The sequence below is a fragment of the Bacteroides sp. 4_1_36 genome (genome assembly GCF_003466325.1).
Taxonomy (GTDB): domain Bacteria; phylum Bacteroidota; class Bacteroidia; order Bacteroidales; family Bacteroidaceae; genus Bacteroides; species Bacteroides uniformis.
The window spans coordinates 1-57,671 of record NZ_QSOX01000017.1 but is presented as its reverse complement, the minus strand read 5'-3'; the positions used below and the strand labels follow the sequence as shown (position 1 = coordinate 57,671).

The following is a 57,671-nucleotide window of genomic DNA, read 5'->3' as shown; positions in this document are numbered from 1 at the left end:
CAAATTGGAAAATTTACTCCATAAACAAGAGAATGTTATGGAAAAAGTGTTTAAGAAATCCCTCCCTTCAAGAATTTTTGCTACCCATCGCCGTAAAATAGACTCTTATCAGGAGCTGTTCAATCTTTGTCCGAATATCATCGGGCCTGAAATGTACCGTTTGGGTTGTGAATGTCCTGCCCCGGAATATTGTTTCACGGTGGAATATAATGAGGAATATGGGGTTGATATTGATATCGAGTTTTTTGAAGCGGTGGCTGAACGCAAGGAAGATTCGGAACTGATTAAATTCAAGGAACTTCCGGAAGTGCCGGTTGCGCTCTGTGTCAACCATTACGGTGCTTATGAGCATATGCCCGAAACTTTCGCCGAGCTTTTTGCGTATGCCGAGACAAATGGATACGAGGTCATTGACCGTGCCCGGTTTTGCCATATTGACGGCATTTGGAACAAAGAAACGGTGGATGAATGGATGACGGAAATTCAGTTGCCCATCAAACTTTCTTAATCAGCCTTTGATTTCTGCGGAAAGCTTTCAACCGTGAGAATACCTAAAAATAGGGATAGGTAGTCAACTTATTTTCTGCGAACTTTGCAGACTGAAAAAAGAATTGAAATGAGAAGCCTGCATATTCTGTTCATATTGGTAGTTGTCACTTGGCTCGGTTTTCCGCTGAGAGCGCAAGAAGCTATTTCTATCGGGACTCGCCACACTTTGTTTTCGCATGTCTTGAATGAGGCTAGAGAATATTGGGTGTATGTACCTGCAACCCGCCCGGGTGAAAAAGAGGAAAGTTATCCGGTTCTTTATTTGCTGGACGGTGATTCTTTTTTTCATTCGGTGGTAGGTTTTACTCGCTTGTTTTCCACCTCCAAAGTTTCTTCCTTACCGCCCTGTATCGTTGTGGCTGTCCTGAATACAAACAGAACCAGAGACTTTACGCCAACCTGTTCCGCTGCCCGGCGTGACGGAACTGTCCGTCCGGGCGATAAACCGGAAGGGGGTGGGGCAGGACAATTTTGCCGTTTTCTGACGGAGGAGCTACGCCTCGCAGTGGAACAAGACTTGCCGGTGAATGGACAACACTTGTTGGCTGGACATTCTTATGCCGGGTTGTTCACGCTGCATGTTTTGCTGAATTATCCCAGTGCATTTGATACATACATCGCCATAGACCCCAGTTTATGGTGGGATAAAGGATATTTTCAGAAACAGGTAGAACGGCAGGTAGATAAGGTTGACTTTTCAGGAAAGCAACTGTATGTTGCGTTTGCCACTCAGCCGCGTCTTGATAGGAAGCTGATCCACTTTCCCCTGACAGATGATTTTATAGGGAGTGCAGTTCCTCGTATGGAGAAGCGGCATTTGCGGGTGGTATCAAAAAAGTTCCCGGAAGAGACGCATGGAACGGTTGCTCTTCCGGGATTTTATGACGGACTGAAAACGTTGTTCTTCCGTTCTGCGGTTGGAATTTCTCTGCCGAACGAACCTCTCTGAAAAAAATCTATTTTTCAGTAAGCTGAATGATATGCGCCATAGTACTAAGGAGACTACCTATACCATGGTGAGGTCTGCCAAAATCCTAAAAGCGTCATAGCCTGAGTCGCCTTCCGGCAGGAAGCGCCGAGAAGCGCCGTTTCCTTATAAATCAGTATTTTCAGCTCCGGAGAAGGTTGAGTGTCCTTCTCCGGACACACTGATTAAAAAACTGCAAAAGTGCAGCCGGGGCTTCGTTGACTCCGGGCAATTGGAATAGTAGTACAACTACTGTTGTACAATGAGCGCAGCACCATATGCCCTGCTACCGTACGGAAGTGCATAAAAAAACAGTTGCCTGGAGAAACCCTCTCCAAGCAACTGTTTTCAGCTTCTTGATACTTAACTTTATAATCTACATATTCTAAATCTTTCTTGTCATCAATCGTCAATGTCAATCACCCTCATTTTAGAGTCAAATGTAATTTCCCAACGATTAGACAACTTTATCTCATACTCATTGTCATCGTACTCAATCTGAAGAATTCTTGCATCCGGATAATTGGTCTTTACATAGTTACGTATCGCTTCCGGTACAATCTGTGCAGGAACTTCACTTTGTCTGCATCGTACCTCCTTCCATTCTCCCGATTTATCAAATTCTACCTTCTCCCCATTCGTGAACACCACATCATAGCTTTTATAAAACATTCCCGACTCCAATTTAGCCATTGCCACCTTATGGTCTTTAAAATAAGTCTTGATAAATGTCTGCGCCTTCGCCGGCAACTGGCTCACCTCTATCGGCTTATCATTATCTGCCATTACCATTGTGTGCACTGCAAACATACAAACCAACATCATAACTAACTTTTTCATACTTTTCTATTTTTAATAATTAATACTTTATTTGTTTTCTGTATTGCAAAGATGGGAAGGAAATCTGGAAAGAATTGGGAAAAAAACTCTATTTTTGGAAATGAAAAAAAATCTATTTTGAAAATGGGTGTTGCGGCTCTTCACCTATGAATTTTTGTTTGCAATGAATATTATTTAAAGACACAATAGACTATTATGGCTATGAAAATATTAAATCAGTTTATCGATGATTTTGTAGGTGTTTTCCAATATCGGTTTATGGATACCTTTCAATATTTTAAAGAAAGGAAGAAAAGTAAATATTTGGGAGATAGATTTGAGGAATGGGTTGTGAAGAACTCTAATATTAGTAAAGAAGGTTATCCGGACCTCTGTGACAAGAAAATATTTTGGCGGCTTTTAGATTGGAGAGGTGATAAATACATTGAGGGTTATAGACCTCTGTCTTCATCATCTCCGGATTTGTTGATGGAGTGTGTTACCACTACGAGTACCATTCATGAAGTTGGAGATATTATAGCTGTAGAATGTAAATGGCGAAGTAAGATAGGTTTTTATCTCGATATAAAAGACATTGAAAAGTACGAAAGGTATATGAACTCTAATCTGTTGAACCGTCCGATAAAAAACTTGTTTTATGTTTTTGGCTTTGGATGGTGTGGTGACGGTCCGGAATCTGTTTATGTAGTTCCTGCCAGAGAATTGTACGATTATGATAAAGATACTCGTAGGATAACGTTCCCTATTAAAGAAACCGAGAAGGAGAAAATGAGTAGATTGGAGCGTTTTAAGAAGAAAGACAATAGATGCCTTCTGTATATCAAGTAATGGTATTACTTGGTTATATAAGCTCCAATCAACTGTTATATTGTTTGGGTCGCCGTCAATCTTTGTGGCGAAGGCTATTACTGGCATCTAATGCGGTTTGCAACCTTTCCCAGTCGTCACAAAGCGCCTGCATGGACGGAAACAATAAATCTGCTCCGGCATCCAGTAATACCTGCCTGTCCAGCGGACCGGTATTGACTGCCACAGTGAATATGCCAGCTGCTGTTCCGGCTTGTACTCCGATAGGTGCATTTTCTACAACTATAGCTTCGTTGGCTTGTACTCCGGCTTTTTCCAGTCCCATTAGATAAGGCTCAGGATGAGGCTTTCCGTATTTCACATCAAAGGCGGTCACCATGTGGTCGCGCTGAAACATACCAGGGAAGTTGTGGGCAAGGCGGTTCAGCAGGGAGTGTTGGCCCGAACCGGTGACAAGTACCGGAATAAGTCCTGCCGCTTTTACCTTTTGCAGCACTTCCCAAGCACCCGGCATACGTTCCGGTTCCGGGTGGGTACTGAATTCGGCGCTTTTCTCTGCATAGATGCTTTCTATCATCTCGGGAGTGGCATCCTTGCCATACTGGCGTTGATAAACGATGTTGATGGTGGAGGCTCCGGTACGTCCCTCGTGCATGTATGCCTCTTCACGGCTCAAGTGCAGGCCATGACGTTCCATTACTTTATGCCAGGCATCGGCATGGTAGGGCATGGAGTTGAATAACACACCGTCCATGTCAAAAAGAACGGCTTTCAGTTGGATGTAGGGGTGCCCGTGCTTTTCCAGATAACGGGCGATAGAGTTTTCGAACACTTGGTAGATTGGGGATTGAGAATTTAAAAATGCGGGGTAGATAAATAGAGAGTTGAGAATCGGGGAACGGTTCTCTTCGCACTTGTTGTGCAGCCATTTCTCAATTCTCAACTCTCAATTCTTAATTTATCAAAGTCTTGCCTGGATAGCTTTGGACTCTTCTTCGTAGCCGGGCTTGTTCAGCAATGCAAACATATTCTTCTTATATGCTTCCACACCCGGTTGGTTGAACGGATTGACTCCCAAAATATAACCGCTGATACCGCAAGCTATTTCGAAGAAGTAGAGCAGACCTCCGATGCTTTCTTCATTCAGTGCAGGGATAACGATGCGCATGTTGGGTACGCCGCCGTCAACGTGGGCAAGCTGTGTGCCCAATTCAGCCATCTTGTTCACTTCGTCCACGTGCTTGCCTGCCAGGAAGTTCAGTCCGTCGAGGTTGGCTTCGTCCGAAGGTACTTGCAGGGAGTGCTGTGTCTTCTCCACGGAGATGACAGTTTCGTAGATGGTACGTTCGCCTTCCTGAATCCATTGTCCCATGGAGTGCAGGTCGGTGGAGAAATCTACGGCAGCAGGGAAGATACCCTTGTTTTCCTTACCTTCGGATTCACCATAAAGCTGCTTCCACCATTCGCTTACGTAGTGCAGTTTGGGATTGTAGTTTACGAGGATTTCAATTTTCTTACCGTTCTTGTAGAGCTCGTTACGCGTAGCTGCATAGATGGCAGCAGGATTTTCTGCAAACGGAACATCTTTTCCACAAGCCTTTTCCATGGCAACTGCACCTGCAACCAGTTTCTCAATGTCGAAACCTGCTATTGCGATGGGCAGCAAGCCTACCGGAGTCAGTACGGAGAAACGTCCGCCCACGTTATCGGGGATGATGAAGGATTTGTAGCCTTCGTTGTCGGCCGTTACGCGGGCAGCGCCCTTTTGGGCATCGGTGATGGCAACGATAACCTTCTTTGCCATATCCTTGCCGCGTTGGTCTTCGCATTGCTTTTTCAACAGACGGAACGCCAAGGCCGTTTCAGTGGTAGTACCGGATTTGGAGATGTTGATAACACCGAATTTCTTGTCTTTCAAGTATTCGGTGAGTTCATATAGATAATCTTCACCGATATTGTGTCCTGCATACAGAATGACCGGAGCCGTTTTCTTGTCTTGCAACCAAGTGAAGCTGTTTGACAAAGCCTCTATCACCGCACGTGCACCGAGGTAACTTCCGCCAATACCGGCAACTACTACTACCTCGCAGTTGTCACGCAACGTCTGTGCGGTAGCCTTTAGGTCAGCCAGGTGCTCTTTAGTGATGGAAGAGGGGAGGTGCAGCCAGCCTAAGAAGTCGTTGCCCTTACCGGTACCATTCTCTAATGCTTCTTGTGCAGCCTTTACTTGGGCTTCATAGGCGAAAACGTTTTCTTTGGAGATGAATCCAAGAGTCTTTTCAATGTTCAAACTAATCATAATATTCTAGGTTTTAAATTCAGTATTTCGTTTTATCTTTTTTCGCGCTTACCGGAATGAATCGGTAAGCAGCTTGATTTCAATCGTCGGCGAGATACGCTCATACAGAATGTTGTATACTGCATCTACAATAGGCATGTTGACATGATAATGCTTGTTGATTTCCTTGATACATTTTGTACCGTAATATCCTTCAGCAATCATTTCCATCTCAATCTGCGCGCTTTTCACGGAGTATCCCTTGCCAATCATCGTACCGAATGTGCGGTTGCGGCTGAAATTGGAATATCCCGTCACCAGCAGGTCACCTAAATAAACGGAATCACTTACGTTTCTGTTCAGCGGATGTACCGTTTGCAGGAATCTGTTCATTTCCTGTATGGCATTGGACATGAGCACAGCCTGAAAGTTGTCGCCATATTTCAGACCGCTGCAGATACCGGCTGCAATGGCATATACATTCTTCAGCACCGAACTGTATTCAATGCCGGCAACGTCATTACTGACAGAGGTCTTGATGAATGAACTGGCCAGTTTGCGGGCAATGGTGCAAGCCTTGTCGGTGTCGGGACAAGCAATGGTCAAATAAGAAAGGCGTTCCAGAGCCACTTCTTCCGCATGGCAGGGACCTGCCAATACAGCAATATTCTCAGCCGGGACGCCATATTCCTTAGTGAAATATTCCGAGACAATCAAGTTGTCATCGGGCACAATACCTTTAATGGCAGTGATGATGAATTTATCCTTAATCTTAGTCTTCAGTTTCTTCAAGTGAACCTTCAGATAAGGGGAAGGTGTAACGAAGATGAGCGTATCAGATTCTTTCACGACATCATTGATGTTGGAGTTGAAGTTGATACGCTTGGTATCAAACTTGACGCCCGTCAGGTAGGCAGGGTTATGACCAAGCCGTTTGAAGTCGGCAATACGGTCATCGCGTCGCATGTACCAATTTATAGACTCCGCTTGTGACAGAACCATTTTTGCAATGGCAGTTGCCCAACTTCCTCCGCCCATGATGGCTATCTTACCGGGTAGTTTCATATCGAAATTAATAATTAAAAATTAAAAATTAAAAGAGGGGAAAGGAGTACCTTCCTCCTCCTCTTATCTTTAATCTTGCCTATTTAATTCTTTAATTTTTAATTCTTAATTCTTCCGACCCAGTCAGCAACTTCGTTTACGGTCGGGTTTGCCAGTTCCAATTTATATTTCTTGTTGATACCGCAGATGTCCATGTGGAGTTTTTGCGGATTCACATCTTTCATGTCACTCACCAGGTTGTAGCCGGCTTTCTGGATTACAGCCACCCAGTCTTCGGGGATGCCCAGCTCTGTGTATCGTGCAGGAGCATCTTTGGGGATAACCTTTTCCGGACGCATCTGCGGGAAGAAAAGTACTTCTTGGATAAAGGATTCGCCCGTCATTAACATGGTCAGACGGTCGATGCCGATACCGATGCCCGATGTGGGAGGCATACCGTATTGCAATGCTTTCAGGAAGTCCTGGTCGATGAACATCGCTTCGTCGTCTCCCTTTTCGCTCAAGCGGAGTTGGTCTTTGAAGCGTTCTTCCTGGTCTATCGGGTCGTTCAGCTCGCTGTAAGCGTTGGCAAGTTCCTTGCCGTTCACCATCAGCTCGAAACGTTCGGTCAGTCCCGGCTTGCTGCGGTGCATCTTGGTCAGCGGGCTCATCTCTACGGGATAGTCGGTGATGAAAGTGGGCTGTATGAAAGTACCTTCGCAGAATTCTCCGAAGATTTCATCAATCAGCTTGCCCTTGCCCATGGTGTCGTCAATTTCCATATTCAGTTCCTTGCACACCTGGCGGATTTCGTCCTCGCTCTTGCCTTCGAGGTCGTATCCGGTCTTTTCCTTGATGGCTTCCAGGATGGGCAGACGGCGGTAGGGAGCTTTGAAGCTAATGCTCTTGCCGTCTATCTCGGTTTCTGTGCAGCCGTTTACGGCGATACAGATGCGTTCCAGCAATTTCTCCGTAAAACTCATCATCCAGTTGTAGTCCTTGTACTGCACGTACAGCTCCATACAAGTGAATTCCGGGTTATGGTTCTTGTCCATACCCTCGTTACGGAAGTTCTTGCCTATTTCATATACACCTTCGAATCCGCCCACAATCAGTCGCTTCAAGTAAAGCTCGGTGGCGATACGCAGGTAGAGGTCTATATCCAGAGAGTTATGGTGGGTGATGAACGGACGGGCGCTTGCTCCACCGGGGATGGATTGAAGAATCGGCGTCTCCACTTCCGTGTAGCCGGCTTCATCCAGCACAGCACGCATGGTCTTGATGACGGTGGCGCGCTTCAGGAATTTTTCTTTCACGCCGTCGTTCACGATAAGGTCTACATAACGCTGGCGGTAGCGGAGTTCGGGGTCTTCGAAAGAGTCGTAAGCCACGCCGTCCTTATATTTCACGATAGGCAGGGGCTTGATACTCTTTGCAAGTACGGTCAGCTTCTTGGCATGGATGCTGATTTCGCCCATCTGGGTACGGAATACGAATCCTTCGATACCGATGAAGTCGCCTAAATCGAGCAAACGTTTGAACACGGTGTTGTACATCTCCTTGTCCTCGTCCGGGCAGATGTCATCGCGGGTGATATATACCTGGATGCGTCCTTTGGAGTCCTGCAATTCGATGAAAGATGCTTTACCCATGATACGGCGGCTCATGATACGTCCGGCAACGGACACTTGGCGAGGCTCTGCATCGTCGTTGAATTCAGCTTTAATATCGGTAGAGAAAGCATTTGTTACATACTCTGCTGCGGGATAAGGCTCAATGCCCATCGCGCGAAGTTCATTCATACTGTTGCGACGAATGATTTCTTGTTCACTTAGTTCTAATACGTTCATTTCGCTATATTTCACTCAATTTGGGTACAAAAGTACGAAACATTTTTCAGATAGCGAACCTTTTGACGGAAAATACGTACCTTTGCACCCGGTAAAAAGAAATAGGTATATAGTATGACAGCACAAAAGACACCCACAGCGTTGGGTACGGAGAGCATCGGAAAACTCTTGATGCAGTATGCCGTGCCGGCAATCATTGCCATGACGGCATCTTCTTTATATAATATGGTAGATAGTATTTTCATCGGTCACGGTGTGGGGACCATGGCTCTGTCGGCATTGGCACTGACTTTCCCGTTGATGAACCTCGGGGCTGCTTTCGGTGCATTGGTAGGCGTAGGTGCTGCTACACTGATTTCGGTAAAGCTGGGACAGAAGGATTATGATACGGCGCAACGGGTGCTGGGCAATGTGTTTGTACTGAATATTTTGTTGGGTTTGGCGTTTACCGTTATAGTCTTTCCTTTTCTTAATCCTATCCTTTATTTCTTTGGTGGCAGTGATGAGACGGTGGAATATGCGCGGCAGTTTATGGAGATAATCTTGTTGGGCAACGTTGTTACCCATCTCTATCTGGGTCTGAATGCGGTGCTGCGTGCTTCGGGACATCCCAAGCAGGCGATGTATGCCACTATTGCTACGGTGGCTATCAATACGATATTGGCTCCTATTTTTATATTTATGTTCGACTGGGGGATTCGCGGGGCTGCCATTGCTACGGTGTCTGCGCAGGTCATTGCCTTGCTGTGGCAACTCAAGCAGTTCAATAACGCCAATGAATTGCTGCACTTCCGCCGGGGTATCTTCCGTCTGAAGCGTAAGATTGTATTTGATTCACTGGCTATCGGTATGTCTCCTTTTCTGATGAACCTGGCGGCTTGCCTTATTGTAATCCTTATCAATCAGGGATTGAAGAAGTACGGAGGCGACTTGGCTATCGGTGCCTTTGGTATTGTGAACCGCTTGGTGTTTATCGTAGTTATGATTGTGATGGGATTAAACCAGGGAATGCAGCCCATTGCCGGATATAACTTCGGAGCAAAGTTGTACGACCGGGTGAACAAGGTACTGAAACTGACAATAATCTATGCCACCTGTGTGACAACCTTTGGCTTCTTGGTAGGGATGCTGGCACCTAATCTGGTGGTGGGTATCTTTACATCAGACGCAGAATTGACGGAACTTTCGGCTACGGGATTGCGTATTACGGTGATGTTCTTCCCCATTATCGGTTTCCAGATGGTAACCTCCAATTTCTTCCAAAGTATAGGGATGGCGGGCAAGGCGATATTCCTTTCACTTACGCGGCAGATGCTGATTCTGCTTCCTTGTCTGCTTATTCTGCCGCACTTCTTTGGCGTGGCCGGGGTGTGGTATAGTATGCCGGTATCCGATTTACTTGCAAGCTTGATAGCACTGGTGATGCTGGTTTATCAATTCCGTAAGTTTAAGACTGCTGCAGCACATTAAAATAAAATTTTTCATATGCTTTCTGTAGATATTCCGTAAGAATATTTATATTTGCTATCTGCAAACTAATAGATTAACAAGCATATGGACAATAATTTTATAGTCAATATAGGCCGTCAGTTGGGTAGTGGTGGACGGGAGATAGGCGAGAAGCTGGCTACCCGTCTGGGAATTGATTTTTATGATAAGGAGCTGATTAGGCTGGCTTCCGAAGAGAGTGGACTATGTTGTGAGTTTTTTGAAAAAGCTGATGAGAAAGCTTCACAAGGCATTATTGGAGGGCTCTTCGGCATGCGTTTCCCTTTTGTCAGTGACGGGGCTATCCCTGCTACGAATTGCCTGAGTAATGATGCTCTGTTCAAAGTGCAAAGTGACGTGATACGCCGATTGGCGGAGGAGAAGTCCTGCGTGTTCGTGGGACGTTGTGCTGATTATATTCTTCGGGATAATCCACGCTGTGTCAATGTTTTCATTTCCTGCTCCAATGAAGAGCGCATCAAACGCCTTTGCCGAATGCATTCCATTTCTGAGCGTGAAGCGGAGGAGATGATGAACAAAGCGGATAAGAAACGCGCCGAATACTATAACTACTACAGCTATAAAAAATGGGGGGCTGCCGAGACATATCATTTGTGTATCGATTCCTCTGTATTGGGAGTTGAGGGAACGACGGATTTCATAGAGGAATTTGTGAAACAGAAACTCAATCTCAGGTAAACTGAGTGCTCGGTATGTCACGATTGAGATTCCTCTTACTGTTGTGGGTGTTCTTTCTGCCGGGTATAAAGGTATACGGAAGTTCCGAGACTTCGGCAAGTGTGGACCGGATGTCTTTCAATGCACACTGGAATACTCCTATCGAATCAATGAATGGTACACTAAACCTGGTGGATGACTATTACCTGACGGACGGTACTCCGGTGACCGACCGTAACTACGGGGAAATGAACAATGGAGCATTGGATGTGACGCGCCCCAATGCCGCCCATTTTGCCAACCGTGACCCACGGCTTTACAGCACTTTGTTTGTACCCGGCATGTCGTGGAACGGCAAGGGCGGGGAAGGCAATTGGTACGGTGGCGCAGCCGCTTCTTTGTCCATGGTCTACGTCATGAAATATTTCGACCCTAAGGACACCGGTAACTCCTGGGACAATGGGCAGGACTTCTACGTGGTACGCTATAATATCAGTATCGGCGATGGTATTCGTCCCAAAGAAACCCGTGCAGGGATGTTTTCGCCGAGCATACATGTTGCCGGTCCTGCGAAACATACGCTGGTAGAACACAATATTATTCATGCCAATGCAAAGCTGGCTGCTAACGTGGACCGTACGATGATTACTTCCGATTCTTGGGATGGTTTGGCCGATGACACGTTTTTCAAACAGAATACTTTCTATGCTGCCGAGGCAAGCAGATTCTCTATGATAAGCTCTACAAACAATCTGTTTGACGGCAATTGGTACATTGGTACTTACCAGCAATTGCCTGCTGACGAAAAGGCGCATACCGTTTCAGAAACCTATCAGAAGGAGGTGCTGGATGTGGACCGGAATGGGTATGAAGGGTTGCTTATGAACAACCGCATGGTATGCGGGGTGAAAGGCTACTTTGTGGATAAGGAGGCGATAGAATCTTTCTTTGATCGTTGCCGTTGATGGATAATCTTCAAAATAAAACCTCCGGTCTTTTCATATTATAGTTTTGAAAAGACCGGAGGTTTTATTTTAAGGAGGTTATTGCATTTCCTATTACATCATTGTCAGCAATATCATCTGCCCCGCCAAGATACGCAGGAACATAGTCAACGGATATACTGTAGAATAACCTACTGCCGGAGCGTCATTGCCCGATGTCTGGTTGGCATATGCCAATGCAGGAGGGTCTGTGTTACTACCGGCAATCAGACCCATTAACGTGAAGTAGTTCACCTTGCAGTAGAAGCGGGAAATCATACCGATTATCAACAAAGGAATAACGGTTATCAGGAAACCATATCCCACATACAGCAATCCGCTGCCTTCTACCACGGTCTGCACAAAATGCTCACCGGCTTCTATGCCGACGCTGGCAAGGAAGAGCACGATACCGATTTCACGCAACATCAAGTTGGCACTCATGGTGGTGTATGTCACAAGATGCATTTTGTGACCGAAACGTCCGATGAGGATGGCCACTACCAGCGGACCACCAGCCAAACCTAACTTAACCGGTGTCGGCATACCCGGGAATGTGATAGGTAGACTACCCAGCAGGATTCCCAAAAAGATTCCCACAAAAATAGTTACGATATTCGGAGTGTCCAAACGTTTCAACTGATTACCCAATACGCCGGCTACACGTTCTACGGCATCCTGCTGGCCGACCACCATTACGCGGTCACCTACCTGAAGTACCAGATTGGGATCGGCAAACAAGTCCATACCCGAACGGTTGATACGGGTTACATTTACACCGTACATGCTGCGGAAGTGGAGGCTTCCCAACTTCTTGCCATTGATTTCGGACTTGGTGACGAGGATACGGCGGGAAACCATCGGAGTGTCCTGCTTTTCCCAGTCTACGTGTATTTCTTTTCCGATAAAGGCAGCCACCGCTTCGGCATCTTCTTCGGAACATACGATGAAGAGCTGGTCTCCTACGTGGAATATTGTTTCATGATTGGGGATACTGACGTGCCCCTCGTGGCGTATGCGCGAACATACAAACGGACGTCCCAGGAAATCCTTTATCTGGAGCAGGGTCTTTCCGGAAATTGATTCATTGCGTACTTCGAGGTGAAGCATGTGCGGCTGATGCTTAACATCGGCTTCCTGCGTGTTGAGTTCCTGTTCCTCTTTCTTGAGGTTCACCCGGCAGATATAGCGGATGGCTATGATGGAACCTATGATACCTACCACACCAAGCGGATAGGCGCAGGCATATCCCAGTGCAATGGGGTCTCCCGTATAGTTTATCTGGTTCAGGGCTTCTTGTGCGGCACCCAGACCCGGAGTATTGGTTACGGCACCATAGAGAATACCTACTATCATTGGCAAGTCTATTCCTCCGTCAATGAAGTAGATGCTCAATGCTACTGCGATATTCAGCAATACGATGCCGACAGCAAGCATGTTCAGCCGCATACCCCCTTTCTTAAAGGAAGAGAAGAAGGAGGGCCCGACTTGCAGACCGATACAGAATACAAATAAAATCAAACCGAATTCGCGGATGAAATGCAAAATGTGTGTTTCGCCCGTGAAGCCAAAATGGCCCATCAGGATACCGGCAAAGAGGACGAATGTAACCCCCAACGATACCCCGAAAATCTTAATCTTACCCAGCAATACGCCCACAGATATTACGAATGCATACAAACAAACGATGTGAGCGACAGATGAAGGGTCCCATAGCAAGCTTTCTAACCAATTCATAGTACCTTATTAATATGTCGTTTTTTTAATTTCGCGCAAAATTACTTAATAAAAAGGAGGTAGCAAAGGCTTTGTGGTACTTTTTGCTATATCAACTTTGCAAAAGTAGAGTATGCTTCCGGTGAATACGCTGAATCCGTATGGACACGGAGTCATCTGTAAGTGCAATTTTCTCTAAAAAAAGATTTTGTTCTAAGTATTTGTTTATATTTGCAAGTCTCTTGATGACAAAAATGAATAGTATTCATCTATTTAAATTTTAAATAAACTATGGCAGACAGTAAAGAAAAACTCTTCTCCGACTTTTCTCCCGTTTCCACTGAGCAGTGGATGGAGAAAGTTACCGCAGACCTGAAAGGGGCGGATTTCGAGAAGAAGCTCGTTTGGAAGACAAACGAAGGATTTAAGGTGAAACCTTTCTACCGTATGGAGGACCTGGAAGGTTTGAAGACGACAGATGCCCTTCCCGGCGAGTTTCCTTATCTCAGAGGTACCAAGAAAGACAACAATGAATGGCTTGTGCGTCAGGAAATCAAAGTGGAATGCCCCAAAGAGGCCAATGCCAAGGCGTTGGATATTTTGAATAAAGGTGTAGATTCACTCTCTTTCCATGTAAAGGCCAAGGAATTGAACGCAGAGTATATTGAAACTTTGTTGAAAGATATCTGCGCGGAATGTGTCGAGTTGAATTTCTCTACCTGCCAGGGGCATGTGGTGGAACTTGCAGAACTTCTTGTCGCTTATTTCCAGAAGAAGGATTATGACTTGACGAAATTGCAGGGCTCCATCAACTATGACTACTTCAACAAAATGCTGGCCAAAGGTAAAGAAAAAGGTGATATGGTGGCAACAGCCAAGGCGCTGCTCGAGGCTACCGCTTCCCTTCCGAAATACCGTGTATTGAATGTGAACGCGTTGACATTAAACAATGCGGGTTCTTATATTTTTCAGGAACTGGGTTATGCTTTGGCTTGGGGTAATGAATATATGAATCAGCTGGTTGATGCCGGTCTGCCGGCTGCAATGGTAGCCAAGAAGATTAAGTTCAATTTCGGTATCAGTTCCAACTACTTCCTTGAAATAGCCAAATTCCGCGCTGCACGTATGCTGTGGGCTAATATTGTGGCTTCTTACAGTCCCGAGTGTCTGCGCGACTGCGACAACAAGGGTAAGGATAACGAATGCCGCTGTGCAGCCAAGATGAAGATTCATGCGGAAACTTCTTCATTCAACTTGACTTTGTTTGATGCACACGTAAACTTGTTGCGTACGCAGACTGAGGCGATGAGTGCCGCCCTTGCCGGCGTTGACTCAATGACGGTTACTCCGTTCGACAAGACTTATGATGCTCCTAACGAATTCTCTGAGCGTATGGCGCGTAACCAACAACTGCTGTTGAAAGAAGAATCGCACTTCGATAAAGTTATTGACCCAGCTGCAGGTTCTTACTATATTGAGAATTTGACCGTCTCTATTGCCAAGCAGGCTTGGGACCTCTTCCTCACTGTAGAAGAAGACGGTGGTTTCTATGCTTCCGTGAAAGCCGGAAAAGTGCAGGCTGCCGTAAACGAAAGCAACAAGGCCCGTCATGCTGCAGTCGCCAAGCGTAAGGAAGTGTTGCTGGGTACCAACCAGTTCCCCAACTTTAATGAAAAGGCGGGAGATAAGAAACCGGTTGAGGCTACTTGCTGTTGCGGCGGCGGACATACCTGCGAAAAAGATGTTCCGACACTGAACTTTGACCGTGCTGCCAGTGAATTTGAAGCGTTGCGTCTCGAAACAGAGGCTTCCGGCAAACGCCCGAAAGCGTTTATGCTGACTATCGGTAATCTGGCCATGCGCCAGGCACGTGCACAGTACTCTTGCAACTTTCTGGCTTGTGCCGGATACGAAGTTGTGGATAACCTCGGTTTCCCCACCGTAGAAGAAGGTATAGAAGCAGCTATGGCTGCCAAGGCCGACATCGTGGTATTGTGTTCAAGTGATGATGAATATGCAGAATATGCTGTTCCTGCCTTCAAGGCTCTGAATGGCCGTGCCATGTTTATCGTAGCCGGTGCTCCTGCTTGCATGGACGACTTGAAGGCTGCCGGTATCGAGAACTTTATCCATGTCCGTGTCAACGTATTAGAGACATTAAAAGAATTCAACGCCAAACTTTTGAAGTAAGCAACTTCAATCGTAAATCGTAAATCGTCAAATCGTAAATAACATGATGCGAAAAGATTTTAAAAACTTAGATATATATGCCGCTTTTCAGCCCGTCAACGGTGCTGAGTGGCAAAAGGCTAACGGCATCCATGCTGATTGGAAAACGCCGGAACACATTGAGGTGAAGCCTGTTTATACAAAAGAAGACCTTGAGGGAATGGAACACTTGGGCTATGCTGCCGGGCTTCCTCCTTATCTGCGTGGTCCGTACTCGGTGATGTATACGTTGCGTCCTTGGACCATCCGCCAGTATGCAGGCTTTTCCACAGCGGAAGAATCAAATGCCTTTTACCGTCGTAATTTGGCTTCCGGACAGAAAGGTTTGTCCGTAGCTTTCGACTTGGCCACTCACCGTGGCTACGACCCCGACCACGAACGTGTAGTGGGTGACGTTGGTAAGGCAGGTGTATCTATCTGTTCCTTGGAGAATATGAAGGTGTTGTTCGATGGAATTCCTTTGAACAAGATGTCCGTCTCTATGACTATGAACGGTGCCGTACTTCCTGTTATGGCATTCTACATCAACGCAGGTCTGGAGCAGGGTGCCAAGTTGGAAGAAATGGCTGGTACTATCCAGAACGATATCTTGAAGGAATTCATGGTGCGTAATACCTATATCTACCCGCCTGCATTCTCTATGAAGATTATCTCTGACATCTTTGAATATACTTCCCAGAAAATGCCTAAGTTCAACTCTATCTCCATCTCCGGCTACCACATGCAGGAAGCGGGTGCTACGGCAGACATCGAGTTGGCTTACACCCTGGCAGACGGTTTGGAATATCTGCGTGCCGGAACGGCTGCGGGTATTGACATCGATGCTTTCGCACCGCGTCTCTCTTTCTTCTGGGCCATCGGAACGAACCACTTTATGGAAATTGCCAAAATGCGTGCCGCACGTATGTTGTGGGCAAAGATTGTGAAGCAGTTCAACCCGAAGAATCCGAAGTCGCTGGCTTTGCGTACGCACTCCCAGACTTCCGGCTGGTCGCTGACAGAGCAAGACCCGTTCAACAATGTGGGCCGCACTTGTATCGAGGCGATGGCTGCTGCATTGGGACATACCCAGTCACTGCATACCAATGCTCTTGACGAGGCTATTGCCTTGCCGACGGATTTCTCTGCACGTATTGCACGTAATACGCAGATTTATATTCAGGAAGAAACTTACATTTGCAAGAATGTAGACCCATGGGGTGGCTCTTATTATGTGGAAAGTTTGACTAATGAGTTGGCTCACAAGGCTTGGGAATTGATTCAGGAAGTAGAGAAGCTGGGCGGTATGGCAAAAGCCATCGAAACCGGTATCCCCAAGATGCGTATCGAAGAGGCTGCTGCGCGTACACAAGCCCGTATCGATAGCGGTTCGCAGACCATTGTCGGTGTGAACAAGTATCGTCTGGAGAAAGAAGCTCCGATTGATATTCTTGAAATCGACAATACGGCTGTCCGTCAGGAACAGATTGAGAACCTGAAGCGTCTGAAGGAAGGACGTAACCAGGCGGAAGTGGACAAGGCATTGGAGGCTATTACTGAATGTGTAAAGACCGGTAAGGGAAACTTGCTGGAACTGGCAGTCGAGGCAGCCCGTGTCCGTGCCACTTTGGGGGAAATCTCTTATGCTTGCGAAAAGATTGTAGGACGTTATAAAGCAGTAATTAGAACTATATCAGGCGTGTATTCATCAGAAAGTAAGAATGACAGCGACTTCCACCGTGCTTGTGAATTGGCGGAGAAGTTTGCGAAGAAAGAGGGACGTCAGCCTCGTATCATGGTAGCCAAGATGGGCCAGGACGGTCACGACCGCGGTGCCAAGGTTGTTGCAACCGGATATGCCGACTGTGGCTTCGATGTGGATATGGGACCCTTGTTCCAGACACCGGTCGAGGCTGCCCGTGAAGCGGTTGAGAACGACGTTCATGTAGTAGGGGTTTCTTCATTGGCTGCCGGACACAAGACATTGGTTCCGCAGATTATCGAAGAGCTCAAGAAGTTGGGACGCGAGGATATCGTAGTGATTGCCGGTGGTGTAATTCCCGCACAAGACTATGACTTCCTTTACAAGGCAGGTGTAGCTGCCATCTTTGGCCCCGGTACTCCGGTTGCCAAGGCTGCTTGCCAGATATTGGAAATCTTGTTGGATGAAGAATAATCCGACACGTTAAATGTTAAAAGAGGGACGGTATGTGTTTACATATCCGTCCCTTTTTCTTAATCTGTGTTATAGAACATACTTTTTTAGTTGGATAATTTGCAGATTTATCAGAAGTCCGTATCTTTGCAATGTGTTTTTCATAGTATTAGATTTAAGGTTAACAAAGGTTGGAGTACAGCGGTACTCCTTTTTTTATGTCCGTACGTCAGCTTTGGGGGAGAAAAATCACCTGGTCTATGTTATCGTTTCTTGCTTATAGTTTCGTTCTTGCCCCCTTTTTATTACCTTTGTCCCGCTAAAAGAATAACGAATGATAGTTTGTATTGCCGAAAAGCCCTCTGTGGCGCGTGACATAGCCGATGTATTGGGAGCGAAAGAAAAGAAGGACGGATACATCGAAGGAAACGGATACCAGGTGACCTGGACATTCGGCCATCTTTGTACGCTGAAGGAGCCGCATGAATATACCCCTAACTGGAAGTCATGGAGTTTGGGAAGCCTCCCCATGATACCTCCCCGTTTCGGCATTAAGCTGATTAGCAATCCCACATACGAGCGCCAGTTCCATACGATAGAGAACCTCATGCAACATGCCGATATGATTATAAACTGCGGTGATGCCGGGCAGGAAGGAGAATTGATACAGCGCTGGGTGATGCAGAAAGCCGGGGCACGTTGCCCGGTGAAACGTCTTTGGATATCTTCATTGACAGAGGAAGCCATCCGTGAGGGCTTTGCCAAGCTGCGCGATGCGTCGGATTTCCAGCCTTTGTACGAAGCAGGCTTGTCGCGTGCCATTGGCGACTGGCTGCTCGGGATGAATGCCACCCGCCTCTACACCATGAAGTATGGGCAGAACCGGCAGGTACTTTCTATCGGCCGTGTGCAAACGCCGACACTGGCGCTGATTGTAAACCGTCAGTTGGAAATACAGAATTTTGTTCCCAAGCAATACTGGGAGCTGAAGACCGTCTATCGAGATACCACTTTCTCCACCATCCTCCGGAAAAGTGAGGAGGAACTGGTATTGGAAGCCGAGAAGCAGAAAGAGGCTATAGCTGCCGGGAAGAAACCTAAAAAAGAAGAAGAGAATCGGGGTATCGACCCCATTACCGACCGCGAACGTGGGCTTGTTTTATTGGACCAGATTAAGAATTCTCTTTTTACCGTGACGGATGTCACCAAGAAAGAGGGGAGGGAGGCGCCACTCCGCTTGTTTGACTTGACTTCTTTGCAAGTGGAATGTAACAAGAAGTTTGCCTATTCCGCTGATGAGACGCTGAAAATCATCCAGTCTTTGTATGAGAAGAAAGTGGCTACCTATCCACGTGTAGACACTACCTATTTGAGTGATGACATCTATCCCAAATGCCCCGGCATCTTGAAAGGTCTGCGTGATTACGAGACATTTACAGCCCCTTTGACAGGAACTGCATTGTTGAAGTCCAAAAAGGTTTTCGATAACTCGAAGGTAACAGACCACCACGCCATTATTCCTACCGGTCAGCATCCGCAGAATCTGACGGATATGGAGCGTCGCGTATTCGATTTGATAGCACGCCGTTTCATTGCTGTATTCTATCCCGATTGTAAGTTTGCCACTACCACCGTATTGGGCGAGGTAGAGAGCATAGAGTTCAAGGCTACCGGCAAGCAGATTCTGGAACCGGGTTGGCGTATTATCTTCGGCATCCCCTCGGCACAATCGCAGGAGGAGAAAGAGGAGAAGGGAGAAGAGGAGAATGTGCTTCCGGCTTTTGTGAAAGGAGAAAGCGGACCGCACGTCCCCGATTTGTATGAGAAGTGGACGCAGCCGCCCCGGCCTTATACGGAAGCCACCCTGCTGCGTGCTATGGAAACGGCGGGCAAGCTGGTGGATAACGACGAACTGCGTGATGCGCTGAAGGAAAACGGTATCGGTCGTCCATCTACCCGTGCAGCCATCATCGAGACGCTGTTCAAGCGAAACTATATCCGCAAGGAAAAGAAGAATCTGATAGCCACCCCTACCGGTGTGGAGCTGATACAGATTATCCATGAGGAGCTGTTGAAGTCGGCGGAACTGACCGGTATTTGGGAGAAAAAGCTACGTGAGATAGAAAGGCGGACATATAATGCCGGACAATTCTTGGAAGAATTGAAGCAGATGGTATCGGAAGTCGTGATGAGTGTACTTTCTGATAACAGCAACCGCCACATCACCATCCAAGCGCCTGCTCCCGAAAAGGGCAGTAAGGCTTCTGCCAAGACAGAGGCTGCCGATAAGCCGAAAAAGGAACCGAAGAAAAGAACACCGAGAAAGTCTGCCGCCGCAGGTAAAAAGACGGAGCAGGCTTCGGGCGCTGTGGCAGCTTCAAGTACGGAGGCTTCCGTACAAGCTGACGATTTCGTCGGTCAGCCTTGTCCGCTTTGCGGAAAAGGTACCGTTATCAAGGGGAAAACGGCTTACGGTTGTTCCGAATGGAAATCCGGATGCACATTCCGTAAGCCGTTTGAATAAGGGTAATCACATTAAATAATTCTCTCCGCCATGTATTTCTAGAGGGGAGCAGCCATCAGCGCCTGGCGGATGCTTCCTTGCTGCAGCAATTCCTTGACCTCCTGCAAGGAAAGCAGGTGTACGGTCAGGTTTTCCGTATCTTCCAACTGTTGCTCGGAGATTTTCTCCACGTCCGTAGCCAGGAAACAGTAGGTAATGTTGGTGTGGGTACTTGGATTGGGAGAGATTTGCATGAACTCTTTCCATACTCCGTTTCCATAGCCGGTTTCTTCCAAAAGTTCCCGTTGTGCGGAAACCATCGGAGAGCCGTCCTCTTCTTCGCATACCCCTGCACAGAGCTCATAGGACGTTTCTTGTATGCCATGCCGGTATTGGCGGATAAAGACAAATTGTCCGTCATGGGTGATGGCAATGGTATTCACCCAGTTGGGATATTCCAATATATAATAGGAGGGAATGTGGTTGCCGTTGGGCAGTACTACATGGTCTTTACGCACAGTGAGCCATGGGGCCCGATGAAGGTATTCGCTGGATAAGACGGTCCAGGTGTCTTTTGATTTTTCCATAATGGTAGAATTGACTATATTTTAAACAGCATCCCTCCGATATTATCTGTCGTGGCTCCCGTCACCGAGGCGAGGCATCCGGGTGTGTCCGCCATATAGAGGGCACCCAGGAAAGCAAAGATTAGGGCTTCCTTGTATTCTATGATTTGCCGGCTGGGAATCACGATCTCACACGGACACAAGGCGTCGATACGTTCTATGAGGAACTTGTTGAATGCACCTCCGCCGGTAATCAGCAGTTTTCCGTTACCATCGGGCAAGGGGTGGGCGGTGATGATGCGTGATATTTGCCAGGCGGCATGCTCGTAAAAGGTACGTAGCATATTCTCCATACTCAAGCCATAACGCTCGAGCATGGGATATACCAGCGTTTCCACCCACTCCCGTCCCAATGACTTCGGTCCGGACTGATGGTAGAAATCCATTCCGTTCAGTTCGTCCAGCAGTTCTTGGCAGATGTTGCCTTGCCGTGCTATCTCGCCGTCACGGTCAAATTCCAATCCTATTTGCCGGCAGTAATGGTTGATGACGTAATTCACCGGACTGATGTCAAAAGCGATGCGCCGCTCGTCCTGCTCGAATGAGATGTTGGAGAAACCGCCGATATTCAAACAGAAGTCGTAGTCGGCAAAAAGCAACCGGTCGCCAATAGGTACGAGTGGAGCGCCCTGCCCACCCAGCATGATGTCCAGCCGCCGGAAATCCGAAACGGTAGGTATACGGGTTTCAGCGGCAATGGCGGCTCCGTCACCTATTTGGTACATGATTCTCTTTTGAGGCTCATGGAAGATGGTATGCCCGTGGGAGGCGATAATATCGGGGTGGACTCCAAATTCTTGCATGAACTCGTTGACACGTTCACCGAGAAACTTTCCATAGGAGCTGTGGAAAGTGATGAACTCCAAAGCACTCATTGTCTGTGCACCGGTACCCAATATCTGCTTCATGGCGTCGGGGTAGCTATAGCCTTTTGCACAGTCTATGTGGAAAGACCATTTTCCGGCTTGCTGCCGGAAAGTGCAACAACATACGTCCAGCCCGTCAAGGGAAGTGCCGGACATCAGGCCGATGGCTTGAATTTGGAAGTCTTTCATCCTGATTTTCTTGTTTTATTTATAATTGAGGTAGAATTCGACAACAGCTTCTATTCCTTTACGGAAGATGTCCAACGGTATATTCTCATTAGGTGAGTGGATGGCGTTGGATTCGAGCCCGAAGCCCATCAGAATGGTTTTGATGCCCAGTACTTGCTCGAAAGTGGAGATGATGGGGATACTTCCACCCCGACGCACTGCCAGCGGTTTCTTTCCAAAAGCTTTTTCAAAACCTTTTTCGGCGGCTTGGTAGGCGGGTAGGGTGATGGGACATACATATCCTTGGCCTCCATGCATCGGAGTGACTTTTACCTGTACTGAATCCGGCGCTATGTCCAGAATGTAGTCGGCAAAGAGCCGGGATATCTTGTGGTGGTCCTGGTGGGGAACCAACCGGCAGGATACCTTGGCGTATGCCTTGGATGGGAGCACGGTCTTGGACCCTTCACCCGTATATCCGCCCCAGATGCCGCATACGTCGAAAGACGGACGGCAACTATTACGTTCCAGCGTACTGTAACCTTTCTCTCCGAAAAGTGCTTTTACATGGATAGCCTTTTTGTATTTCTCTTCGTCGAAAGGAATGCGGGCTATCATGTCGCGCTCGGCTTGGGGAACTTCTTCCACATCGTCATAGAAGCCCGGTACGGTGATACGTCCCTCTGCGTCCGTCACTTGGCTGATTATCTGGCAAAGCACATTGATGGGGTTGGCAACAGCACCGCCGAAGTGACCGCTGTGCAGGTCGCGGTTGGGGCCGGTCACTTCTATTTCCCAATAGGCCAGTCCGCGCAGTCCGGTGGTCAGTGAAGGCAGGTCTGCACCAAGCATGCTGGTGTCCGAAACCAGAATGACGTCTGCTTTCAGCAACTCTTTGTGCTCCTGGCAGAAGCTTTCTAAGCTGGGCGAACCGATTTCTTCTTCTCCTTCGAAGATGAATTTTACGTTGGTTTGCAGCAGTTCGTTGCGTACGAGGTATTCAAACGCTTTCACTTGTATGAAAGATTGCCCTTTGTCATCATCAGCACCGCGTGCCCAGATATGTCCGTCGCGTATTTCCGGTTCAAAGGGGTCGCTTTTCCAAAGTTCGAGAGGTTCGGCTGGCATCACGTCGTAGTGGGCATATACCAATACGGTCTTGGCGTCCGGGTCTACGATTTTTTGTCCAAAAACAATCGGGTTACCTTTGGAGGGCATTACGAGGGCTTCATCCGCTCCGGCTTCGAGCAGCAACTGTGCCCAGCGTTCGGCGCAGGCAAGCATATCGTCGTGATGCTCGGGTTTGGCACTGATGCTTGGAATGCGAATGAGGCTGAACAAGTCTTCCAGCATTTTAGGCTCGTTCTCGGTGATGTATTTCTTTATTTCCATGGGTGAATATTATAGTTGTGTTGTTCTGTCAATCAGGTAATAATCCAACAATGTCATTGCTGTCATTGCTTCCACGATGGGTACTGCGCGTGGCAATACACACGGGTCATGGCGTCCTCGGGCTTTCAGGGTGGTGTCTACACCGTCAATGTTCACGGTGTGTTGCTCCATCAGTACGGTTGCCACGGGTTTGAAGGCTACACGGAAATAGATGTCTTGCCCGTTACTGATTCCACCTTGTATACCGCCCGAATGATTGGTGCGGGTCTCGATACGTCCGTTATTGTTGTAGAACACATCATTCTGCTCCGAGCCTTTCTGCTTTAATCCCTTGAAACCGTCTCCATACTCAAATGCTTTTGCTGCATTGATGCTGAGCATGGCTGCTCCAAGTGCTGCATGGAGCTTACCGAATACGGGTTGTCCCAGTCCGATGGGGCATCCTTTGACGACACAAGTCACCACTCCTCCGATGGTATCTCCTTCTCCCTTTATCTTGAAGATGAGTTCTTCCATTTCTTTTGCCTTCGCCGGGTCGGGGCAGCGGACCGGATTGGTCTCTATCAGGTCGAGGTCGTATGCGGTATAATTTTCTTCAAGGCGGATAGGACCTACTTGTGAAGTGTACGCCGTGATGTGTATACCCAGCTGCTTCAGCGCCAATTTGGCCAGGGCACCCGCTACTACACGCGAGATTGTTTCACGGGCTGATGAACGTCCGCCTCCGCGGTGGTCGCGGATGCCATATTTCACTTTATAAGTATAGTCGGCATGTGACGGTCGGTAGACTTCTTTCAGATTATTGTAATCGTCAGAATGTTGGTTTTGGTTCCATACAATGAATCCTATGGGGCAGCCTGTGGATTTTCCTTCGAAGATGCCGGAGAGGAACTCCACTTTATCACCTTCTTTCCGGGCGGTAGTGATACGTGACTGTCCGGGGCGGCGTCGGTCGAGCTCTGCCTGGACGAAATCCATATCAATGACTATTCCTGCAGGGAATCCGTCTATCACTCCTCCCACGCCCTTACCGTGCGATTCCCCAAAACTGGTAAGACGGAGAATATTTCCAAATGAGTTGAACATATCAAATGCTTTAAAGGTTTATATATGAGGTTAATGTGCCAATACGCTTTATAAGAAATGCTTTTGACTTTATAAAGATAACAACTTTTTTTCATAAAACGTTTAAGGAAATAAGATAAAAAGTCTTTTCCGCATAAAGTTGCCTGCCTTTGCCAGAGTTTGGCCAATGGCTTGTTCTTTATAAAAATGGCTTACTCTTTATGAAATCTGCATCCGAATTTCACTCGTAATGATGAAAAAAGGAACATTTATTTTTTAGAAAAGACCTTGTACTGTAACCTTAAAAAGTGTTACTTTGCACCTTCGATTTAAAATGGGAAATTAATAGCTCCCTTGGGAAGCTTTTTATTAACTAAACAAGTACTCAAAAAAGTATGAAAAAGAATTTATTTTATTTATTTGCATTGATCTGTTCAATGAGTTTATTCACGGCTTGTAGTGATGATGATGATGAAAATTGGAAGAAAGTGCCTAGTCAGATTATTACAGCTGAAAATCTGGAACTGGAAACTAATATTCCGACAAGTTCTGATGCTAGTGTGAAATTAGCGATGACCGATGCGCAGAATGGTATTTTGACGTTGAATAAAGTGGTTAGAGGTGCAGATGAAATAGAAATTAATGTGACTGTTGTTGAACAGACAGACGGTACTTTTAAGTTTCAAGGCGAGAAAAGTGTAACGCCTGCTACTAAGGCGGCTTGGGTGCTGCTTAGCTCTACGAATGTGAAAGTTTCGGGTACTATCACATTAGAAGGGAAAGCTACAGTTACGGTTTCTACGGAGTTTGTAGGAGATATCGTGAAGAAATATCAGTTGTGTGATGCTGTTTATTATGCTGATTCTAAAGATAGAACCAATATTTATGCTCCGGGAAGATTGACTTGGGTATCGCCTTATGGAGAAGGTGGTAATGCAGGGATTGCAGCGGATAATATCTCGACAGTAGGGACGAATGTCCTATCTGCGGCTATGATACAGCTTTTGAAAGATGTAGAGTTCAAAGCTGATGGTTCTATTGTAGCCAGCTATGCAGAAGAAATAAACATTACTATGGATCAGATGATTATGGCCGGTATGGGGCAGCTCCCTTCAACGGACGGCATTGTTTGGAAAACTTCTCCCACAAATCTGGCTTATTGGTATGTGAAGGGTGAGCATATCTATGTTGTGCTGAATATTCCTGCCATTGTAACCGAAGCATTGAAAGATGCTGAGGATTCTCAAATGACTCCGGAAGCTGTTTTGCAGATTATAGAAATGGTGAAGAGCATGAGTGGAGCTGACATCAAGAATTTGTTGGGTCAGTTGTTGGCTGGACTTGAAGATGATAATATGCTGAAAAAGTTAGATATTTCTAAAATTTCTGATAGTGATATTGAAAAGCTGATTAGCTATGTAATCGATGGTTTCCCCTTGAACTATAGAACCACCCAATTGGAGATAAAGAACGAGGAAGAGCTCGTAAGAACGGTAAATGATCTCTCTATCTATTTGGATAAGGATTTATTTGATATTTTTATGCCTGCTCTCTATCCGATGTTACCTGATGTAGATGCGTTGTTAAAGAACACGAACATTGAATTCTGGGGACAGAGTATACCTTTGTGGAATATGATTCAGATGCTGACTGCCTTGAACTCAATGACTGAAATAGAAGGAATTTGGAATGTTACTACCAGATTCAATTTAGGTATAAGTCTTGGTGACAATTCTTATAAAAAATAAGAAAAGATTTTTCTTTATCTATAAAGAGGGTTCTGTGCTTGGAATCCTCTTTTTTATTTTTTTGTTCGTTTTATTATAGAATAAAATACATTATCTTTGCCTGCATCAAATTTGAATAAATATGACTGAAACGGAAAGACTGCAAATCATTGCCCTTGTCAAGAACGAGGTCGTCCCTGCCATTGGTTGTACAGAACCTATAGCAGTAGCATTGTGTGTAGCAAAGGCTGTGGAAGTGTTGAATAAGCGTCCCGAAAAGATAACCGTATTGCTGAGTGCCAATATTCTGAAGAATGCAATGGGAGTGGGTATTCCTGGTACGGGGATGATTGGATTACCGATTGCTGTGGCGCTTGGCGCTTTAATAGGCAAGTCGGTATATCAATTGGAGGTTTTGAAAGACAGTACCCCTGATGCAGTGGAGGCAGGAAAGCGTTTCATAGAAGAAAAGCGTATCCATATATCCTTAAAAGACGATATAGAAGAGAAACTTTATATAGAAGTCTGCTGTGAAGCCGATACGGACAAGGCAACCGCCATTATTGCTGGTGGACATACTTGCTTTACTTATATAACGCACAACGGGGATATCCTGCTGGACAAACAAACCGCTTCTTGCATCGAAGAGGAGGAGGATGTATTGGACTTGACTTTACGCAAAGTGTATGACTTCGCCATGACAACCCCATTAGACGACATTCGTTTTATTCTTGATACGGCACGACTGAACAAGACTGCCGCCGAACGTTCCTTCGAAGGTGAATATGGTCATGGACTGGGTAAAATCCTACGTGGCACTTACGAACACCGGATTATGGGCGACAGTGTCTTCTCTCATATCCTTTCTTACACTTCGGGAGCATGTGATGCCCGTATGGCCGGTGCCATGATTCCGGTGATGAGCAATTCCGGCAGTGGCAATCAAGGGATATCCGCTACCCTTCCCGTACTGGTCTATGCCGAAGAAAATGGAAAATCGGAAGAAGAATTGATTCGTGCCTTGATGTTGAGCCATTTAACAGTAATCTATATCAAGCAGAGTTTGGGACGCTTATCTGCCTTATGCGGTTGTGTGGTTGCTGCTACGGGTTCCAGTTGCGGTATAACTTGGCTAATGGGAGGAACTTATGAACAGGTGGCATATGCTGTGCAGAACATGATTGCCAATCTTACCGGAATGATTTGTGATGGTGCCAAACCCAGTTGTGCATTGAAAGTAACTACCGGAGTTTCAACCGCAGTGCTTTCAGCCATCATGGCCATGGAAAACCGTTGTGTGACTTCCGTAGAAGGTATTATTGATGAGGATGTGGATCAGAGTATCCGTAATCTGACAAAAATCGGTTCTAAAGGAATGAATGAAACGGATAAATTGGTATTGGAGATAATGACAAGTAAATAATATAGAATTTGAAAATTAAAGAATTAAAAATTAAAGAATTACCATGCGGCATGCTTAATACTGTGTAGTCTGATTCTTTAATTTTTAATTCTTTAATTTTTAATTCTTTAGTGGCAGCATCCGCCTCCACATTCATGGTCGCCGCATCCGTCGCCACAGTCACCACAACCGCAGCTGCCGCAACCGCCACCCATCATACGGGCAACTTCAGCAAGCTCTTCGTTCGTAGCCGGACGGCTTTCCACCACTTCTCCGGTAAAGTTCAAATCACAACCTGCGAGTGGATGATTCATGTCCATTACAACTACGTCTTCCTTTACTTCTACTACACTTCCATTGATGCGTTGACCTTCAGAAGTCATCAAGGGGATGACGGCGCCTTCCACTACACGGTCGCTGTCGAATTCTCCTTCTATCATGAAGATTTCTTTGGGGAGGTCAATAACATGGTCGTCGTCATATTCACCATAAGCTTCTGATGCCGGAATGGTAAAGTCGAATTTATCGCCTATCTGCAAGTCTTTTATCTGGGCTTCAAAGGGTTCGAGTGTCATTCCCAGACCTGAGATAAACTGAAAAGGATGCTCTACGGGTGCTTCTTCTTCGAAATCTTTTTCTCCGTTTTCGATTGAGTACAGCTTATATGCTACGGTGATGTACTTGTTTTCTACTGTTTCCATTAATTTTCTATCTTTATTTAATTAGTAAATACTTTTTTTTGAGTATTTGAAGAGACAAAGATACGAATTATTTGTTTCGGGATGTAGAGAGCCTTTGGTAATTTTCAGATTATTAAATGGTTTCAATGATTGGCAATACATTTACATTGGCTGTCTGAATGGTTCTATTTAGAACTGTTAAGTGATAAAATAGGATTTTAGGGCGATATTTTCTTACGATTATTCATATTTATCTTATTTTTTTCTTCAATTTGTTTGGAGATTATAAAAAAGCCCTTACCTTTGCAGCACGTTTGAAACAAAAAAGAAGAATTAAGTTATGAATTTACATACATCTATTAACCTGGCAGTCCTGCATATTATTCGCGTCGTGGTGGTGGCATCAAGAGCGTGAGAAAGGTTATGTATGTATTCGTACGTTAGAAGATAATTTATTAAGCCTTTCTCACTATAGTGGGAGAGGCTTTTTCATTAAAAGGAGATTTGAAAATGAAGCATCAGTTACGCAGCTCGTTCAGCACACAAGGTCGCCGCATGGCGGGAGCCCGTGCATTGTGGACGGCGAATGGTATGAAGAAGGAACAGATGGGTAAGCCCATTATCGCTATAGTCAATTCATTTACACAATTCGTCCCCGGGCATGTACATCTGCACGAAATAGGCCAGTTTGTAAAGGAAGAGATTGAAAAACTGGGGTGTTTTGCTGCGGAGTTCAATACGATTGCCATTGACGACGGTATCGCTATGGGACACGACGGTATGCTTTATTCCCTGCCTTCAAGAGATATCATTGCCGATAGTGTGGAGTATATGGTAAATGCCCATAAGGCGGATGCTATGGTTTGCATCAGTAACTGTGACAAGATTACTCCGGGGATGCTGATGGCGGCTATGAGACTGAATATACCGACTGTGTTTGTTTCAGGCGGTCCGATGGAAGCCGGGGAATGGAACGGACAGCATTTGGATTTGATTGATGCCATGATTAAATCTGCTGATGAAAGTGTGAGCGATAAAGAGGTGGCACAGATTGAGCAACATGCCTGCCCCACTTGCGGATGCTGCTCAGGCATGTTTACCGCTAATTCCATGAATTGCCTGAATGAAGCGATTGGATTGGCACTGCCCGGTAACGGCACGATTGTAGCCACTCACGAAAATCGCAAGAAACTATTTGAGGATGCAGCCAAGTTGATTGTAGAGAATGCCTTTAGATATTATGAAGAAGGGGATGAGAGCGTACTCCCGCGAAGTATTGCTACCCGCGAGGCATTTTTGAATGCCATGACGCTGGATATTGCGATGGGCGGTTCCACTAATACGGTACTTCATTTGTTGGCTGTGGCTCACGAAGCCGGAGCGGATTTTAAGATGGACGACATTGACATGCTCTCCCGCAAGACCCCCTGCTTATGCAAGGTGGCTCCCAATACCCAAAAGTATCATGTACAAGACGTTAACCGTGCCGGTGGCATCATTGCCATCATGGATGAGCTTGCCAAGGGCGGATTGGTCGATACGAATGTCCGCCGTGTGGATGGAATGACGTTGGCAGAGGCAATCGACCGGTATAGTATTACCAGCTCTAATGTATGTAAAGAGGCAATCAAGAAATACTCCAGTGCGGCAGCCGGAAAGTTCAATCTGGTACTTGGTTCACAAAATGCGTCTTATAAGGAACTCGACACGGACCGTGCGACCGGTTGTATCCGTGATTTGGAACATGCATACAGCAAGGATGGCGGTCTGGCAGTTTTGAAGGGAAATATAGCTCAGGACGGTTGCGTTGTCAAGACTGCCGGTGTAGACGAGAGTATCTGGAAATTTACGGGGCCGGCGAAAGTCTTCGACTCACAAGATGCGGCTTGTGACGGTATTCTGGCTGGAAAGGTGGTCAGTGGAGACGTCGTCGTCATCACTCACGAAGGGCCGAAAGGTGGACCGGGTATGCAAGAGATGCTTTATCCTACTTCTTATATCAAATCCCGCCATCTGGGTAAGGAGTGTGCATTGATTACCGACGGGCGTTTCAGTGGTGGTACTTCCGGACTAAGTATCGGACATGTTTCTCCCGAAGCGGCTGCCGGTGGTAATATCGGCAAGATTAAGGATGGGGACATTATCGAAATTGATATACCGAACCGTTCTATCAATGTGAAGTTGACGGATGAAGAGCTTGCAGCACGCCCTATGACTCCGGTAACCCGCAACCGTGAAGTCTCCAAAGCATTGAAAGCATATGCCAGTATGGTGAGTTCCGCTGACAAAGGGGCTGTGAGGCTGATTGATTAAAAGCCCCCCTTTCCGAAAGCGAGGGGAGGAAAGAATGAAACAAATTTTTCAAGCTACTATTGAGCTTTTAAATATAATGAATAGATAAAGTATGGCTGATAATAATAAAAAGAGTAACTTTTCCTCCCTCTCCCAAGGAGAGGGTCGGGGTGAGGCTCTAATAACAGGCGCAGAAGCATTGATGCGCTCTCTGGAGCATCAGGGAGTAAAGACCATTTTCGGTTATCCGGGAGGGAGCATCATGCCGGTATTCGATGCCTTATACGACCACCGGAAGGAATTGAACCACATCTTGGTTCGCCATGAACAAGGAGCAACCCATGCGGCACAAGGCTTTGCACGTGTATCAGGCGAGGTTGGCGTTTGTCTGGTTACCAGTGGACCGGGTGCTACCAATACTATCACGGGCATTGCAGATGCCATGATTGACAGTACGCCTATCGTTGTCATTGCCGGCCAGGTAGGGACGAACTTCTTGGGTACGGATGCATTTCAGGAAGTGGACTTGGTAGGCATTACTCAGCCTATCACGAAATGGAGTTACCAGATTCGTCGTGCAGAAGATGTGGCCTGGGCAGTGGCACGTGCTTTCTATGTGGCAAAGAGCGGACGTCCGGGACCGGTCGTGCTGGATTTTGCTAAAAACGCCCAAGTGGAGAAAACAGAATATGCGCCTACTAAGGTGGACTATGTCCGTAGCTATCTTCCCGTTCCCGAAATGGAGCCGGAGGCCATACGGAAGGCTGCTGAATTAATAAATGGTGCGGAACGGCCTTTGGTGCTGGTAGGACAAGGCGTGGAGCTGGGAGAAGCCCAGCAAGAGCTTCGTGCTTTCATTGAGAAAGCCGGAATGCCTGCCGGATGCACTTTATTGGGACTTTCCGCATTACCTACGAACCATCCGTTGAACAAAGGAATGCTTGGTATGCACGGTAACCTGGGGCCCAATATCAATACCAATAAATGTGATGTCCTTATCGCCGTAGGCATGCGCTTTGATGACCGTGTGACGGGTAAATTGGAAACATATGCCAAGCAGGCGAAGATTATCCACTTTGATATTGACCCTGCCGAAATAGATAAGAATGTAAAGACCGATGTTGCTGTCCTGGGAGATTGCAAAGAGACACTGGCTGCCGTTACCCAATTGCTGGAACCCGCCAACCATCAGGAATGGATTGACAGTTTCCGGCAATACGAGGAAGTGGAAGAGGAAAAGGTAATCCGTCCGGAATTACATCCGGCAGGAAAAGCGCTAAGCATGGGTGAGGTGGTGCGTGCTGTGAGTGAGGCTACCCATAACGAGGCGATATTGGTGACTGATGTCGGCCAGAATCAGATGATGTCCGCCCGTTATTTCAAATACAGCAAGGAACGTAGCATTGTTACTTCCGGTGGCCTGGGTACTATGGGCTTCGGCCTTCCGGCAGCTATCGGTGCCACTTTTGGACGTCCGGACCGCACGGTATGCGTATTCATGGGAGACGGCGGCTTGCAGATGAACCTGCAGGAACTGGGTACCATCATGGAACAAAAGGCTCCGGTGAAGATGATTCTGTTGAACAATAACTTCCTGGGCAATGTTCGTCAATGGCAGGCGATGTTCTTCAATCGTCGTTATTCGTTTACTCCGATGATGAATCCGGATTATATGAAGATTGCTTCGGCATATGATATTCCTGCACGCAGGGTAATGACCCGCGAGGAGTTGGCAAAAGCGATTGACGAGATGATAGCAACCGACGGACCATTCCTGCTCGAAGCTTGTGTGGAGGAAGAAGGAAATGTAATGCCGATGACACCTCCGGGCGGTTCGGTCAATCAGATGTTGTTGGAATGCTGAAGTCATGCGAAATTAAAGAATTTACTCTATCTATGGATAAAAAACTATATACAATCATTGTTCATTCGGAAAACTTTGCCGGTTTGCTGAATCAGGTGACGGCTGTGTTTACCCGCCGGCAGATAAACATCGAGAGTTTGAATGTATCGGCCTCCTCCATCAAGGGGGTACATAAATATACCATTACCGCTTGGACGGACAAGGATACCATTGAAAAGGTGACCAAGCAGATTACCAAGAAAATAGATGTGCTGCAAGCCCATTATTTCACGGATGATGAAATCTATCAGCACGAGATTGCCCTTTATAAAATAACGACCCCTACGCTGGAAGAAAAACCGGAGGTGTCCAAAGTAATCCGTAAGTACAATGCCCGTATTGTGGAGGTGAATGCTGTATTTGCCATTGTTGAGAAGAATGGCATGAGTGAGGAAATAACCAATCTTTATGAGGAGTTGCGCCAGTTGGATTGCGTACTTCAGTTCGTCCGTTCGGGTCGCGTAGCCATTACGACCAGCTGCTTTGAGCGTGTCAATGAATATCTGGCGGACCGTGAAGCAAAATATCGTCAAAGTAAACACCAGGAATCATGATGAGCGAGAACAATAAAATAGGTACCCACAAGTTTGTTGCCGAACCGTTTCATGTCGACTTTACCGGACGGCTGACAATGGGAGTATTGGGCAACCATTTGTTGAATTGTGCGGGTTTCCATGCCAGCGACCGCGGTTTTGGCATCGCGACTCTAAACGAGGACAATTATACTTGGGTATTGTCCCGTCTGGCTGTCGAACTGGATGAAATGCCTTATCAGTACGAAGATTTCTCCATTCAGACTTGGGTGGAGAATGTCTATCGCCTTTTTACAGACCGTAATTTCGCTATCATCGATAAGGAGGGCAAGAAGATTGGGTATGCACGTTCCGTTTGGGCGATGATTAGCATGAATACCCGTAAGCCGGCAGATTTGCTGGCTCTTCATAGTGGCAGCATTGTAGATTATGTTTGCGATGAGCCTTGCCCGATAGAAAAACCTTCGCGGATAAAGGTGGCCTCAAAGGAACCGGTTGCTGCTTTGGTAGCCAAATACAGTGATATTGACATTAACGGGCATGTGAACAGCATCCGTTACATTGAGCATATCCTTGATTTGTTCCCAATAGAGATGTATAAGGAGAAGCGCATCCGTCGTTTTGAAATGGCATATGTAGCCGAAAGCTATTATGGGGATGAGTTGACTTTGTTCATGGATGATGCCGGTGAGGGCGTTTACGATGTGGAGGTGAAAAAGAATGGCAGCGAAGTGGTCTGTCGCTCTAAAGTGATATTTACAGAGAAATAAATAAATTTATCAACGTTGGCGTAAGCCACAAATAAAAATTAAAACAAAAAATGGCACAATTGAATTTTGGCGGTGTTATTGAGAATGTAATGACCCGCGAAGAATTTCCTTTGGAAAAAGCACGTGAGATTTTGAAAGATGAAACAATTGCAGTAATTGGTTATGGCGTACAAGGCCCGGGCCAGGCTTGCAACCTGCGTGATAACGGTTTCAATGTGATTGTAGGACAACGTCCGGGCAAGACATACGAAAAGGCGGTGGCTGACGGATGGGTACCGGGTGAGACTTTGTTCGGCATCGAAGAGGCTTGTCAGAAAGGTACTATCGTCATGTGTCTGTTGTCTGACGCAGCTGTAATGTCTGTATGGCCGACTATCAAACCTTATTTGACTCCCGGAAAGGCTCTTTACTTCTCTCATGGTTTTGCTATTACCTGGAACGACCGTACCGGCGTGGTTCCTCCTAAAGATATTGATGTTATTATGGTTGCTCCCAAAGGTTCCGGTACTTCACTTCGTACCATGTTCCTCGAAGGGCGTGGCTTGAACTCATCATATGCCGTCTATCAGGATGCTACGGGTAAGGCTTTTGACAAGACGATTGCACTGGGTATCGGTATTGGTTCGGGATATTTGTTCGAGACAACTTTCATCCGCGAAGCCACTTCCGACTTGACCGGTGAACGCGGTTCATTGATGGGTGCTATCCAGGGATTGCTGTTGGCTCAGTATGAAGTATTGCGCGAAAACGGCCATACTCCTTCTGAAGCATTCAATGAAACAGTGGAAGAGTTGACTCAATCTTTGATGCCATTGTTTGCCAAGAACGGTATGGACTGGATGTATGCCAACTGTTCTACTACGGCACAGCGTGGTGCGCTGGATTGGATGACCCCGTTCCATGATGCCATCAAGCCGGTTGTACAGAAATTGTATGCAAGTGTGAAGTCGGGCAACGAAGCTCAGATTTCTATCGACAGTAACTCCAAACCCGATTATCGTGAGAAGCTGAATGCAGAATTGAAAGCCTTGCGTGAAAGCGAAATGTGGCAGACAGCTGTTACAGTTCGTAAACTTCGTCCGGAAAACAATTAATCAGCTTTATATAAATAGGTGAAATACCCTCTTCGGTGTTACCGGAGGGGGTATTTCTTTATTATTGATTCCCTATATTTTGAATAAACTCCAATAGCCTCCGGTAAAAACCGTGATGTTTCAGCGTCTCTGCCTCTCCCAATATCACCAGCTTCATACGTGCCCGGGTGATGGCTACATTCATTCTCCTTAAATCATTCAGGAATCCTATCTGTCCTTCTTCGTTGGTACGGACAAGGCTGATGAAGATAACATCGCGCTCTTGCCCTTGGAAGCCATCCACCGTATTTACAGTGAACAAGCTGCGATAAGGCTTGAGTGAAGCGTCTGCCTTTATCTTGCTGCGGAGATATTGCACTTGTGCCTTGTAAGGGGAGATGATGCCGATGTCTATTTTTTCTTCCAGAATGCGGTTGCCACCGATACGGTTGATGTAGATTTTCAGTTCTGATAGGAGCAGGTCCGCTTCCGCCTTATTAATGCGTCCGAAAGTCTCTCCCACAAATTCTTCTTTGAAATCCATTTCGGAGGTGTCAATCCAGTGGATGGGGGTATCCCAGTCCAGGATGCCCCGGTAACGCACTTCGGGAGCGGCTTCCAACTCGCCATTATAAAACCATTGGGAAGGAAATTTCATGATTTCCTCGTGCATGCGGTATTGTACTTTCAGCAAAGAGACAACGGCAGGTTTGTTGGACACCACTTTCTCCATCAATGTTCGTTCCAGACCTCCACGGGCAGCTTCGTAGCATTTTATGGTGGGCGGAAGTTGGCAGTGGTCACCCGCCAATACCACGCGGTCTGCTTTTCGGATAGCTATCCAGCAGGCAGCTTCTAAGGCCTGGGCTGCTTCATCAATGAAAAGGGTGCCGAAACGGCGTCCGTTCAGCAGCCGGTGATTGCTGCTTACTAGCGTGGAGGCTATGACATGTGCCCCATCAAAAAGCTCTGCATTGATTTGTATTTCCAATGCGGTGGCGCGGTCGCGCAGGCGGCTCATACGGCTGCGTACTCCTTCGCGTTCGTCATAGCTGCCACGGCGGGCACGGCTGCCCAGTTCACGGAGATTTTTTCGGATGCTCCACAGCTCCGGATAAAGCGGATGGTTCTCGAAACGACGCTCGTAGGTAAAGGAAAGCATCTTGTCGTTGACACGGGTCGGATTGCCGATACGCAGGACATTGACGCCACGGTCCACAAGTTTTTCCGAAATCCAGTCGACGGCAGTATTGCTTTGGGCACATACCAGTACCTGCGGTTCCCGATGCAGGGTTTCGTAGATGGCTTCCACTAAGGTGGTCGTTTTTCCGGTTCCTGGAGGACCATGTACAATGGCCACGTCGCGAGCACACAGCACTTTGTTTACAGCTGTTTCCTGCGTGGAGTTCAGCCAGGGAAACCGTACGGGATAGAGCTCTCGGAAACCGGCTTTCGAGGTTCCCAGCAATATGTCCCGCAATTCGGCCAGGCGGTTGCCTTTGGAGCGTAACGTATCTTCCAAGGCTTCGAACATGGTCCGATAGGATGTTTCGTCGAAATAAAGTTGCACGCCGAGGTTGTCCGTTTCCTGCACTTCCATCACGGCACCGGCTCCGGGCATTATCGCTACCATCCGTGTCTCGTCGGCATAGCTTACGGTAGCGGTGAAGTTCATATAGGTTATTTTTCCATCGGCAGACTGGCGGAAAAAACATACGGGACGGCCGAACTCAAAATTATGTTCTATATCGGTATTTTCTGTGTGTGTAATTTCTATTACTAATTGATTCAGTGAATTATAGTAACTTCGTCCCGGAGTGGCAGGATACCAGCAAAGTCCCCGTTTCACTTTCCGGGCAACCCCCATGTTTTCGGTTTGGCGTTTGAATTCCTCTTTTTCGTATTCGTATTCCATGCGCAGCAAAAGTTGCTGCTGTTGGAGGTGAATAATAGGACTATTTGAATCTTGTTCCTTCATGGTTGCAAAGGTAATCATTCTTCGCTTCCGACGGAAAAAATGCTTTATTTTGTTAAACTATTCAGCCTTTTTATTTGTTTATGATATTAATTTGTAATCTTTACAATAATGAAAAACTAAAAAATAGTGGTTATGGTATATGATTTAACGATGCTCAAAACGTTTTATGCCGCTTATTCGGAGAAGATAGAACGCGTACGGAACGTACTGCGGCGTCCGATGACTTTAGCAGAGAAAATTTTGTATGCTCATTTGTATGATGGGGATAAAGTGAAGAACTACAGACGGGGAGAAGACTATGTGAATTTCCGTCCCGACCGTGTGGCCATGCAGGATGCAACGGCTCAAATGGCCTTATTGCAATTTATGAATGCAGGCCGTGAGCAGGTTGCCGTGCCTTCCACTGTGCACTGTGACCATTTGATTCAAGCATATAAAGGTGCAAAAGAAGATATCGTGACTGCTACGAAGACCAACGAGGAGGTCTATAATTTTCTCCGTGATGTTTCCTCCCGCTATGGCATAGGTTTTTGGCAGCCGGGAGCAGGCATTATTCACCAGGTGGTATTGGAGAACTACGCATTTCCGGGTGGAATGATGGTAGGCACGGACTCTCATACGCCCAATGCCGGAGGTTTGGGCATGGTGGCCATTGGTGTGGGTGGTGCCGATGCGGTGGATGTGATGACCGGCATGGAATGGGAACTAAAAATGCCGCGTCTGATAGGCGTACACTTGAAGGGTAAATTGAGTGGCTGGGTAGCTCCCAAAGATGTTATTCTGAAGTTGGCGGGTATTCTTACTGTAAAAGGGGGAACCAATGCCATCATTGAATATTTTGGACCGGGAACCGCTTCATTGTCTGCCACTGGAAAGGCTACCATCTGCAATATGGGGGCAGAGGTGGGGGCGACTACCTCCCTTTTCCCTTACGATGAGCGCATGGGTACTTATTTGAAGGCTACCGGACGTGAAGAAGTGGTAAAAATGGCTGCTTCCGTAGCTGCCGACCTTCGCGCCGACGACGAAGTGCTGGCAAATCCGGAAAAATATTACGACCGCATCATTGAAATAGACCTCTCGCTGTTGGAACCGTATATCAATGGGCCCTTTACGCCGGATGCAGCAACACCGATATCGAAATTTGCCGAGGTAGTGATAACCAATAACTATCCCCGCCGGATGGAAGTCGGCCTGATAGGGTCGTGCACCAATTCGTCCTATCAGGATTTGAGCCGCGCAGCCTCCCTTGCCCGGCAGGTAAAGGAAAAGAATTTGAAGGTTGCTTCTCCGCTGATTGTCAACCCCGGTTCGGAGCAGATACGTGCCACTGCTGAACGCGACGGCATGATTGCCGCTTTCGAAGATATTGGCGCAACGATAATGGCGAATGCCTGCGGACCTTGTATTGGCCAGTGGAAGCGCCATACTGATGACCCCGAACGCAAAAATTCCATCGTCACCTCTTTTAACCGTAATTTTGCCAAACGTGCCGATGGAAATCCCAACACTTTTGCTTACGTCGCTTCCCCGGAGATAACGATGGCGCTGACCATTGCCGGTGACCTTTGTTTCGACCCGTTGAGGGATACGCTGGTCAATGCCAAAGGAGAGGTTGTGAAACTGTCCGAACCGGTCGGTGAAGAACTGCCGGCACACGGGTTTATAGGAGGAAAGGAAGGATACATTGCTCCAGGCAAAGGACAGACGGAAATTACGGTCAATCCTCATTCACAGCGCTTGCAACTGCTGACTCCCTTCCCAGCCTGGGATGGCATGGACTTGCTGAATATGCCTTTATTGATTAAAGTGCAAGGGAAATGTACCACCGACCACATCTCTATGGCGGGGCCATGGCTCCGTTTCCGGGGACATTTGGAGAATATTTCGGACAATATGCTGATGGGGGCTGTCAATGCTTTCAATGGAGAGACGAACAAGGTTTGGAACCGCTCCACCAATACCTATGGAACAGTGTCAGGCACTGCGAAGCTGTATAAATCAGAAGGCATCCCTTCCATTGTCGTTGCCGAAGAGAATTATGGTGAAGGGTCCAGCCGTGAGCATGCTGCCATGGAACCACGCTTCTTGAATGTACGCGTCATTTTGGCGAAAAGCTTTGCCCGTATCCATGAGACGAATTTAAAGAAACAAGGCATGTTGGCACTGACCTTTACGGATAAGGCCGATTATGACAAGATTCGGGAACGCGACCTGATTTCTGTCATGGGGTTGAAAGATTTTGCTTCGGGACGTACGTTGAAGGTGGTTCTTCATCACGAGGACGGGAGTAAAGAAAGTTTTGAAGTACAACATACGTATAACGAACAGCAGATAGCCTGGTTCCGGGCCGGTTCTGCACTTAATGCAAGATAGAATATGGAAAAAATTACTGTACCTTTTATTTCCGGCGATGGAGTGGGAGCAGAAGTGACCCCATCCATGCAGGCTGTCGTGAATGCCGCTGTCAGGAAATCCTATGGTGACCGGCGTGGCATTGAATGGAAAGAAGTGCTGGCAGGAGAACGTGCTTTCCACGAAACCGGCTCCTGGCTGCCGGATGAAACGATGGAAGCCTTCCGCACTTATAAGGTGGGCATCAAAGGTCCTTTGACAACACCTGTCGGCGGAGGTATCCGTTCGTTGAACGTGGCATTGCGTCAGACGCTTGATTTGTATGTCTGCCAACGTCCGGTACGTTGGTATAAGGGTATTGTTTCTCCACTCAAAGAGCCGCAGAAGGTGGATATGTGCGTATTCCGTGAGAATACCGAGGATATTTATGCAGGCATCGAATGGGAAGCCGGAACTCCGGAGGCTGAAAAGTTCTATCGTTTTCTCCATGATGACATGGGGGTGACAAAAGTCCGTTTTCCCGAAACCTCCTCGTTTGGCGTGAAGCCCGTTTCAAGAGAAGGAACAGAGCGCTTGGTGCGTGCCGCCTGCCAATACGCGCTTGAGCATCATCTGCCTTCCGTGACCTTGGTACACAAAGGAAACATCATGAAATTTACGGAAGGCGGTTTCAAGAAGTGGGGGTACGAGCTGGCAGAATGTGAGTTTGGTAAAGAGCTGGCAGAAGGGCGTCTGGTCATCAAGGACTGCATTGCCGATGCATTCTTGCAGAACACGTTGCTTATCCCCGAAGAATATTCCGTGATTGCCACGTTGAATCTGAACGGCGATTATGTGTCCGACCAACTGGCTGCCATGGTAGGCGGCATCGGCATTGCACCGGGTGCGAATATCAACTATAAAACGGGGCATGCCATTTTTGAGGCTACTCACGGGACGGCTCCGAACATTGCCGGGAAAGACATTGTGAATCCCTGTTCCATCATCCTTTCCGCTGTGATGATGCTTGAATATCTGGGTTGGAAGGAAGCAGCCTCTCTTATAGAGAACGCCTTGGAGGAAAGTTTCACAGAAGCCCGTGCTACTGCCGACTTGGCCCGTTTTATGCCGGGTGGCGTCTCGCTGTCCACTTCGACTTTCACCCGGGAGATTGTAAGGAGAATAGAAAATGGGAATAACGAATAAAACGAAACGATTATGAAGAAGGAGTATCTGATTTACAAGCTTTCCGAAGATTTGAAGGAAGCTACCCGGATTGAGAATGAACTGTTCAGGAAGTTTGATGTGAAGCGCGGTTTGCGTAATGAGGACGGCACGGGAGTCTTGGTGGGGTTGACCAAAATAGGCAATGTGGTCGGCTATGAACGCATCCCCGGTGGAGGGCTGAAGCCTATTCCCGGCAAATTGTTCTACCGCGGTTATGATGTGGATGACTTGGCACACGCCATCATCAAAGAGAAGCGTTTCGGTTTTGAGGAAATTGCCTACTTGTTGCTTTCCGGTCGCCTGCCCGACAAGGAAGAACTCTCTTCTTTCCGTGAACTCATCAACGACAACATGCCGCTGGAGCAGAAGACCAAGATGAATATCATTGAACTCGAAGGAAACAACATTATGAACATCCTGGCGCGCAGCGTGCTCGAGATGTATCGTTTTGACCCTGATGCAGATGACACTTCCCGCGATAATCTGATGCGGCAGAGCATTGAGCTTATTTCGAAATTCCCGACCATCATTGCGTATGCCTATAACATGCTTCGCCATGCCACCCATGGCCGTTCACTGCATATCCGCCATCCGCAGGAAAACCTTTCCATTGCCGAGAATTTCCTCTATATGCTGAAGAAGGACTACACGGAGCTGGATGCCCGCACGCTCGACCTGCTGCTGGTTCTTCAGGCCGAGCACGGTGGTGGTAACAACTCCACTTTTACCGTACGTGTCACTTCTTCTACCGGGACGGATACTTACTCTTCGATAGCGGCAGGTATCGGTTCCTTGAAAGGGCCGCTTCATGGAGGTGCCAATATCCAGGTTGCCGATATGTTCCACCATCTGCAGGAAAACATTCAGGACTGGACGAATGTGGATGAGATTGATACTTACTTCACCCGCATGCTCAACAAGGAAGCCTATAACAAGACCGGCTTGATATATGGTATCGGACATGCCGTCTATACCATTTCCGACCCGCGCGCCATTCTGCTGAAAGAGCTTGCCCGCGACCTTGCCCGCGAAAAAGGGAAAGAACGCGAGTTCGCTTTCCTTGAACTGCTCGAGGAGCGCGCCATTGATGTGTTTGGCCGTGTGAAGAATAATGGCAAGACGGTTTCGAGTAATGTGGATTTCTATTCGGGCTTTGTCTACGAGATGATTGGGCTGCCGCAGGAAATCTTCACGCCTTTGTTTGCCATGGCACGTATTGTCGGTTGGTGTGCACATCGCAATGAAGAATTGAATTTCGAAGGCAAGCGTATTATCCGTCCTGCCTATAAGAATGTTTTGGATGAGGTGGCTTATGTGCCCATTAAGAAACGGTAAGGATTAGACTTGTATCTTTTAAATCGTTCCATCACGGGGAAAAAATCGTTCCACCATGGTGGAACGGTTTTTTCTCCATGGTGGAATGAAATTTACTCCATGATGGAACGATTAGATTTTCGTATCTCTACTGCTTAATCTTCTCAGTAAAAAACACTGGTTTTTGCATGAAAAAACAATTATCCGGGGAAAACGATTTGTTTGTTGTGAGTTTTCTTTATCTTTGCTTCGCATAAATAAAGAACTATGAATCAGGAAACTTTTCAGATATTTCTGTGGGTAATGAGTGCTGTGGCATTGGTTGTCTTTATTGCACTCTATTTTGTCAAAGCGGGTTATGGCATGTTCCGTACTGCCTCGTGGGGAATCTCCATCAATAATAAACTGGCGTGGGTGCTTATGGAAGCGCCGGTATTCATCGTCATGTTTGGGTTGTGGGGGAAGAGTGGAGCGGGATTTGCCGTGCCGGTATATTTCTTCTTCCTGCTGTTTCAGTTGCACTATCTTCAGCGGGCCTTTATTTTTCCGTTCCTGCTGAAAGGTAAAAGCCGGATGCCGGTAGCTATTATGGCGATGGGTATCGTCTTCAACCTTTTGAACGGGATGATGCAGGCGGGCGGTTTGTTCTATTTCGCTCCCGAAGGCTTGTATGCCGATGGCTGGGCCTATTTGCTGAAACCTCATGCCTTGTTGGGAATCATTCTGTTTTTTGCAGGTATGTTCGTCAATTTGCATTCCGACTATGTGATACGTCATCTGCGCAGGCCAGGTGATACGAAGCATTATCTTCCCGGAAAAGGGCTTTACCGATACGTCACTTCTGCCAATTACTTCGGTGAACTGGTGGAATGGACGGGGTTTGCCATACTCACAGCTTCTCCCGCCGCCTGGGTGTTCGTCTGGTGGACGTTTGCCAACCTTGTTCCCCGTGCCGATGCCATTCACCGCCGTTATCGGGAGGAGTTTGGTGATGAGGCGGTAGGAAAGCGCAAACGCATCATTCCATTTCTTTATTAATGGAAAATGGAGAGTTGAAAATGGAAAATGAATAATTCATAACTTATAACTCATAACTCATAACTCATAACGATGGAATCCAAGTTATTCACCCCCGTCACTTTCGGACCGTTGACCTTGCGTAACCGTACCATCCGTTCGGCTGCTTTCGAGAGCATGTGTCCCGGAAACGCTCCGTCGGACATGTTGCTCGACTATCATCGGTCGGTAGCGGCGGGAGGTATAGGTATGACTACTGTTGCCTATGCGGCAGTTACTCAGAGCGGTTTGTCTTTTGACCGCCAGTTGTGGATGCGTCCTGAGATTATCCCCGGACTCCGTAGGCTGACTGATGCCATACATGCGGAGGGGGCTGCGGCAGGCATCCAGTTGGGACACTGTGGCAATATGTCCCATAAGAGCATTTGCGGTTGTATGCCCGTCGGCGCATCTTCCGGTTTCAATCTTTACTCTCCTACCTTTGTGCGCGGACTGCGTGCCGATGAGCTGCCGGAGATGGCGCGTGCTTATGGACGTTCGGTGAATCTGGCACGGGAGGCCGGATTTGATTCTGTAGAGATTCATGCAGGGCATGGCTATCTCATCAGCCAGTTCTTGTCCCCGTCCACCAACCATCGGAAAGACGAGTTCGGAGGCTCGTTGCAGAACCGTATGCGTTTTATGGATATGGTGATGGAAGAAGTGATGAAGGCTGCCGGCAGTGATATGGCTGTGCTGGTGAAGATGAACATGCGCGACGGTTTCCGTGGAGGGATGGAGCTGGACGAGACGATGCAGGTGGCCCGGAGGCTGGAGCAGTCGGGAGCACATGCGCTGGTCTTGAGCGGTGGGTTCGTCAGTAAGGCGCCGATGTATGTCATGCGGGGCGAAATGCCTATCCGCAGCATGACGCATTACATGACCTGCTGGTGGTTGAAATACGGTGTACGCATGGTAGGCAAATGGATGATACCGAGCGTACCGTTTAAGGAAGCTTATTTCCTGGAAGATGCCTTGAAATTCCGTGCCGCCTTGAAGATACCGTTGGTTTATGTGGGTGGCCTGGTTTCCAGGGACAAGATAGATGAGGTGCTGGATGACGGCTTCGAGGCTGTGCAAATGGCACGCGCTCTGCTCAATGAGCCGGGGTTTGTCAACCGCATGCGTGCCGAAGAGAATGCACGTTGCAACTGCCGGCATAGTAATTATTGCATTGCCCGGATGTATTCCATCGAGATGGCATGCCATCAGCATTTGAAGGAGGAGCTTCCACCTTGTCTGAAAAGGGAGATAGAGAAAATCGAAGCGAAAGGCTGATTTTTAGTTTTTAATTTTCAATTTTTAATTATTAAAGTGAATTTAGCTGTTATAACCGGGGCAGACGGTGGCATGGGCATGGAAATTACCCGCGCAGTGGCAACTGCCGGCTATCAGGTCATCATGGCATGCCGTGACCCCCAAGCTGCCGAACCCAAGCGGCAACTGCTGATGCGTGAAACCGGTAATCCGCGTATTGAGACTGCTCCCATTGATTTGGCATCTCTGGCTTCAGTGGCCGCATTTGCAGAGCATCTGTTGAAGCGGGGAGAGCCGTTGGCGTTGCTGATGAACAATGCCGGAACCATGGAAACGGAACGCCGCATTACCGAAGACGGACTGGAACGGACGGTGAGTGTCAATTATGTAGGGCCTTACCTGCTGACCCGCAAGCTGCTGCCATTGATGGGAGAGGGGAGCCGTATTGTGAATATGGTATCTTGTACGTATGCCATCGGTCATCTTGACTTTCCGGATTTTTTCCTCCGGGGAAGGAAGGGTGGCTTTTGGCGCATTCCTATATATAGCAACACGAAGCTGGCATTGACTCTGTTCACCATCGACTTGGCCAGTCGCGTCAAACACAAAGGTATTGTTGTGAATGCGGCTGACCCGGGGATTGTGTCTACCAATATCATCACCATGCATATGTGGTTTGACCCGCTGACAGATATACTTTTCAGGCCTTTTATCCGTACTCCCCGTAAGGGAGCTGCAACGGCTGTCGGCTTATTGCTGGATGAGGATGCCGGTAAACGTACGGGGACATTGAATGCCAGTTGCCGTCCCAAGTCTCTTTCGGAGAAGTACACCCGGCATGTACAGATGGAAGAACTGTGGGAGAGGACGGAAAGTATAGTGAAAAAATGGTTGTAAAAAACAGAGAAGGCGCATATGTCGCCTTCTCTGTTTATGGGGTATCTGAACAGTCTGTCATTAGATAGACAGTTCTCTCAATACATTTACAAGGTCTTTCTTGATGGGTTTGTCATTCTTGATGGCCTTCGTGAAGGGAACGTATACCACTTCATCGTGGTCAATGCCTATCATGACATTGCGCTGTCCTTCCATGATGGCGTCGATGGCGGCTGCGCCCAGACGGCTGGCAAGGATACGGTCGTGTGCCGTAGGGCTACCACCGCGTTGCAAGTGACCGAGGATGGTTACGCGTACGTCATATTGGGGGTATTCGTTCTTTACACGCTCTGCATAGTGCATTGCACCGCCGGTCAGTTCACTCTCGGCTACCAGTACGATACTGCTGTTCTTGGATTTCCGGAAACCGTTCTTGATGAATTCTTCCAGTTGGTCCACTTCCGTACTGAATTCCGGGATAATGGCTGCTTCTGCTCCGGAGGCGATGGCGCCGTTCAGAGCGAGGAAACCGGCATCGCGTCCCATGACTTCTACGAAAAACAAGCGCTCATGGGAAGTGGCTGTATCACGGATTTTGTCCACAGCATCCAGGATCGTGTTCAGCGCGGTGTCGTAGCCGATAGTGGTATCTGTTCCATAAAGGTCATTGTCGATAGTTCCCGGCAGCCCGATACAAGGCACGTCAAACTCTTGTGCAAAGATACGAGCACCGGTCAGCGAACCGTCGCCTCCGATAATCACTAAGGCGTCAATGCCTTCTTTCTTCATGTTGTCGTAAGCAATTTGGCGGCCCTCGGGAGTCGTGAACTCTTTGCAGCGGGCTGTCTTCAGGATTGTACCACCCAGCTGGATGATGTTGCTGACATTTTGGCTTTTGAATTCTTTGATTTCGCCGGTTACCAGACCTTTGTAACCTCTATATATACCTTTAACTGAAAGTCCGTTGTAAATAGCCGAACGTGTCACGGCACGTATGGCTGCGTTCATTCCCGGAGCATCACCTCCTGATGTCAAGATACCAATGCACTTAACTGTTCCCATAACAATCTTTTTGTTTAGTATTAATAATCATGATGAAAAATAGATTTGGACTATTTTTTCATGCCGCAAAGATAGTAAAAAGCTGAGGCGGTGACTAATAAATTACGTTAATTTGCTGTTCCAAAAGGATGACAAACTGTTATTTAAGTTTTGACTTTATGGCTTCTGAAATTTCTTCCATCAGCCATTTGGGGGTGGAAGTGGCTCCGCAGACACCGATGGAATTGGCACCGGCTAACAGAGAACTATCTATTTCTTCGGCACTGTCTATCAAATGTGAATTGGCATTGACTTTTTTACACTCACTGAACAGCATCTTGCCGTTAGAGCTTTTTTTGCCGCTGACAAAGAATATTAAATCATGGGAAGCTGCAAATTTCCGGATATTAGGTATCCGGTTTGCCACTTGTCGGCAGATAGTGTCATAGGACTCGAAAGTGACTTTCGGTGAGATATGTCCCTCTATGTATTTCACAATGTTTTGAAATCCGTCCAGAGACTTTGTGGTCTGGGAGTAGAGACGGATGTCTTTGCTGAAATCCAGTTTCCTTGCCTCTTCCTGCTTTTCGATGACGATGGCCTTTCCGGTGGTTTGTCCTACCAGACCCAGTACTTCGGCGTGTCCATTTTTGCCATAGATGACAATTTGCTTGTCGCGGTTGTCTTCCTGGACGTACTCTTGCTTAATCTTCTTTTGCAGGCGGAGTACGACCGGGCAGGTTGCGTCAATGATTTCTATATTGTTGCGGCGGGCAATGTCATAAGTTTCAGGGGGCTCTCCATGAGCACGCAGCAGCACTTTGGCGTTGTGGAGGTGGTTGAATTCCTCATGGTTGATGGTAATCAGCCCCATTGCCTTCAGGCGTTCCACTTCACGGCTGTTGTGCACGATGTCTCCCAGACAATAGAGGGTTCCTCCTTTCGCCAGTTCCTCTTCTGCCTTGTTTATTGCGGTGACAACTCCGAAACAGAAGCCGGAGCCTTCGTCTATTTCTACTTTTGCCATATCCGGTTCAGTTCTTCTCCTTTATAACCCGTTCGAATTGTTCCGCCAGCCATTCCTTTTGTTGGGAAATGCTCAGGTGGCTGTTGTCCAACAATAAAGCGTCAGAAGCTTTGCGCAGCGGACTTACATCCCGGTTTTGGTCAATATAGTCCCGTTGTTTCACATTTTCCAGAATTTCGTCAAAGCTGGCTTCTTCCCCTTTGGCCTTTAGTTCGTCATAGCGGCGTTGTGCCCGTATCTCGGGGGTGGCGGTTACAAAAATTTTCAGCTCGGCATCCGGAAAAACGGTAGTGCCGATGTCGCGCCCATCCATAACGATACCCTTGGCCTTGCCCATCTCTTGTTGCTGTGCCACCATAGCTTCGCGTACGAAATCCAATGTTGCAATGGGGCTGACACGTGAAGATACTTCCATGGTACGGATTTTGTTTTCTACATTTACTCCGTTCAGGTAGGTATCTGGGCGTCCGGTTTCGGGGTTCAGGCGGAAAGAAATATGTATATCCTTTATTAGACTTTTCAGTTTTTCGGCATCTATGCGGTCACCCTGGAAAATACCATTCTCTATACTATATAATGTTACTGCCCGATACATGGCACCACTATCTATATATATGTAACCGATTTCGCGGGCGAGGTCTTTGGCCATAGTGCTTTTCCCGCAAGAGGAAAAACCGTCGATTGCTATTGTTATCTTTTTCATGACTTTTATGCTATAGTTATATAGGTATAACACCTGCAAAACAGAAAATTTCAATATTTCATTTAAAATTCTTGCCAAAGATACGGTATTTTTAAAATATCTCGTTACATTTGTGGCACAAAAGCACATGAAGGTTTTTGAAGGATTAAAAAAATGAAAATGGAGCGCCTATTGTGTAAAAAAAAACAGCAGAGCGTGAACATTCTTGGGAAAAGTGCTATATTTGCCCCAAATGAGAAACACTAAAATTATATTATAAATTATGGAAATTAAGAAATCACCTAAGGCAGACCTGGAGAGTAAGAAGTCGACTTGGCTGCTTGTCGGTTATGTAATCGTGCTCGCTTTCATGTTTGTTGCGTTCGAGTGGACAAAGCGTGACATCAAGATTGACACGAGCCAGGCTATTACCGACGTATTTTTTGAAGAGGAAATCATCCCTATTACAGAACAGCCGGAGCAGGTTACTCCTCCGCCTCCCGAAGCCCCTTCAATTGCAGAGACGTTGACTATCGTTGAAGACGATGCTGACGTGGAAGAAACGGCCATTGTATCTTCTGAAGAATTGAACCAGGCAGTGGAAATCAAATATGTTCCCGTAGCAGTGGAAGAGGAAGAACCGGAAGAACAGACTATTTTTGAGGTGGTAGAACAGATGCCTGAGTTCCCGAATGGTGGTATGGCTGGTTTGATGCAGTATTTGAGCAAGAATATTAAATATCCTACTATTGCACAGGAAAACGGAACTCAAGGCCGTGTAACTGTACAGTTCGTGGTTAATAAGGACGGTAGTATCGTAGATGCTAAAGTTCTGAGAGGCGTTGACCCGTATTTGGACAAAGAAGCTGTCCGCGTGATTATGGGCATGCCGAAGTGGAAACCCGGTATGCAGCGTGGTAAACCCGTTCGTGTTAAGTATACCGTGCCTGTAATGTTTAGATTGCAGTAATAAAATATCTATAAGTGGGAGAGGCTGCCGGAATGCAGCCTCTTTTCATTATCCGCTATTCCCTAAATTCTGAAAATGCCATGTTTACAGCTTCCGAGCTTTTAGAAAGAATAAATTCTCATATTGCAGAATTGCAGTTTACCCGTACTCCTCAAGGTTTATATGCTCCCGTTACCTATGTGTTGTCCATGGGCGGAAAAAGAATCCGTCCGGTATTGATGTTGATGGCCTACAATCTGTATCAGGAGGATATTACCCGTATTTTTAACCCTGCAACGGGGATTGAAGTGTATCATAATTATACTCTTTTGCATGACGACTTGATGGACCGTGCAGACCGTCGCCGTGGTAAGGAGACGGTACATAAAGTTTGGGATGACAATGCTGCCATCCTTTCGGGGGATGCAATGCTTGTATTAGCTTATCAGTTTATGGCTCAATGTCCGGTTGAACACCTGAAAGAGGTGATGGATATATTTAGCCTGACTGCACTGGAAATCTGTGAAGGACAGCAGCTGGATATGGAGTTTGAACATCGGAAGGATGTGAAGGCAGAGGAGTATCTGGAAATGATTCGTCTGAAAACTTCGGTATTGTTGGCTGCAAGCTTGAAGATTGGCGCTCTTTTGGGAGGGGCTTCTTCTGAAGATGCGGAGCAGTTGTATGATTTTGGCATGAACTTGGGTGTCGCTTTTCAGTTGAAAGATGATTTCCTGGATGTTTATGGCGATACTGCCGTCTTTGGAAAGAATATTGGAGGTGATATTCTGTGCAATAAAAAGACCTACATGTTGATAAAGGCTTTTGAACATGCGGATGAGGAGCAGTTGACCCGCTTGAATGCTTGGGTGGATGCTGTTGCATTCAACCCGGAGGAGAAAGTTGCTGCGGTGACGGAACTGTATAACCGGATTGGCGTCAAGGAACTGTGTGAGAAAAAGATGGAAGAGTATTGTGAACGCGCAATGGAAAGTCTGTTGGCGGTGAAGGTGGCAGATGAAAAGAAAGAGGAATTGAAGAACCTGATGGCTAACCTGATGCATCGGGAAGTATAACTTTAAATCCGGGAGAAAATGCCTTATAGAAGATTGCCTAATACAGATCAAGCGAGAATACGGGCGCTGAAAGCAGTGGTCGTCAAGGGTGATATATGTAATGTGTATGATTTGGCCGTATCTTTGAAGGCGTTGACTGATGCGCGGAATTTTCTTACAAAGTTTGAAGCTGCGCAAGCTTATTATGCCGACTGTTTTGAGCGGCAGGCTCGGGCGGGACGTAAGCATCAGGCTAATGTAAAGACTGCCCGTCTGTATATTTCTCATTTTATCCAGGTGTTGAATTTAGCTGTCATCCGTTCTGAAGTGCGTATTGCTCATAAGGAATATTACGGTTTGGACACAAGCAACAATAATGTGCCTGATTTATCGACAGAGCCTGCCTTGGCAGAGTGGGGGCGTAAAATCGTGGATGGGGAAAACAAACGTATATCCCAGGGAGGAATTCCCATTTATAACCCTACGATTGCAAAAGTGAGGGTGCATTATGATATTTTCATGGATAGTTATGAGAAGCAAAAGAATCTTCAATCTTTGACAGCCCGCAGTTTGGACACCTTGGCTTCGATGCGTGCAGAGGCGGATGGTTTGATTTTGGATATATGGAACCAGGTTGAAAAGAAATTCGAGGAGGTCACTCCCAATGAGAAACGTTTGGATTTATGCCGTGATTATGGAATAATCTATTATTACCGTACCGGTGAGAAACGCAAAGAGTAAGTTGAAGAATGAGATTGATTGATTCACATTCCCATCTTTTTTTAGAAGAGTTTGCAGAGGATTTGCCTCAAGTGATGGCTCGTGCCCGTGAGGCAGGAGTCACGCATATTTTTATGCCCAATATCGATAGTACCACCATAGGACCTATGCTTCGGGTGTGCCGTGAATATAAAGGGTATTGCTATCCGATGATTGGATTGCACCCTACCTCTGTGGATGCGGATTATGAAAAGGAGTTGGAAATAGTGGCCCGGGAGCTGGCTTCACCGAATGAATTTGTTGCGGTTGGCGAGATTGGTATGGACTTGTATTGGGATAAGACTTTTCTTAGAGAGCAGCAAAGGGTGTTGGACAAGCAGATTGAGTGGGCTTTGGAATACGGTTTGCCGGTAGTGCTGCATTGTAGGGAAGCGTTCGACCATATATATAATGTGTTGAAACCCTATCAGCAGACTCCTTTGAAAGGAATTTTCCATAGTTTTACGGGAACCTCGGAAGAGGCCTGCAGGATTATGGAATTTGCGGATTTCATGATAGGAATAAATGGTGTGGTGACTTTCAAGAAATCAACTTTACCCGAAGTCTTGAAGAATATTCCTTTGGAACGCATCGTGCTGGAAACCGATTCCCCTTATCTGACTCCGGTTCCCAATCGAGGCAAGAGGAACGAAAGCGCATATGTTAAGGATACTTTGGTAAAGGTGGCCGGAATCTATGGGAACTCTCCTGAAAAGGTGGCCCAGGTTACTTCTGATAACGCTTTAAAAGTGTTCGGAATGCTCAAATAAGTTCTTTAAGATTTTAAAGTTTATTAATTTTGAGATTTTATTTAATATAAAACGGGGAGAATGAGGCAGAACAACAAAAAAAAGAATACATTTGTAGCTGAAAACGCTGGTGGTTCGCATTTTTTTTGTAATTTGCACCCGATTTCAGAAAAGGCGTCTATTGGAGAGATGCTCGAGTGGTTGAAGAGGCACGCCTGGAAAGCGTGTATACCCCTAAAGGGTATCCGGGGTTCGAATCCCCGTCTCTCCGCAGTGTGATAAAATGGAGATAAAACAACAAATTATAATAAATAAATTAATTAATTAATCTTAAAAATTAGACACACAATGAAAAAGTTATTTGCAATTGTTGCTGTGATGGGAGTCTTAACATTTGGCTCAACTCAACTTGCTCAGGCTCAAGATGCTCCTGCAGCTGAACAAACTGAACAAGCAGCTGTAGCACCTGCTGCTGACGCTGCTGCTCCTGCCGCAATGGAAGCTGCAGAAGGTGGTATCCACAAAGAACTCAAAACTAAGTTTATTGAAGGTACTGCATCTTTCATGAGTTTGGTAGCTATCGCATTGGTTATCGGTCTTGCATTTTGTATTGAACGTATCATTTATTTGAGCTTGGCTGAAATCAACACAAAGAAATTCTTGGCTGCTATTGAAGCTGCTTTGGAAAAAGGTGACGTTGAAGCTGCTAAAGACATCGCACGTAACACTAGAGGTCCTATCGCTTCTATCTACTATCAAGGTCTGATGAGAATTGACCAAGGTATCGACGTAGTAGAAAAGTCAGTAGTTTCTTACGGTGGTGTACAAGCTGGTTACCTGGAAAAAGGTTGCTCTTGGATTACACTGTTCATCGCTATGGCTCCGTCTTTGGGATTCTTGGGTACTGTAATCGGTATGGTGCAGGCATTTGATAAGATCCAGCAGGTAGGTGATATCTCTCCGACGGTTGTAGCAGGTGGTATGAAGGTTGCCTTGATTACAACTATCTTCGGTTTGATCGTTGCCTTGATTCTGCAGGTATTCTATAACTACATCCTGGCTAAGATTGAAGCTTTGACCAGCGAAATGGAAGATTCTTCTATCTCTCTGTTGGATATGGTTATCAAATATGACTTGAAATACAAAAAATAATTAAGATGGCTAAGTTATCATATAAAGTATCATACTATGCACTGTATGTCATGTTCGCTATCATCTTGGTAGTGTTGGGCATGTTCTTCTTCGGTGGAGATGCTCAGGGCGATGCAGTGTTGGCAAGCGTTGACGCAGAAATGTGGCAACCGGCTCATACAGACGCATTGATTTATTTGATGTACATTCTGTTCTTTGTAGCTATTATTGCTACCGTGGTTGGTGTTTTGTTCCAATTTGGAGCTGCACTGAAAGACAATCCGGGAGCAGCGTTGAAATCTTTGATTGGTTTGGTTATATTGGTTGCAGTTGTTGTTATTTCTTGGACTATGGGTAGTGAAGAACCACTTGTTATTCCGGGTTATAGCGGAACTGAGAACGTACCTTTCTGGTTGAAGCTTACTGACATGTTCCTTTATTCTATCTATATCTTGTTTGCTGGTACAGTCTTGGCAATCATTTTTAGTAGCATTAAGAAAAAATTATCATAATCAATTGAGGTAACTCAATTTAAAGATATAATTACAATGGCTAAAAAGAAAAGAGAAGTTCCTGAAATTAACTCAAGTTCTACTGCGGACATCGCTTTCTTGTTGCTGATTTTCTTCTTGATTACAACATCTATGGATACCGACCGTGGTTTGGCAAGACGTTTGCCGCCTCCACCGGAAAAGGACCAGAAGTTGGACGATGCAAAGAAGAAGGAACGCAACGTATTGCAAGTCTTCTTGAACATGCAGGACCAGTTAATGTGCGGGAATGATTATATTACTGTTGACCAATTGCGTGCAAAAGCAAAAGAATTTATTGCCAATCCGTATAACGAAGATACAAAACCGGAAAAGATTTCTAAGAATGTTCCTTTCTTCGGTACAGTACAAGTGACGGAAGGCCATGTGATTTCTTTGCGTTGTGACCGTGGTTCTTCATACAAAGCATATATGTCTGTACAGAATGAGTTGGTAGCAGCTTATAACGAGTTGCGTGATGAATTGGCTCAGGAAAAGTGGCAGAAGAATTATATGGAGTTGGATCAAGAACAACAAGATGCAATTCGTGAAATTTATTCTCAGAAGATTTCTGAGGCAGAACCTAAAAAGTACGGAGAAAAGAAGTAATGGGAAAATTTAATAAGACTGGTAAACGTGGAATGCCGGCGTTGAACACTTCTTCTCTGCCTGACCTTATCTTCACCTTGTTGTTCTTCTTCATGATTGTAACAACGATGCGTGAGGTAACATTGAAGGTTGAGTTTAAGGTTCCGCAAGCTACAGAATTGGAGAAACTTGAAAAGAAGTCTTTGGTTACGTTTATCTATGTAGGAAAACCTACTGCCGAATTTCGTAAGAAGTTAGGTAATGAGAGCCGTATCCAGTTGAACGACAGCTATGCTGAAGTTGCTGAAATTCAAGATTACATTATTGGTGAACGTGCCAGTATGAAGGAAGAAGATCAGCCGCAGATGACAGTGTCTTTGAAAGTTGACCAAGATACGAAAATGGGTATCGTAACAGATATCAAAGAAGCGCTTCGTAAGGCTTATGCTTTGAAGATTAACTATTCTGCGCAACCGCGTCAGTAAAAGTTAGTTTAATGATATAATAAAGGTCGTTTCATTTGTTGAAACGACCTTTATTGTTTTAAGTATATTGGGTTTTTAAGATTTCACATTATATACTTCGCGGTAGATGTGTTCCTTTACAGAGTCAAAATCCTTTCCACATTCTATATCTCCATAGGCCATGATGAGCATAGGCAGGTAGTTGTCGCCTGTTTTATAGGGTGGTTGTTGGTAGGGCTTTTCCCATAAGGAGAATCCTTGCCGTTGATAGAAGTTAATGCGGCGTTTAGCCATTTCTTCTTCGGGTATTTCCACCTCCAAGACGATGGGATGTTTTAAGAGTTGGCATAAATGGTTTAGTACGCTCTTTCCATATCCGCCGTTACGCTGTGCGGGGTCAATGGCAAAATGCTCTATATAGTAAAAATGTCCGAAATCCCAGTAAGTGATGAGACCTACCGGGGTGTTGTTATGGAAGATGATATTGTTATAGAAGTGCGTTTTGGTATCTGTATACTTGCGCAATTCCTCCAGTTCCCGGTACTCCTCTGAAGGGAACGATTGAGTCATTAATTTCTCCATGGAGCTGTACAAGTCTGTGTCAGCTGTTGTAATACGTTGAAGTCTGATCATAAGTTCTTTTAGTTTAGTTTGTTTTTATTCAGTATAAAATTCAATGACGCGGCAGATGGCCCGTTGGCAGACCGGGCAGAAAGTAGGGTATTCATTGGTGCGCATGCGGCAATTGTCTGCCGGACGGTAGATGCCTTTGGCAGAATAGCCAGCTCCTTCATATACGCCTACGGGATATGTTCCACTTTCAGAAGAGGGAGTAGGAACGGGAGTTCCTTGAGCAAGCATATCTTTCCATTTGGAAGTGAAATCGATTCTTGTGCTGATGTTCTGTTCCCAGGGTTCCACATCTAGTGGATAGGTATCTGTCATCACGTCATTGTCGTAGAAGTATTCATCGGCCAGTCCGCCAAAGCTATGCCCGAACTCATGTACCACAACGGGGCGGAACATGGGATGGTGGGCGGTAGTAAGGGTATAGGAATTATAGATTCCACCGCCTCCGTATTCTTCCGTATTGGCAAGGATGATGATGTGTTCATACGGTATTCCCGCCAGCGCATCGTGTATGGATTTGACGCGGGAGGTTGTCAGATACCGGTCTGAATAGAATGTGCTGAAATGAGAGCTGAATGCTGTCCGTTTCCATTCTCCGAGGCGTGGTACGCTTACTCCGCTGTCTTCGGAGGGGCTGGCCACTGCTACAATGTTGAAGTGCTTTTTCATGGACCGGAAGGGTTCGTGGGCAAACAGACTTTCGCAGGCAATGGCTGCGTCTTCGTAGAATACCGGCATCTCTTCGGGAGTATATCCTTCTGCAAGGATGGCTACGTCGATGCATTTGGCCGTATTGCCGCTTTGCAGCAGATATTTATGTGGTGTGATGTGGGCAGTACCTTTCTGATGTATCAGGATGTCGTCGGGACTGACCGTATGTTTCATGCTTGCCCGTACATTTCTACGCGGGTCGAGAAGTGTTATTTCTATTTCTGCAGGACGGAGGGGATAGGGAAGGAGAAAGGTGTTTTCGAATCCTTTGGTCACCGCTTTGGCTTCATCCGTTTCCAGCCACTCCTGGAAGAGCGAAGAAAAGGATGTTTTGTAGATTACGCTGCCATTGGCTGCATCTCGCATAATGATTTGTCCGTTTCCTTGCAGGGGCAACTCAGATAAATGATGCTTCCTTCCTGCCCAAGAGGGGAGACAAGACAATCCGTCCAGGCATATCTCTTGTTTGGCTGCATTTCCGGTAAAGATATAGTCGACACGCAGGGTTTTATCTGCAAAATAATCGGCAAAACTTTGGGCATGCAAGGATATTGCTGCCATCAGGCATAATAGGAATAAGGAATACTTTTTCATAACGGTTCATTATTATTGCTACTACAAAGATAATATCTTTAAAGCTCATCTGCAATTTTCCGGTCGTGCGAGATGGAATTTTGCATATGCACTTTGAAATGCCTGATATGCGGTATTATTCTTTTTTTTGCAAGAAAAGTTATAAACCGTATTTTTATTGGCGAAAAAATAGCTAACTTTGCATGTTGCCGTATAGATATGCGGGAGATATAGTAATTTATTAATCATTAGAATTTGAAATGGGACATCATCAATTGGATACTTTAGACGAACAGATTTTAAAACTTATAGCCGATAATGCACGCATTCCTTTTCTTGAAGTGGCCAGAGCTTGTAATGTATCGGGAGCAGCCATTCATCAGCGCATTCAAAAGCTGACAAACTTAGGTATATTGAAAGGTTCTGAATATGTGATTGATCCGGAGAAGATAGGATATGAAACATGCGCCTATATCGGTATCTATCTAAAGGATCCTGCTTCTTTTGATGCTGTAACGAGAGCATTGGAAGCTATTCCCGAGATTGTGGAATGCCATTTTACAACGGGCAAGTATGATATGTTCATAAAGCTTTATGCCCGCAACAACCATCATTTGCTGAGCATCATACATGATAAGTTGCAGCCGCTGGGACTGGCGCGTACGGAAACCTTGATTTCTTTCCACGAAGCCATCAAGCGGCAGATGCCTATAACGGTAGAAGAAGAGGAAGATTAATTTTACCGGTGGATATAATCGACGAATGCATAAGGGCAGGGATGCTTCTCATCTGCGGGATGGGACTCCCTGCTTTTTTCTTGCCATACAGTCGGAGCGACTTCGGGAAAGTAGGCGTCCACCTGAGGGGCTTCTGCATCCACTTCGGTCAGGCAGAGGGTATCTGCAAAGGGGAGTGCCTGGCGATAAACGCTTGCACCGCCGATGATGTAGACGTGTTCGTCGGGCTGGCAACTGCTTAGTGCTTCTTCCAATGAGGGAAAAACTTCTGTACCGGGACAGATCAAATCTTTTTGAGTGGACAGAACAACGTTGCGGCGGTTGGGAAGCGCACCTTTGGGGAGAGATTCAAAAGTCTTTCGGCCCATGATGATGGTATTTCCCGTGGTGAGGGCTTTGAAACGCTTCAAATCATTGGGAAGCCAGAATAACAACCGGTTCTGATAGCCGATACCTCTCTTTCTGTCTACTGCAGCAATAATACTAATCATATGTGTGTAAAATTCTTTTCTCTTTCTATCTTTTTATTGTAGGATTTATACTGACACTTTCCCTGCAATATGCGGATGCGGGTTATAGTTGACCAACTCAAAATCCTCGAACTTGAAATCGAAGATGTTTTTCACATCCGGATTGATTCTCATCTGCGGCAAATCCCGCGGTTCACGAGATAGTTGGAGCTTTACCTGCTCCAGATGGTTCAGATAGATGTGGGCGTCTCCTAAGGTATGGATGAAATCTCCGGCTTTCAGTCCGGTGACTTGCGCCATCATCTGCAGGAGCAGGGCATAGGAAGCAATGTTGAAGGGCACTCCTAAAAAAATGTCCGCACTACGCTGGTACAGTTGCAGGCTCAGCCGTCCGTTGGCGACATAGAACTGGAAGAAAGCGTGGCAGGGAGGGAGGTTCATGTTGTCCAAATCGCCTACATTCCATGCGCTGACTATAATCCGGCGTGAGTCGGGATTGTGCTTGATGGTTTCTACAGCTTCGCTGATTTGGTCGATGAATCCACCTTTATAGTTCGGCCAGGAGCGCCATTGATACCCGTAGATATGTCCCAGGTCACCGTTTTCGTCCGCCCATTCGTTCCAGATGCGTACACCGTTGTCCTGAAGATATTTCACATTGGTGTCTCCTTGGAGGAACCATAGCAGTTCGTATATGATTGATTTCAGATGCAGCTTCTTGGTAGTAAGGCAGGGGAAGCCTTCATCCATGTTGAAACGCATCTGGTGGCCGAATACGCTGATGGTGCCGGTACCCGTACGGTCGCTTTTCTCTACGCCTTCGGTCAGTACGCGGTTCAGCAGGTCTAAATATTGTTTCATGATGTAGCTCTGTTTTTATCCGAACGCAAAGGTAGGGGAATTAATTAATAATCCTTAATTCCGCAACACTATTATAAAATATTTTTTTTAAGTACCTGAGCAACAAAAA

General features: G+C 46.5%; 50 protein-coding genes and 1 tRNA gene (1 of these 51 running past the window's edge). 32 read left to right on the top strand and 19 right to left on the bottom strand.

The annotated features are described in order from the left end of the window. Together DXD65_RS15100 and DXD65_RS15095 are read left to right on the top strand one after the other, a co-directional pair. Positions 1-508, top strand: partial view of a MerR family transcriptional regulator gene (locus DXD65_RS15100; protein WP_005833169.1) — the 3' portion only. The gene continues 323 nt to the left of window position 1, outside the view; the window shows 508 of its 831 coding nt (coding positions 324-831); the start codon falls outside the window, past its left edge; the stop codon is at positions 506-508. A 108-nt stretch (positions 509-616) separates the two neighbouring features. After that, positions 617-1,498: an alpha/beta hydrolase gene (locus tag DXD65_RS15095; RefSeq protein WP_016273018.1), complete on the top strand. Its 882-nt coding sequence runs from the start codon at positions 617-619 to the stop codon at positions 1,496-1,498. 420 nt (positions 1,499-1,918) lie between these two features. Here DXD65_RS15095 and DXD65_RS15090 read toward each other — a convergent pair whose 3' ends face one another. Then, positions 1,919-2,356, bottom strand: a complete 438-nt coding sequence (locus DXD65_RS15090; protein ID WP_005833165.1) for a PepSY-like domain-containing protein — start codon at positions 2,354-2,356, stop codon at positions 1,919-1,921. A gap of 201 nt (positions 2,357-2,557) precedes the next feature. Between DXD65_RS15090 and DXD65_RS15080 the strand changes: the two genes are divergently transcribed. Next, positions 2,558-3,184: a hypothetical protein gene (locus tag DXD65_RS15080; RefSeq protein WP_016273017.1), complete on the top strand. Its 627-nt coding sequence runs from the start codon at positions 2,558-2,560 to the stop codon at positions 3,182-3,184. 55 nt (positions 3,185-3,239) lie between these two features. On the opposite strand, the gene DXD65_RS15075 is transcribed toward DXD65_RS15080, so the two are convergent. From DXD65_RS15075 to lysS, 4 genes are all read right to left on the bottom strand, one after another. Next, positions 3,240-3,995: an HAD family hydrolase gene (locus tag DXD65_RS15075; protein WP_008664065.1), complete on the bottom strand. Its 756-nt coding sequence runs from the start codon at positions 3,993-3,995 to the stop codon at positions 3,240-3,242. Positions 3,996-4,124: 129 nt separating this feature from the next. Then, entirely contained in the window at positions 4,125-5,462 is a 1,338-nt protein-coding gene (locus tag DXD65_RS15070; protein WP_016273016.1) for a glucose-6-phosphate isomerase, read from the bottom strand. Between the two features lie 48 nt (positions 5,463-5,510). Then, on the bottom strand, positions 5,511-6,506 hold the full coding sequence (locus DXD65_RS15065; protein ID WP_009037944.1) for an NAD(P)H-dependent glycerol-3-phosphate dehydrogenase: 996 nt from the start codon (positions 6,504-6,506) through the stop codon (positions 5,511-5,513). A 98-nt stretch (positions 6,507-6,604) separates the two neighbouring features. Further along, the gene (gene lysS / locus DXD65_RS15060; protein ID WP_009037945.1) at positions 6,605-8,335 is read right to left on the bottom strand and encodes a lysine--tRNA ligase; all 1,731 of its coding nucleotides are present in this window, start codon (positions 8,333-8,335) and stop codon (positions 6,605-6,607) included. A 114-nt stretch (positions 8,336-8,449) separates the two neighbouring features. Here lysS and DXD65_RS15055 point away from each other — a divergent pair, with 114 nt between their 5' ends. From DXD65_RS15055 to DXD65_RS15045, 3 genes are all read left to right on the top strand, one after another. Then, a complete protein-coding gene (locus DXD65_RS15055; protein WP_009037946.1) occupies positions 8,450-9,805 on the top strand; it encodes an MATE family efflux transporter in 1,356 nt (451 codons plus the stop codon). Between the two features lie 84 nt (positions 9,806-9,889). Continuing rightward, the gene (locus DXD65_RS15050; RefSeq protein WP_009037948.1) at positions 9,890-10,522 is read left to right on the top strand and encodes an AAA family ATPase; all 633 of its coding nucleotides are present in this window, start codon (positions 9,890-9,892) and stop codon (positions 10,520-10,522) included. Positions 10,523-10,536: 14 nt separating this feature from the next. Then, on the top strand, positions 10,537-11,466 hold the full coding sequence (locus DXD65_RS15045) for a RagB/SusD family nutrient uptake outer membrane protein (RefSeq protein ID WP_034529631.1): 930 nt from the start codon (positions 10,537-10,539) through the stop codon (positions 11,464-11,466). 93 nt (positions 11,467-11,559) lie between these two features. Here the strand turns inward: DXD65_RS15045 and DXD65_RS15040 are convergent, their stop codons facing one another. Continuing rightward, positions 11,560-13,221 (bottom strand): putative transporter, encoded by a 1,662-nt coding sequence (locus tag DXD65_RS15040; RefSeq protein WP_009037950.1) that lies wholly within the window; start codon positions 13,219-13,221, stop codon positions 11,560-11,562. Positions 13,222-13,491: 270 nt separating this feature from the next. On the opposite strand from DXD65_RS15040, the gene mutA reads away from it, so the two are divergent. From mutA to DXD65_RS15020, 3 genes are all read left to right on the top strand, one after another. Then, positions 13,492-15,390 carry a methylmalonyl-CoA mutase small subunit gene (mutA, locus tag DXD65_RS15035; protein WP_009037951.1) on the top strand — a complete coding sequence of 633 codons (1,899 nt, stop codon included), beginning with the start codon at positions 13,492-13,494 and terminating at the stop codon, positions 15,388-15,390. Between the two features lie 46 nt (positions 15,391-15,436). Continuing rightward, positions 15,437-17,584 carry a methylmalonyl-CoA mutase gene (gene scpA / locus DXD65_RS15030; RefSeq protein ID WP_117887780.1) on the top strand — a complete coding sequence of 716 codons (2,148 nt, stop codon included), beginning with the start codon at positions 15,437-15,439 and terminating at the stop codon, positions 17,582-17,584. A gap of 313 nt (positions 17,585-17,897) precedes the next feature. Then, positions 17,898-20,087: a DNA topoisomerase 3 gene (locus DXD65_RS15020; protein WP_117887770.1), complete on the top strand. Its 2,190-nt coding sequence runs from the start codon at positions 17,898-17,900 to the stop codon at positions 20,085-20,087. Positions 20,088-20,125: 38 nt separating this feature from the next. On the opposite strand, the gene DXD65_RS15015 is transcribed toward DXD65_RS15020, so the two are convergent. Genes DXD65_RS15015 through aroC form a run of 4 tightly spaced genes read right to left on the bottom strand, consistent with a single transcriptional unit; the run spans position 20,126 to position 24,204 of the window. Further along, a complete protein-coding gene (locus DXD65_RS15015; RefSeq protein ID WP_117887769.1) occupies positions 20,126-20,653 on the bottom strand; it encodes an NUDIX hydrolase in 528 nt (175 codons plus the stop codon). Positions 20,654-20,667: 14 nt separating this feature from the next. Beyond that, positions 20,668-21,747, bottom strand: coding sequence for an anhydro-N-acetylmuramic acid kinase (locus DXD65_RS15010; protein WP_117887768.1), 1,080 nt, complete (start codon positions 21,745-21,747; stop codon positions 20,668-20,670). Positions 21,748-21,762: 15 nt separating this feature from the next. Beyond that, positions 21,763-23,118 carry a dipeptidase gene (locus tag DXD65_RS15005; protein ID WP_009037953.1) on the bottom strand — a complete coding sequence of 452 codons (1,356 nt, stop codon included), beginning with the start codon at positions 23,116-23,118 and terminating at the stop codon, positions 21,763-21,765. Positions 23,119-23,127: 9 nt separating this feature from the next. After that, positions 23,128-24,204, bottom strand: a complete 1,077-nt coding sequence (aroC, locus tag DXD65_RS15000) for a chorismate synthase (RefSeq protein WP_008664052.1) — start codon at positions 24,202-24,204, stop codon at positions 23,128-23,130. Between the two features lie 374 nt (positions 24,205-24,578). On the opposite strand from aroC, the gene DXD65_RS14995 reads away from it, so the two are divergent. Next, positions 24,579-25,931 carry a DUF4925 domain-containing protein gene (locus tag DXD65_RS14995; RefSeq protein WP_083790055.1) on the top strand — a complete coding sequence of 451 codons (1,353 nt, stop codon included), beginning with the start codon at positions 24,579-24,581 and terminating at the stop codon, positions 25,929-25,931. Positions 25,932-26,052: 121 nt separating this feature from the next. Beyond that, complete coding sequence (locus DXD65_RS14990) at positions 26,053-27,333, top strand: serine dehydratase subunit alpha family protein (RefSeq protein WP_009037955.1); 1,281 nt, start codon at positions 26,053-26,055, stop codon at positions 27,331-27,333. A gap of 107 nt (positions 27,334-27,440) precedes the next feature. Here DXD65_RS14990 and DXD65_RS14985 read toward each other — a convergent pair whose 3' ends face one another. Continuing rightward, a complete protein-coding gene (locus DXD65_RS14985; RefSeq protein ID WP_005833142.1) occupies positions 27,441-28,013 on the bottom strand; it encodes a peptidylprolyl isomerase in 573 nt (190 codons plus the stop codon). Between the two features lie 489 nt (positions 28,014-28,502). Here DXD65_RS14985 and ilvD point away from each other — a divergent pair, with 489 nt between their 5' ends. The 5 genes from ilvD (at position 28,503) to ilvC (ending at position 34,584) form a co-directional block, all read left to right on the top strand. Continuing rightward, positions 28,503-30,305: a dihydroxy-acid dehydratase gene (ilvD, locus tag DXD65_RS14980; RefSeq protein ID WP_117887767.1), complete on the top strand. Its 1,803-nt coding sequence runs from the start codon at positions 28,503-28,505 to the stop codon at positions 30,303-30,305. Positions 30,306-30,396: 91 nt separating this feature from the next. After that, entirely contained in the window at positions 30,397-32,148 is a 1,752-nt protein-coding gene (gene ilvB / locus DXD65_RS14975) for a biosynthetic-type acetolactate synthase large subunit (protein WP_009037958.1), read from the top strand. A gap of 32 nt (positions 32,149-32,180) precedes the next feature. Further along, positions 32,181-32,741 (top strand): acetolactate synthase small subunit, encoded by a 561-nt coding sequence (ilvN, locus tag DXD65_RS14970; RefSeq protein WP_005833135.1) that lies wholly within the window; start codon positions 32,181-32,183, stop codon positions 32,739-32,741. Further along, positions 32,741-33,490, top strand: coding sequence for an acyl-[acyl-carrier-protein] thioesterase (locus DXD65_RS14965; protein ID WP_117887766.1), 750 nt, complete (start codon positions 32,741-32,743; stop codon positions 33,488-33,490). The genes ilvN and DXD65_RS14965 overlap by 1 nt, the downstream gene beginning before the upstream one ends. Positions 33,491-33,540: 50 nt before the next feature. Beyond that, the gene (ilvC, locus tag DXD65_RS14960; RefSeq protein WP_005833131.1) at positions 33,541-34,584 is read left to right on the top strand and encodes a ketol-acid reductoisomerase; all 1,044 of its coding nucleotides are present in this window, start codon (positions 33,541-33,543) and stop codon (positions 34,582-34,584) included. 61 nt (positions 34,585-34,645) lie between these two features. Here ilvC and DXD65_RS14955 read toward each other — a convergent pair whose 3' ends face one another. Beyond that, positions 34,646-36,541, bottom strand: coding sequence for an AAA domain-containing protein (locus DXD65_RS14955; RefSeq protein ID WP_117887779.1), 1,896 nt, complete (start codon positions 36,539-36,541; stop codon positions 34,646-34,648). A 132-nt stretch (positions 36,542-36,673) separates the two neighbouring features. Between DXD65_RS14955 and DXD65_RS14950 the strand changes: the two genes are divergently transcribed. The 6 genes from DXD65_RS14950 to DXD65_RS14925 all read left to right on the top strand — a co-directional run bounded on the left by DXD65_RS14950 (position 36,674) and on the right by DXD65_RS14925 (position 44,626). Continuing rightward, positions 36,674-38,917 (top strand): aconitate hydratase, encoded by a 2,244-nt coding sequence (locus DXD65_RS14950; protein WP_117887765.1) that lies wholly within the window; start codon positions 36,674-36,676, stop codon positions 38,915-38,917. A 3-nt stretch (positions 38,918-38,920) separates the two neighbouring features. Continuing rightward, on the top strand, positions 38,921-40,081 hold the full coding sequence (gene icd / locus DXD65_RS14945; protein WP_005827150.1) for an NADP-dependent isocitrate dehydrogenase: 1,161 nt from the start codon (positions 38,921-38,923) through the stop codon (positions 40,079-40,081). Positions 40,082-40,093: 12 nt separating this feature from the next. Further along, on the top strand, positions 40,094-41,437 hold the full coding sequence (locus tag DXD65_RS14940; protein WP_009037962.1) for a citrate/2-methylcitrate synthase: 1,344 nt from the start codon (positions 40,094-40,096) through the stop codon (positions 41,435-41,437). A 246-nt stretch (positions 41,438-41,683) separates the two neighbouring features. Continuing rightward, the gene (locus DXD65_RS14935) at positions 41,684-42,454 is read left to right on the top strand and encodes a DUF1295 domain-containing protein (protein ID WP_005827144.1); all 771 of its coding nucleotides are present in this window, start codon (positions 41,684-41,686) and stop codon (positions 42,452-42,454) included. Between the two features lie 72 nt (positions 42,455-42,526). Continuing rightward, complete coding sequence (locus DXD65_RS14930; protein ID WP_008664036.1) at positions 42,527-43,750, top strand: NADH:flavin oxidoreductase; 1,224 nt, start codon at positions 42,527-42,529, stop codon at positions 43,748-43,750. A gap of 36 nt (positions 43,751-43,786) precedes the next feature. Next, entirely contained in the window at positions 43,787-44,626 is an 840-nt protein-coding gene (locus tag DXD65_RS14925) for an SDR family oxidoreductase (RefSeq protein WP_005827139.1), read from the top strand. A gap of 60 nt (positions 44,627-44,686) precedes the next feature. Here the strand turns inward: DXD65_RS14925 and pfkA are convergent, their stop codons facing one another. The 3 genes from pfkA to cmk form a co-directional block, all read right to left on the bottom strand. After that, positions 44,687-45,667, bottom strand: a complete 981-nt coding sequence (gene pfkA, locus DXD65_RS14920; protein WP_005827137.1) for a 6-phosphofructokinase — start codon at positions 45,665-45,667, stop codon at positions 44,687-44,689. A gap of 139 nt (positions 45,668-45,806) precedes the next feature. Continuing rightward, positions 45,807-46,673, bottom strand: a complete 867-nt coding sequence (locus tag DXD65_RS14915) for a 4-hydroxy-3-methylbut-2-enyl diphosphate reductase (RefSeq protein WP_005827134.1) — start codon at positions 46,671-46,673, stop codon at positions 45,807-45,809. 7 nt (positions 46,674-46,680) lie between these two features. Then, a complete protein-coding gene (gene cmk, locus DXD65_RS14910; protein ID WP_034525522.1) occupies positions 46,681-47,376 on the bottom strand; it encodes a (d)CMP kinase in 696 nt (231 codons plus the stop codon). A gap of 262 nt (positions 47,377-47,638) precedes the next feature. Here cmk and DXD65_RS14905 point away from each other — a divergent pair, with 262 nt between their 5' ends. The 9 genes from DXD65_RS14905 (at position 47,639) to DXD65_RS14865 (ending at position 53,601) form a co-directional block, all read left to right on the top strand. Next, positions 47,639-48,325, top strand: a complete 687-nt coding sequence (locus DXD65_RS14905) for an energy transducer TonB (protein WP_005827130.1) — start codon at positions 47,639-47,641, stop codon at positions 48,323-48,325. Between the two features lie 80 nt (positions 48,326-48,405). Further along, positions 48,406-49,380 carry a polyprenyl synthetase family protein gene (locus tag DXD65_RS14900; protein ID WP_034532842.1) on the top strand — a complete coding sequence of 325 codons (975 nt, stop codon included), beginning with the start codon at positions 48,406-48,408 and terminating at the stop codon, positions 49,378-49,380. Between the two features lie 18 nt (positions 49,381-49,398). Continuing rightward, entirely contained in the window at positions 49,399-50,100 is a 702-nt protein-coding gene (locus tag DXD65_RS14895) for a hypothetical protein (RefSeq protein ID WP_005827126.1), read from the top strand. A gap of 8 nt (positions 50,101-50,108) precedes the next feature. After that, entirely contained in the window at positions 50,109-50,888 is a 780-nt protein-coding gene (locus DXD65_RS14890) for a TatD family hydrolase (protein WP_009037964.1), read from the top strand. 162 nt (positions 50,889-51,050) lie between these two features. After that, positions 51,051-51,138 (top strand) — tRNA-Ser (locus DXD65_RS14885). 77 nt (positions 51,139-51,215) lie between these two features. Then, positions 51,216-52,019, top strand: a complete 804-nt coding sequence (locus DXD65_RS14880) for a MotA/TolQ/ExbB proton channel family protein (RefSeq protein WP_009037966.1) — start codon at positions 51,216-51,218, stop codon at positions 52,017-52,019. Positions 52,020-52,024: 5 nt separating this feature from the next. Beyond that, positions 52,025-52,510: a hypothetical protein gene (locus DXD65_RS14875; RefSeq protein WP_005827118.1), complete on the top strand. Its 486-nt coding sequence runs from the start codon at positions 52,025-52,027 to the stop codon at positions 52,508-52,510. Positions 52,511-52,546: 36 nt separating this feature from the next. Continuing rightward, entirely contained in the window at positions 52,547-53,137 is a 591-nt protein-coding gene (locus DXD65_RS14870; protein ID WP_005827116.1) for an ExbD/TolR family protein, read from the top strand. Continuing rightward, positions 53,137-53,601 carry an ExbD/TolR family protein gene (locus DXD65_RS14865; protein ID WP_005827114.1) on the top strand — a complete coding sequence of 155 codons (465 nt, stop codon included), beginning with the start codon at positions 53,137-53,139 and terminating at the stop codon, positions 53,599-53,601. Before DXD65_RS14870 ends, DXD65_RS14865 begins: the two co-directional genes overlap by 1 nt. A gap of 75 nt (positions 53,602-53,676) precedes the next feature. Here DXD65_RS14865 and DXD65_RS14860 read toward each other — a convergent pair whose 3' ends face one another. Together DXD65_RS14860 and DXD65_RS14855 are read right to left on the bottom strand one after the other, a co-directional pair. Next, positions 53,677-54,213, bottom strand: coding sequence for a GNAT family N-acetyltransferase (locus DXD65_RS14860; protein WP_057255766.1), 537 nt, complete (start codon positions 54,211-54,213; stop codon positions 53,677-53,679). A gap of 24 nt (positions 54,214-54,237) precedes the next feature. Beyond that, positions 54,238-55,515: an IgA Peptidase M64 gene (locus DXD65_RS14855; RefSeq protein WP_005833095.1), complete on the bottom strand. Its 1,278-nt coding sequence runs from the start codon at positions 55,513-55,515 to the stop codon at positions 54,238-54,240. Positions 55,516-55,754: 239 nt separating this feature from the next. Between DXD65_RS14855 and DXD65_RS14845 the strand changes: the two genes are divergently transcribed. Then, entirely contained in the window at positions 55,755-56,231 is a 477-nt protein-coding gene (locus DXD65_RS14845) for an Lrp/AsnC family transcriptional regulator (protein WP_005827104.1), read from the top strand. Positions 56,232-56,233: 2 nt separating this feature from the next. Here DXD65_RS14845 and DXD65_RS14840 read toward each other — a convergent pair whose 3' ends face one another. Both DXD65_RS14840 and DXD65_RS14835 read right to left on the bottom strand, forming a co-directional pair. Next, a complete protein-coding gene (locus DXD65_RS14840; protein ID WP_008664019.1) occupies positions 56,234-56,722 on the bottom strand; it encodes a dihydrofolate reductase in 489 nt (162 codons plus the stop codon). A 45-nt stretch (positions 56,723-56,767) separates the two neighbouring features. Continuing rightward, a complete protein-coding gene (locus tag DXD65_RS14835) occupies positions 56,768-57,562 on the bottom strand; it encodes a thymidylate synthase (RefSeq protein ID WP_005827101.1) in 795 nt (264 codons plus the stop codon). Positions 57,563-57,671 lie beyond the last annotated feature (109 nt).

Excerpts from the sequence above, each read along its gene's own strand:
- DXD65_RS14840 (WP_008664019.1), bottom strand. The coding sequence starts at position 56,722 with ATGATTAGTATTATTGCTGCAGTAGACAGAAAGAGAGGTATCGGCTAT.
- DXD65_RS15065 (WP_009037944.1), bottom strand. The coding sequence starts at position 6,506 with ATGAAACTACCCGGTAAGATAGCCATCATGGGCGGAGGAAGTTGGGCA.
- DXD65_RS15010 (WP_117887768.1), bottom strand. The coding sequence starts at position 21,747 with ATGAAAGACTTCCAAATTCAAGCCATCGGCCTGATGTCCGGCACTTCC.
- mutA (WP_009037951.1), top strand. The coding sequence starts at position 13,492 with ATGGCAGACAGTAAAGAAAAACTCTTCTCCGACTTTTCTCCCGTTTCC.
- DXD65_RS14880 (WP_009037966.1), top strand. The coding sequence starts at position 51,216 with ATGAAAAAGTTATTTGCAATTGTTGCTGTGATGGGAGTCTTAACATTT.
- icd (WP_005827150.1), top strand. The coding sequence starts at position 38,921 with ATGGAAAAAATTACTGTACCTTTTATTTCCGGCGATGGAGTGGGAGCA.
- DXD65_RS15095 (WP_016273018.1), top strand. The coding sequence starts at position 617 with ATGAGAAGCCTGCATATTCTGTTCATATTGGTAGTTGTCACTTGGCTC.
- DXD65_RS14835 (WP_005827101.1), bottom strand. The coding sequence starts at position 57,562 with ATGAAACAATATTTAGACCTGCTGAACCGCGTACTGACCGAAGGCGTA.
- aroC (WP_008664052.1), bottom strand. The coding sequence starts at position 24,204 with ATGTTCAACTCATTTGGAAATATTCTCCGTCTTACCAGTTTTGGGGAA.
- DXD65_RS14865 (WP_005827114.1), top strand. The coding sequence starts at position 53,137 with ATGGGAAAATTTAATAAGACTGGTAAACGTGGAATGCCGGCGTTGAAC.
- DXD65_RS15080 (WP_016273017.1), top strand. The coding sequence starts at position 2,558 with ATGAAAATATTAAATCAGTTTATCGATGATTTTGTAGGTGTTTTCCAA.
- DXD65_RS14940 (WP_009037962.1), top strand. The coding sequence starts at position 40,094 with ATGAAGAAGGAGTATCTGATTTACAAGCTTTCCGAAGATTTGAAGGAA.
- DXD65_RS14995 (WP_083790055.1), top strand. The coding sequence starts at position 24,579 with ATGAAAAAGAATTTATTTTATTTATTTGCATTGATCTGTTCAATGAGT.
- DXD65_RS14845 (WP_005827104.1), top strand. The coding sequence starts at position 55,755 with ATGGGACATCATCAATTGGATACTTTAGACGAACAGATTTTAAAACTT.
- DXD65_RS15045 (WP_034529631.1), top strand. The coding sequence starts at position 10,537 with ATGTCACGATTGAGATTCCTCTTACTGTTGTGGGTGTTCTTTCTGCCG.
- DXD65_RS14855 (WP_005833095.1), bottom strand. The coding sequence starts at position 55,515 with ATGAAAAAGTATTCCTTATTCCTATTATGCCTGATGGCAGCAATATCC.
- DXD65_RS14895 (WP_005827126.1), top strand. The coding sequence starts at position 49,399 with ATGCCTTATAGAAGATTGCCTAATACAGATCAAGCGAGAATACGGGCG.
- DXD65_RS14860 (WP_057255766.1), bottom strand. The coding sequence starts at position 54,213 with ATGATCAGACTTCAACGTATTACAACAGCTGACACAGACTTGTACAGC.
- DXD65_RS15070 (WP_016273016.1), bottom strand. The coding sequence starts at position 5,462 with ATGATTAGTTTGAACATTGAAAAGACTCTTGGATTCATCTCCAAAGAA.
- DXD65_RS14870 (WP_005827116.1), top strand. The coding sequence starts at position 52,547 with ATGGCTAAAAAGAAAAGAGAAGTTCCTGAAATTAACTCAAGTTCTACT.
- ilvC (WP_005833131.1), top strand. The coding sequence starts at position 33,541 with ATGGCACAATTGAATTTTGGCGGTGTTATTGAGAATGTAATGACCCGC.
- cmk (WP_034525522.1), bottom strand. The coding sequence starts at position 47,376 with ATGAAAAAGATAACAATAGCAATCGACGGTTTTTCCTCTTGCGGGAAA.
- scpA (WP_117887780.1), top strand. The coding sequence starts at position 15,437 with ATGCGAAAAGATTTTAAAAACTTAGATATATATGCCGCTTTTCAGCCC.
- DXD65_RS14890 (WP_009037964.1), top strand. The coding sequence starts at position 50,109 with ATGAGATTGATTGATTCACATTCCCATCTTTTTTTAGAAGAGTTTGCA.
- DXD65_RS14915 (WP_005827134.1), bottom strand. The coding sequence starts at position 46,673 with ATGGCAAAAGTAGAAATAGACGAAGGCTCCGGCTTCTGTTTCGGAGTT.
- ilvN (WP_005833135.1), top strand. The coding sequence starts at position 32,181 with ATGGATAAAAAACTATATACAATCATTGTTCATTCGGAAAACTTTGCC.
- DXD65_RS14930 (WP_008664036.1), top strand. The coding sequence starts at position 42,527 with ATGGAATCCAAGTTATTCACCCCCGTCACTTTCGGACCGTTGACCTTG.
- DXD65_RS15090 (WP_005833165.1), bottom strand. The coding sequence starts at position 2,356 with ATGAAAAAGTTAGTTATGATGTTGGTTTGTATGTTTGCAGTGCACACA.
- DXD65_RS15040 (WP_009037950.1), bottom strand. The coding sequence starts at position 13,221 with ATGAATTGGTTAGAAAGCTTGCTATGGGACCCTTCATCTGTCGCTCAC.
- DXD65_RS15005 (WP_009037953.1), bottom strand. The coding sequence starts at position 23,118 with ATGGAAATAAAGAAATACATCACCGAGAACGAGCCTAAAATGCTGGAA.
- pfkA (WP_005827137.1), bottom strand. The coding sequence starts at position 45,667 with ATGGGAACAGTTAAGTGCATTGGTATCTTGACATCAGGAGGTGATGCT.
- DXD65_RS15015 (WP_117887769.1), bottom strand. The coding sequence starts at position 20,653 with ATGGAAAAATCAAAAGACACCTGGACCGTCTTATCCAGCGAATACCTT.
- DXD65_RS14875 (WP_005827118.1), top strand. The coding sequence starts at position 52,025 with ATGGCTAAGTTATCATATAAAGTATCATACTATGCACTGTATGTCATG.
- DXD65_RS15020 (WP_117887770.1), top strand. The coding sequence starts at position 17,898 with ATGATAGTTTGTATTGCCGAAAAGCCCTCTGTGGCGCGTGACATAGCC.
- DXD65_RS14990 (WP_009037955.1), top strand. The coding sequence starts at position 26,053 with ATGACTGAAACGGAAAGACTGCAAATCATTGCCCTTGTCAAGAACGAG.
- lysS (WP_009037945.1), bottom strand. The coding sequence starts at position 8,335 with ATGAACGTATTAGAACTAAGTGAACAAGAAATCATTCGTCGCAACAGT.
- DXD65_RS14985 (WP_005833142.1), bottom strand. The coding sequence starts at position 28,013 with ATGGAAACAGTAGAAAACAAGTACATCACCGTAGCATATAAGCTGTAC.
- ilvB (WP_009037958.1), top strand. The coding sequence starts at position 30,397 with ATGGCTGATAATAATAAAAAGAGTAACTTTTCCTCCCTCTCCCAAGGA.
- DXD65_RS14965 (WP_117887766.1), top strand. The coding sequence starts at position 32,741 with ATGAGCGAGAACAATAAAATAGGTACCCACAAGTTTGTTGCCGAACCG.
- DXD65_RS15055 (WP_009037946.1), top strand. The coding sequence starts at position 8,450 with ATGACAGCACAAAAGACACCCACAGCGTTGGGTACGGAGAGCATCGGA.
- DXD65_RS14955 (WP_117887779.1), bottom strand. The coding sequence starts at position 36,541 with ATGAAGGAACAAGATTCAAATAGTCCTATTATTCACCTCCAACAGCAG.
- ilvD (WP_117887767.1), top strand. The coding sequence starts at position 28,503 with ATGAAGCATCAGTTACGCAGCTCGTTCAGCACACAAGGTCGCCGCATG.
- DXD65_RS14950 (WP_117887765.1), top strand. The coding sequence starts at position 36,674 with ATGGTATATGATTTAACGATGCTCAAAACGTTTTATGCCGCTTATTCG.
- DXD65_RS15050 (WP_009037948.1), top strand. The coding sequence starts at position 9,890 with ATGGACAATAATTTTATAGTCAATATAGGCCGTCAGTTGGGTAGTGGT.
- DXD65_RS14905 (WP_005827130.1), top strand. The coding sequence starts at position 47,639 with ATGGAAATTAAGAAATCACCTAAGGCAGACCTGGAGAGTAAGAAGTCG.
- DXD65_RS14900 (WP_034532842.1), top strand. The coding sequence starts at position 48,406 with ATGTTTACAGCTTCCGAGCTTTTAGAAAGAATAAATTCTCATATTGCA.
- DXD65_RS14935 (WP_005827144.1), top strand. The coding sequence starts at position 41,684 with ATGAATCAGGAAACTTTTCAGATATTTCTGTGGGTAATGAGTGCTGTG.